This window comes from Candidatus Arsenophonus triatominarum (assembly GCF_001640365.1).
GTDB classification, from domain to species: domain Bacteria; phylum Pseudomonadota; class Gammaproteobacteria; order Enterobacterales; family Enterobacteriaceae; genus Arsenophonus; species Arsenophonus triatominarum.
Genome location: NZ_LWMI01000014.1, coordinates 114352 through 171436, shown reverse-complemented (window position 1 = coordinate 171436; position 57085 = coordinate 114352). Strand labels below are relative to the sequence as shown.

Here is a 57085-nt window from a genome sequence, read left to right as displayed (position 1 = left end):
AAAGTTGACTGGACCACAGAAGTAATAATGCATATTTTTAAGATTAAGCTGCTCTTTTACTTTTGACAGCTCCATTAGCCCTTGGTATTGGTACTGTTCTTGTGGTCTGTCTTGCTCTCGTGGATTGTTATACCAAACGGCACTGAAGCCATGAATAAAATCGGTTAATTTATTTTTTACTTCATTAGCAAAGGCGTGATGTCCACCATGCTCTGTCGCGTGTAGCCAATTCAGTGGTGCTTTATGTTGTTGCTGATGTAGCTTTTTCAACATATTTATCATCGGCGTTAAGCCTACACCGGCTGAAATTAGTGTTACTGGTGTATCGGCATTAACGGCGAGAAAAAATCACCGCAGGGTGGTGCCAGTTTGGCTATGTCACCTTCTTTTATCTCATTATGAAGATAGTTTGACACACTTCCTCTTTCTTCACGTTTTACAGCGATACAATAACTTTTGCCATTAGGTGCATTGGTTAATGAATATTGCCGAATTTGTTGATTAGTGAGTTTTTCATTATCCTGTAGGTAAATAGTTAAATATTGTCCAGGGAGAAAATCGACTACTTCATTACCATCTTCTGGAATAAATTAAGCGTGTTGCTTAATAGTGAAATAAGGGTATTTCGGTGATTGAAGTAAATTTTAGGCTGTTCTGAGATGGAAATTCCAAAGACCGGCACTAAGGAGTAAAAAGGTATCATCAATAAAGGGTCTACGATTCCGTAAAATTTGGGTCATACAACCGAGGCGCTTGATACCCGCGATGGCGTGTTCAACCGTAATACGGATGGATGCCCGAGATTATTTTATTTTCTTGTTTTTGTTCAGGCGATAAAGGTCTTTTTCGAGTTCCTTTTTTTGGGATTTGTGTATTAGGATGCTGTTTATCTATACCTTGAAAACCGGTATCGGCCCAGATGGTTACCTCAGGGGGAATATGGCGAATTATATCGACTTTATCGAGTAAGCGTTTATCGTGACGGCGCCCATTTTTGATCATGGGGATAAATCCAATTTTCCTCGTTTCGTCAGTCATAATAAGCCCTTTTCGAGTGGTCTGTCTTTTCTTTCCCGAATACATTTTTTTTCGCCGACGCAGATTCTTAGGCTTTTGGACAGGTCGCTCTGTCCCATCAATAAAGACGTCTTTAACTCCAGGAAAGGCGCGAAAAAATTCCTCAGCAGAGCGAATTTGACGAGCGGGCAAAACACATTCGCGCCCCAAGGTCATCTCTAAAACCGGCAATAATATTTTTACCCAGCGACATACCCGTGTTCTATCTAAACCAAAAAGAAGTCCTTGCAAATCATAGGTCGGATAACATTTTAAATACAATAAAATAAAAAGCAGTTTATCTAATGGGGTTGGGATAAATCCTTTCTGCCCTGCACCCATCTGCCGCTCGTGATCTTTTCGATTCTTTTTCCGATAAATCAAATAACAAGCTGAAAATTCAGCGGCTAAATTTTTCAATTCTTCGACTGATAATCCAATGATTGCTTTACATAAACGATTATCTCGTAACAACCGCTCTTTGTTGATCATTTCAAACCGTTATTTTCTAAGTTAAACCTCTTTTTATTGTCTATAGCGTGACAAAAAATGCAAGTCTCTATTCAGCAACTATTTTATTGAAAACTGGTGATCGTTTCGCTGCGCGGGATCTTTTTAGCCACTATGTAATGACGTAAACCTCGCCAACCTCCAATACGTTCTTCATTTGTTTGGTAGATCTGCTCTTCACGGTTAATAAAGATATCGGCTAGCACGTGAAAAGCTTTAGCCCAGGCATCAATAATTTCTTTTCCAGGCTGAAATAGCTCATCAATGGTATGCAATATAGCTAGGCGACTTAATTTTGATTACAAGGTGTGTTATGAGTTATACAATTGATTTTCGACGTAAAGTAATATCTGTAAGGAAAGCCGAAGGTTTAACAATTCGAGAAACTGCGAAACAATTCCGTATTGGAAAAGCGTCTTTAGTACGTTGGCTTAAACGACCAGAGCCAAAAAATTCAACGCCACGTAAGAGGAAGCTCGATAAAAATGCTTTAGCAAAAGATGTGGAACAGTATCCAGATGCTTACCAAAAGGAACGGGCAGAGCGATTCGGTGTTTGTAAAAAGACTATTTGGCAATCCCTTAAAAAGCTGGGATTAACCTATAAAAAAACTCTATTCCATCCAAAAACCAACGAAAGCGACAGGCTGGCACATCAGCAAAAAAGACAACAGTATGAAAAAAAAGATAAATCTGTTGTTTTTATTGATGAAAGTGGTTTTTCACATGACACTCCACGAACTCACGGCTATTCCCCAAAAGGTCACCGTTGTTTTGGCCTGAAAAACTGGGGTGCTAAGGGAAGAACAAATGTTATTGGCGCTTTATTGGGAACAACCCTTTTTGCTATCGGATTATTTGATTGCAATATTAATCGTGATGTTTTTTATGTTTGGATCACAAAAATATTGCTCCCAGAACTTCCTGAAAATTCTGTTATTTTTATGGACAACGCTAGCTTTCACAAAGGTAAGAATATTGAACAGGCAATTATAAACGCAGGACACCAGATAGAATATTTGCCTGTGTATTCACCAGATTTAAATCCTATAGAACATAAATGGTCTCAAGCTAAACGTAAAAAGATGGAAACAGGATGCACTATCGATGACCTGTTTTTAATACATATGCTGTAATCAAAATTAAGTCGCCTAGCTATATCAATCAATTGGGGGAAATACTCAGTTTTCGACTTACACCAGGAAACACAGATGATCGGAAACCATTACCTGAGCTGATAAAAGATCTTTTTGGTTGTTTGTATGCGGATAAAGGGTATTTATCGGCTTCACTGAAACAGCAACTGAAGACAATGGGAATTAACCTTATAACGAATATCAAGAAGAAAATGAAGCCTGTTGAACAGACTTATTTCGACAAAGCCATCTTGCGTCATCGTTCTGTCATTGAAACGGTATTTGATGAGTTAAAAAATCTTTGCCAGATAGCGCATACGCGGCACCGCTCTCCTGCTAACTTTGTAGTGAATCTATTAGCCGGGCTGGTTGCATATTGTTTAATTCCATCTAAACCAAAGATACCTGTGGCAGGAACATATTTTCAAGCATAATTGATAATGCTTATCCCGAACTCAGGTTATTTTTAAGTTTAATTCAGCATAATATATAAATAGACAAAATCTTATAAATTAAAAGCAACTTATTGTAATTTAAACAAATTTATACGTTTTAGTAACTTGCAAATTAACCATTGCTTTTAAGCCATTTCTGGAATTTTATATGCCTGTGCGAAACTCGTGAAATTAACTAAACCTATGCCAGCAATGACATCATGTTCATTACCTGAATATTGATAATGGACCATCTCTATTTTTTTACTACGTGTTTTGGCAATCAATGTATCATCGGCAATTAGTACGCAAGGGCTTTTTTTGTCTATAGAAGGTTGAACTAATTGCCATAGGTCTTTAGGTCGAAAACATCTACTTTTTAGCCATCGACTAATAGTGTCATGAGATAAAGGCGATGGACTTACTTCTGATAACGCCGAACCAGAGTATCTTACACTGCTTACTTGTAAGAATGTTTTATAGATATTTTTAATGCATGGATAACCGGACAAAATATAAACACCCTAATTTTTTCTTGTTTTTAAATTTATACTTCTTTTTTGGAGATTGCGAAACTTGTGGCTGATAAAAATGAGCGGTTAATTTAGGGCAGGGGGAGATAAGTAAGAGGAATAGTTGATTTGACGGTCGCGATAGTTTGAGTATCTATCATATAAAGTTCCTAAGTTTTGGCCATAGTTTATAAGTTGTATTTAATATGCAACTTAAATTGTTTAATGTTAAAAGTAAATAATTAATTGTAAAACTGAGATTGAATTAGAATATTTTAATTGGCAATTAAAATCGCTATTGAGAAATGTTTTTATTTGATAATTCGGATGTGGCAATCGTTTGTGTAATTTTTTATTTTTGGGCTATCTCAGTGAGCTAAAAGAGTTTACACTGTGTGATATTCATTTAGTTGAATAAAGATTTAAAATGTGGCTGAGTCAGGAGAAGTAAATGTTAAAGCGTGAAATGAATATTGCAGATTATGATCAAGAACTATGGCAGGCAATGGAAAGTGAAGTTAAGCGTCAGGAAGAGCATATTGAGTTAATCGCTTCAGAAAATTATACCAGTCCAAGAGTTATGCAGGCTCAAGGTTCTCAACTTACGAATAAATACGCCGAAGGATATCCTGGTAAACGTTATTATGGTGGTTGTGAATATGTTGATATTGTTGAACAACTCGCTATAGATCGAGCAAAAACTTTATTTGATGCGGATTTTGCTAATGTTCAGCCACACTCAGGTTCACAAGCTAATACCGCTGTTTATATGGCCTTATTGCAACCTGGTGATACGGTATTAGGTATGAATTTGGCTCATGGTGGACATTTAACCCATGGCTCACCCGTCAATTTTTCCGGTAAGCTTTATAATATTGTTCCTTATGGTATCGATGAAGAGGGTAAAATTGATTACGACGATATAGCCACTCAGGCACAAAAGCATAAACCTAAAATGATTATTGGCGGTTTTTCTGCTTATTCAGGCGTGGTTGACTGGGCTAAAATGCGTCAAATTGCAGATAGTATTGGTGCTCATTTATTTGTTGATATGGCACATGTCGCTGGTTTGATCGCTGCGGGTGTTTATCCTAATCCTGTTCCTCATGCACATGTCGTGACGACCACTACCCATAAGACTTTGGCTGGCCCACGTGGTGGTTTGATCTTAGCTAAAGGTGGTGATGAGGCGTTTTACAAAAAACTAAATTCTGCCGTATTCCCTGGTGCTCAGGGTGGTCCGTTAATGCATGTTATTGCTGGTAAAGCGGTTGCATTAAAAGAAGCGATGGAGCCTGAATTTAAAACTTATCAACAGCAAGTGGCTAAAAATGCGAAAACGATGGTTGAAGTTTTCATCAAACGTGGTTACAAGGTTGTCTCTGGTGGAACTGAAAACCATTTATTTTTATTAGATTTAGTGGATAAAGGGATCACGGGTAAAGAGGCAGATGCTGCGCTGGGTCGTGCTAATATTACCGTCAATAAAAATAGTGTACCGAATGATCCTCAGAGCCCATTTATTACTTCAGGTATTCGTATTGGTTCACCCGCCATTACTCGTCGTGGTTTTAAAGAAAAAGAATCGGCTGAATTGGCCAATTGGATATGTGATATTTTGGATAAGATTGATGATGAAAGCGTGGTCCAAAATGTAAAACAAAAAGTATTGTTGATTTGCCAACAGTTTCCTGTATATGTTAGTCTTAACTTAATCTGACAATTCTGATTTAAAAAAGAGAGTTACCGGTTTTAATTAAAATCATTAGATAATAAAATAAAAGGTAATTCTATGTATCAAACAAATCATCCTATCATCAAACATAAAGTCGGGTTACTTAACCTTGCTGAAGAGCTTCATAACGTATCAAAAGCCTGTAAGATTATGGGGGTATCCCGAGCTACTTTCTATAGCTATCAAGAGCTTGTTAACGATGGTGGGATCGATGCCTTAATTAATTAAAATCGACGGGTACCTAACGTAAAAAATAGAGTAGGTGAACAGATTGAAAGCGCTGTAGTTGAGTATGCGATTGAATACCCTGCACACGGACAACACCGCAGTAGTAATGAACTAAGAAAAAAAGGAATTTTTGTTTCGGGAAGTGGTGTTCGTTCTATTTGGCTACGTCATCATCTTGGAAATTTTAAAAAACGTCTAAAGGCGCTAGAAGATAAAATAGCGACAGAAAGGATTATCTTGTCAGAATCACAAATCAGCGCACTCGAAAAAAGCACAGGATGATGAGGCCAATGGTGAGATTGAAACAGCACATCTGGGTTATTTGGGGTCACAGGACACTTTTTATGTCGGTCATTTAAAAGACGTTGGTCGTGTTTATCAACAGACTTACATTGATACTTACAGTAAAGTCGTTCATTGTAAGCTTTACACAACGGAAAGCGGGATAACGGCGGCAGATTTATTAAATGACAAGGTTCTGCCTTTTTACACCCAGCATGGATTACCGATTTTACGTATACTGACGGACAGAGGCAGTGAGTATTGTGGTAAAGTTGAGCATCACGATCATCAACTTTATCTCGCTATCAACGATATTGATCATACAAAAACTAAAGCTCGTTCACCTCAAACCAATGGGATTTGTGAACGCTTTCATAAAACTGTATTACAAGATTCTATCAGGTGGCTTTTCGTAAGAAATCTTCGGTAATTTAGCCGAATTACAAGCTGATTTAGACAAATGGTTAGACGAATACAATAACCAAACGCACTCATCAAGAAAAAATGTGTTGCGGTCGAACTCCTATGGCAACTTTATACGAGGGAAAACAACTTTGGAGAGAAAAAGATTTAAATCAAATTTAACCTGACAGATACTGTATAAATAACCGGTAGCTGTCAGATCAAGTCTGAGCTACTACATTTCAGCCAATGAAAGCTGAGTAGACCGTCTACGACGCTTACTACCGTTATTCAGCAAAATTTCATGCATTTTTGGCTCGAAGTCTTTACAAAAATCATCCATCAGGCAATAAAGTTCAGTAAGATTTTCCATCATTGTTTAACAATGCTCTACTCTTTAACAAGATTGTTAGAGTATTTTAACGAAATATGCGCATTCAACTATTTGAATAGCAAGACTTTCACTTTATTTCTTATCCCGAACTCAGGTTAATTACGACTTTGGGTCTATTTGCTGGCTTAATGCTGCTCTTTGCTGTTGGATTTACCGTAAGTTCACATGGGTTATGGTTATTATTTATCATGTTGGCTTTCAATCTCTTTTTTTCACCGATGATACCTTTAACCGATGCGTTAGCCGCGACTTGGCAAAAACAGTTAACTGTTGCTGAAGTGATCGTGTTTACCTTTAGCCATGTCCTTTTTCGTCATTGGCAGGTAAGTGGATTATTATTGTTATCAGCTAGTTGCGCGGTTGTTCGTTGGGGATTGATGGCCTATTTTACCACTTTACCAATACTAATAACCCCCTGATCTGCTCAGCAATAGCATTTTTGATTACATGCCAATTTTGTTGATAAATAGTTATTTTTTCAGATATACGGCGTTTATGTTGTTCAAACCACGCAGAAATTGCGAGAAAATATGATTTCTTTGCACCCGACTCGTGCGAGCCTGACAGCGTTCAATACCACAATTTTGTTTAACTTCTCGATGATAAACTTCAACAGACCAACGGGCATCCATGATAGATTTGACGTATTCACGGGTGGGATTGTCTTTGTTTGTTACTAAGTAATTAATACGGCCGTTTTTGGCTATAAATTTGAAAACTGTCACCCAACCATAACCTCGTAAGTGTATTAAGGTTCCTTCTTCTGAGATGTCTAACTTGTTCAATTGTATATTACGGGTAACAATCCGATTTTTTCTCAGCGTAGTTACCCAAACCCAACCATGAGATCGAATTGATTTCAGATTATCCAGGCTAGAATACCAAGCATCCATCGCTACCGCTTCAGGCTTGATCCCTCTTTTTTTAGCAAGAGCGAGCATTTCGGAAAAGTGCGTGTTTTTTGTTTTTCCATCAGAATCTTTATCATAAATAACCTGAGTTCGGGATAAGAAATAAAGTGAAAGTCTTGCTATTCAAATAGTTGAATGCGCATATTTCGTTAAAATACTCTAACAATCTTGTTAAAGAGTAGAGCATTGTTAAACAATGATGGAAAATCTTACTGAACTTTATTGCCTGATGGATGATTTTTGTAAAGACTTCGAGCCAAAAATGCATGAAATTTTGCTGAATAACGGTAGTAAGCGTCGTATAGCTAGGCGACTTAATTTTGATTACAAGGTGTGTTATGAGTTATACAATTGATTTTCGACGTAAAGTAATATCTGTAAGGAAAGCCGAAGGTTTAACAATTCGAGAAACTGCGAAACAATTCCGTATTGGAAAAGCGTCTTTAGTACGTTGGCTTAAACGACCAGAGCCAAAAAATTCAACGCCACGTAAGAGGAAGCTCGATAAAAATGCTTTAGCAAAAGATGTGGAACAGTATCCAGATGCTTACCAAAAGGAACGGGCAGAGCGATTCGGTGTTTGTAAAAAGACTATTTGGCAATCCCTTAAAAAGCTGGGATTAACCTATAAAAAAACTCTATTCCATCCAAAAACCAACGAAAGCGACAGGCTGGCACATCAGCAAAAAAGACAACAGTATGAAAAAAAAGATAAATCTGTTGTTTTTATTGATGAAAGTGGTTTTTCACATGACACTCCACGAACTCACGGCTATTCCCCAAAAGGTCACCGTTGTTTTGGCCTGAAAAACTGGGGTGCTAAGGGAAGAACAAATGTTATTGGCGCTTTATTGGGAACAACCCTTTTTGCTATCGGATTATTTGATTGCAATATTAACCGTGATGTTTTTTATGTTTGGATCACAAAAATATTGCTCCCAGAACTTCCTGAAAATTCTGTTATTTTTATGGACAACGCTAGCTTTCACAAAGGTAAGAATATTGAACAGGCAATTATAAACGCAGGACACCAGATAGAATATTTGCCTGTGTATTCACCAGATTTAAATCCTATAGAACATAAATGGTCTCAAGCTAAACGTAAAAAGATGGAAACAGGATGCACTATCGATGACCTGTTTTTAATACATATGCTGTAATCAAAATTAAGTCGCCTAGCTATAACGGCACTGTTTGAGTCAATTAAGGGAAAGTGCACAGGTCTGTCGGTTGCCGATTCTACTCCGATAGCTGTGTGTGATAACTTACGGATCCGCCGGCATAAAGTCTTCGATGGGATAGCTGAACGAGGAAAAACCTCAACAGGTTGGTTCTTTGGTTTCAAACTTCATGTAATTATCAATCATTTGGGGGAAATACTCAGTTTTCGATTTACACCAGGAAACACAGATGATCGGAAACCATTACCTGAGCTGATAAAAGATCTTTCTGGTTGTTTGTATGCGGATAAAGGGTATTTATCGGCTTCACTGAAACAGCAACTGAAAACAATGGGAATTAACCTTATAACGAATATCAAGAAGAAAATGAAGCCTGTTGAACAGACTTGTTTCGACAAAGCCATCTTGCGTCATCGTTCTGTCATTGAAACGGTATTTGATGAGTTAAAAAATCTTTGTCAGATAGCGCATACGCGGCACCGCTCTCCTGCTAACTTTGTAGTGAATTTATTAGTCGGGCTGGTTGCACCAAAGATACCGGTGGCAGGAACATATCTTTAAGCATAATTGATAATGCTTATCCCGAACTCAGGTTAAATACGATAAGCATGTTGCTCAATAGTGAAATAAAGTTGCTTAAAATAAAAACAAGTTAGATACATCTAAAAAATACAAAAATAGTTTATTTTTTAATCTTACATAGGTTATTTTTAATGCAAAAATTGATGATTTTATCATCATCGGCTGGTTTTTTTGTAAGTCATAATTAATTTTGCTATTGAGCAACAGGCTTGATAATCAATAGGAATTGATTCAACAGTTGTTAGATTATGCCAAAGTAAATTAACTAAACCTATGCCAGCAATAACATCATGTTCATTACCTGAATATTGATAATGGACCATCTCTATTTTTTTACTACGTCACGAGTTTCGCACAGGCATATAAAATTCCAGAAATGGCTTAAAAGCAATGGTTAATTTGCAAGTTGCTAAAACGTAAAATTTGTTTAAATTACAATAAGTTGCAATTAATTTATAAGATTTTGTCTATTTATATATTATGCTGAATTAAACTTAAAAATAGAGCGTTTTTTTATTGGTGCGAAACTCGTGTACGTGTTTTGGCAATCAATGTATCATCGGCAATTAGTGCGCAAGGGCTTTTTTTGTCTATAGAAGGTTGAACTAATCGCCATAGGTCTTTAGGTCGAAAACATCTACTTTTTAGCCATCGGCTAACAGTGTCATGAGATAAAGGCGATGGGCTTACTTCTGATAACGCCAAACCAGAGTATCTTACACTGCTTACTTGTAAGAATGTTTTATAGATATTTTTAATGCGTGGATAACCGGACAAAATATGAACATCCTAATTTTTTCTTGTTTTGAACTTTATACTTCTTTTTCGGAGCTTGCGAAACTCGTGATAGTGGTACTTTTACTGTTTGTCATCTGGCGGCAATGCGTTTTATTAGTGCACGTAGCGAAGGTGAAATTATTCCGCTACAAGCATTTTATTCGGCATTTGGGTTAGGAGGTGGTTTAGCGGTAGTGACAATTGTGGTGGGTTTTGTTTATGAACATTTACCTTTTCACCATAACTGGGTATTTTGGTTAATGGTATTGATTGTCATTCCAGCACTATTTATTCGCCCGAATAAAAAAATAACATCATTAAATTCGATGGAATAGCCGAACAATTAAGTTAAAGTTGTTCATTTAATTTGAATAACAGATAAATATTAACCAACTATGCAGATAAAAAATTTTTTATTAAAACTAAACAAGCTGGCCAATCATTAAAATATCCCTTAATGCCTGAAAAGGAATAGGGGTTTTATATCCAATTAAGAAATAAAGCACCGACAACAAGAGTAAATATTGAAAATATTTAGCGGGTTTATTTAACTAATAAAGCCATGGTGAATTTCTACCATTTGCAGCCTTCACCAACTTAGTAAATGACAAAGTTACGCCATCAAGACATTATTAACTCAATATAACTTTGGCTATTGCTTTTTAAGTGCATTGTTTAGCTTTTCAATGGATCGCTTAACTCAGTCTGCATTTCTAGCACCATTTTTTTCACTATCCGTGGACTGCCAGCTAACAGATTGCCAGAGGTGAGATAATTATGTCCGCCAACGAAGTCGGTTACAATTCCACCGGCTTCACGCACTAATAGTTCTCCAGCCATAAAATCCCACGGCTTTAAGCCAATCTCAAAAAAGCCATCGACACGGCCAGCAGCAACATAGGCTAAGTCCAAAGCCACTGAACCTGTGCGGCGAAAATCGGCACATTTTTTAAATAGTTTAGCGATAATATTAATATATGCAGCTGAATGTTGTTTCGCTTTGAAAGGAAAACCCGTGGCAATAATTGCCCCTTCTAATTCATTATTATTTTTAAGACGAAGGCGGTAACCGTTTAATTGTGCACCTTGCCCACGTACCGCAGTAAATAGCTCATTAAGCATAGGATTATAAATAGCGGCGATTTCTGTACGGTCGTTAATACGTACTGCAATGGAGACGGCAAAATGGGGTAAGCGTTTAGTAAAATTGGTTGTGCCATCCAAAGGATCAATAACCCACTGAATATCATTTTTTTCACCAAGTATTTGACCACTCTCTTCGGTAATGATGGTATGAGTAGGATAAGATTTTTGAATGACTTCAATAATGATTTGTTCTGCTTTTTTATCTATATTGGTCACGAAACCATTTTGGCCTTTTGCCATTATTTCGATAGAGTCAGGTTTTTCATAGCTTTTAGCAATAAAGTTACCTGCTTGGCGAGCTGCTCGTATAGCGATAGTTAGCATTGGATGCATGGGTTATTTCCACTGGAATGTTAAAGAACAAGGTTTAAGCGATCGGCAGTATAACAGAGATTCGTCAACATGACTATGATTGTGGTAGAATAGCCTGATTATTAACGCCGAATAAAGACAATCATGCTAGAAAATATTCGCCTTATTTTGGTTGAAACATCGCATACCGGAAATATGGGATCAACTGCCCGTGCGATGAAAACGATGGGACTAACTAATTTGTACTTAGTTAATCCACTCATATTGCCGGATGCACAGGCTATTGCATTATCAGCTGGCGCCAGTGATGTTATTAGTCAAGCGATTATTGTGAAAACATTAGATCAAGCTTTGCTTGGATGCAGCTTGGTAATTGGAACGAGTGTGCGCGATCGTACGTTATCATGGCCACAGGTAACGCCTCGCGAATGTGGCGAAAAAACCGTCCGTCAGGCAATAAATTCTCCGGTGGCTATCATTTTTGGCCGCGAACGAGTTGGTTTAACAAATGAAGAACTACAGAGATGCCAATATCATCTTCATATTCCAACCAACCCTGAATATGGTTCACTCAATTTAGCAATGGCTGTTCAATTGATCAGTTATGAAATTCGTATGGCATACCTAGCAATAAATGAAAAAAAATCCTCGGTAGATAATGAAGATAGGGTACAATATCCGCCATTTGAGGATATAGAACGATTTTATATCCATCTTGAAGCAGTGCTCAATGTATCTGGATTTATCAGAAAGCGTCACCCTGGGCAAATCATGAATAAATTGCGACGTTTATTTACTCGAGCGCGTCCCGAAGTGCAGGAACTTCATATTTTGCGTGGTATTCTCACATCAATTGAAAAATGGCATAAATAATAGTTGAGTAAATTACTAGGTTAAATAGTTGACTAAAACACTCTGGAATGACACAATTTTTGTCACATTTAACCATGGGGATATATTATGAGACTCACATCTAAAGGACGCTATGCAGTAACAGCCATGCTGGATGTGGCATTGCATTCAAAGACAGGGCCTGTGCCATTGGCTGATATATCGGAACGTCAGGGCATTTCTCTTTCTTATCTTGAGCAACTTTTTTCTCGACTTCGCAAAAACGAACTGGTTTCCAGTGTTCGTGGCCCTGGCGGCGGATATTTATTAGGTCGGGAAGCGAAAAATATTTTTATTGCTCAAGTGATTTCTGCTGTTGATGAGTCTGTTGATGCCACTCGTTGTCAGGGAAGAAAAGAAGGATGTCAAGGTGGAGAGCGTTGTTTGACCCATGCACTTTGGCGTGATTTAAGTGACCGTATTACCAGTTTTCTTAGTAATATTAGCTTGGAGGAATTGGTCAATAATCAAGAAGTACAAGAAGTTGCTGATCGTCAAGATAACGATAAACACCATGTGAGAATGACTCATCAATCCGAACCCATTATTAATATACGAGCATAAATTGCACGGTTCTACAAAATAGAATAATTGCAAAGTGATAAAATTTTGAGGCGTTTTTCGTCTTATGGAGCTAGTGAGTTAATGAAACTACCGATTTATTTAGACTACTCGGCGACCACACCGGTTGATCCTCGTGTTGCTGAAAAAATGATCCAGTGTATGACAATGGATGGCAATTTTGGTAATCCATCATCCCGCTCTCATGGTTTTGGCTGGCGGGCTGAAGAAGCTGTTGATATTGCGCGAAATCAGATTGCTGAATTAGTCAATGCGGATCCGCGTGAGATTGTTTTTACTTCAGGAGCGACTGAATCAGATAACCTAGCTGTGAAAGGGGTTGCTAATTTCTATCAGAAAAAAGGTAAACATATCATTACCAGTAAAACCGAGCATAAAGCGGTTTTGGATACTTGCCGTCAACTTGAGCGTGAAGGTTTTGAAGTGACTTACCTTCCACCACAAAATAGCGGTCTTATTGATTTATATGAACTTGAAGCGGCTATGCGTGATGATACAATTTTGGTTTCTATCATGCATGTCAATAATGAGATTGGAATCATTCAAGATATTGCCTCTATTGGCGAACTTTGCCGCAATCGAGGAATTTTTTTTCATGCTGATGCTACCCAAGCGGTCGGTAAATTACCGATTGATTTGAGTAAACTAAAAGTTGATTTAATGTCTTTCTCAGCACATAAACTGTATGGACCAATGGGAATAGGTGCACTTTATGTGCGTCGTAAACCCCTTATTCGACTTGAAGCCCAACAACATGGCGGTGGTCATGAACGAGGCATGCGCTCAGGGACATTACCTGTCCACCAAATTGTAGGAATGGGCGAAGCTTATCGAATTGCTAAAGCAGAAATGGCGGTAGAGTCTGATAGATTAAATGCCTTACGCCAACGTTTATGGAATGGCATTAAGAATATTGAAGAAGTTTATCTTAATGGCTCTCTGGTAAATGGCGCACCTCATATTCTGAATGTCAGTTTTAACTATGTAGAAGGTGAATCATTAATGATGGCACTCAAAGATTTGGCTGTCTCATCAGGTTCCGCGTGTACATCGGCAAGCCTCGAACCTTCATATGTACTAAGGGCATTGGGAATGAATGATGAGTTAGCTCATAGCTCAATTCGTTTCTCATTTGGTCGATTCACAACAGAAGAAGAAATCGATTATGCCATCCAGCTAATCCATAATGCGATAGGTCGGCTGCGTGATCTTTCTCCGCTATGGGAGATGTATAAGCAGGGTGTCGATCTTAATAGAATTGAATGGGCTCATCATTAATAGACGGTTTCAGGAGTTTACAATATGGCATATAGTGAGGAAAGTGATTGATCATTATGAAAATCCACGTAGCGTAGGTTCGTTTAATAATGATAATCCAATGGTGGCAGTGGGATGGTAGGGGCACCTGCATGCGGTGATGTCATGAAGCTTCAGATCAAAGTTAATGACGCAGGCATCATCGAAGATGCGCGTTTTAAAACTTATGGCTGTGGTTCGGCGATTGCCTCTAGTTCATTAGTAACGGAATGGATGAAAGGTAAGACACTGGATGAAGCGGAGACTATCAAAAATACGGCTATTGCAGAGGAATTAGAGCTGCTTCCGGTTAAAATTTACTGTTCTATTTTGGCAGAAGATGCGATTAAAGCCGCCATTGCAGACTATAAAAATAAACGGCAAAGCAAATAATTAATTAATAGTAAAAATCCCTTTTAGGCGTGATGCTATTTTATTTTTGTTTATAGTATCAGCCTGCACTGGTTTTGATTGAGAGGTGTTGTATGTCAATTTCTCTAACAGAAAATGCTGCAGAGTGTATTCTGACTTTCTTTCATAACCGAGGAAAAGGTGAAGGATTACGTTTAGGCGTTAGGACTTCTGGCTGCTCAGGCATGGCTTATGTGCTTGAATTTGTTGATATCATTAATGAAGACGATACAATATTTGAAGACAAAGACGTGAAAGTTATCGTTGATGGTAAAAACATTGTTTATCTCAATGGGATAGAATTGGATTTTGTTAATGAAGGTTTTAAGTTTAACAATCCTAACAGCAAAAATGAGTGTGGCTGCGGTGAAAGCTTTAACGTATGAGAATTTATTTATTATTTGTTAAGTCCAAAACTAAATAGATGATATGGCAAATTTTTCAACCGTCTATTTAATATTTTCAACTTAGAGCATTTATGGATTATTTTACCCTTTTTGGTCTGATATTTTCATATTCTACACGAGTTTCGTAATCTCCAAAAAAGAAGTATAAATTTAAAAACAAGAAAAAATTAGGGTGTTCATATTTTGTCCGGTTATCCATGCATTAAAAATATCTATAAAGCATTCTTACAAGTAAGCAGTGTAAGGTATTCTGGTTTGGCGTTATCAGAAGTAAGCCCATCGCCTTTATCTCATGACACTGTTAGCCGATGGCTAAAAAGTAGATGTTTTCGACCTAAAGACTTATGGCGATTAGTTCAACCTTCTATAAACAAAAAAAGCTCTTGCGTACTAATTGCCGATGATACATTGATTGCCAAAACACGTACACGAGTTTCGCACCAATAAAAAAACGCTTTATTTTTAAGTTTAATTCAGCATAATATATAGATAGACAAAATCTTATAAATTAAAAGCAACTTATTGTAATTTAAACAAATTTATACGTTTTAGTAACTTGCAAATTAACCATTGCTTTTAAGCCATTTCTGGAATTTTATATACCTGTGCGAAACTCGTGACGTAGTAAAAAAATAGAGATGGTCCATTATCAACATTCAGGTAATGAACATGATGTTATTGCTGGCATAGGTTTAGTTAATTTACTTTGGCATAATCTAACAACTGTTGAATCAATTCCTATTGATTATCGTATTTATGATAAAGATTCTGATGGAAAAACAAAAAACACGCACTTTTCCGAAACGCTCGCACTTGCTAAAAAAAGAGGGATCAAGCCTGAAGCGATAGCGATGGATGCTTGGTATTCTAGCCTGGATAATCTGAAATCAATTCGATCTCATGGTTGGGTTTGGGTAACTACGCTGAGAAAAAATCGGATTGTTAACCGTAATATACAATTGAACAAGTTAGACATCTCAGAAGAAGGAACCTTAATACACTTACGAGGTTATGGTTGGATGACAGTTTTCAAATTTATAGCCAAAAACGGCCGTATTAATTACTTAGTAACAAACAAAGACAATCCCACCCGTGAATACGTCAAATCTATCATGGATGCCCGTTGGTCTGTTGAAGTTTATCATCGAGAAGTTAAACAAAATTGTGGTATTGAACGCTGTCAGGCTCGCACGAGTCAGGCGCAAAGAAATCATATTTTTCTCGCTATTTCTGCGTGGTTTGAACAACATAAACGCCGTATATCTGAAAAAATAACTATTTATCAACAAAATTGGCATGTAATCAAAAATGCTATTGCTGAGCAGATCAGGGGGTTATTAGTATACCCAAATTAGGTTTGTGCTAAGCTCGTGATATTTATCAATTATTCCATAAACACAATATGACAAACTAAGGCGGGAAGAGGGAATGGAAAAGCAGATCATGCAAGTCTCGCTATCTTATCAAGTAGCGGCGCCTTGTTGGGGAAAGAATGCATTAATCAGTTCTAGTGAACAAGGGATAGTCATTCATCTGAAGCCACAAGCAAAACTGTGTGCTATCCAAGGTGCTGGTCGTAGATTGGACAGTCAAGGCATTCATCATGTCCTGTTAGCAGGTAATGACTGGGACTTGGAAAAAAGTTGGGCATTTTGGCAAGGCTTTAGAGCACCTAAGGGAGCACGTTCGATTGAATGGCCAAATTTATCTGAAAATGAAAAAAAAGAGCTACAGTATCGCATCCGAATTATTGATTGGGTACGCGATATTATTAATGCACCGGCTGAAGAATTATCGCCTGAACAGTTGGCTCAGCGTAGCGCTGATTTATTATGTGAAATAGTAAAAGATAATATTAACTGCCGTATCATTCAGGGGGAAGAGTTAGCCAAACAGAAATATAGTGGAATTTATACTGTAGGCCGTGGCTCAAGCCGTCCACCCGCATTACTAGTGCTGGATTATAATCCAACTGGCAATTTAAAAGCACCGGTATTTGCTTGTTTAGTAGGAAAGGGAATTACGTTTGATTCTGGTGGTTATAGCATAAAACTATCTTCATCAATGAATTCAATGAAAGCCGATATGGGTGGGGCAGCTATGTTAACTGGGGCGTTAGCCTTAGCAATAAGCCGAGGTTTAAAACAACGAGTAAAACTTTTCCTCTGCATTGCCGATAATATGGTTAGTGGTAATGCCTTTAAATTAGGTGATATTATTCGCTACCGTAACGGCAAATCTGTTGAAATTATGAATACCGATGCGGAGGGAAGACTGGTTTTAGCAGATGGATTGATCGATGCTTGCAAAGAAAAACCAGCATTAATTATTGATGCTGCTACGTTAACCGGCGCCGCTAAAATCGCGGTAGGTAACGATTACCAATCGGTATTGAGTTTTGATGACAAATTGGTGGCTGAATTGATGTCAGCAGCAGAAATGGAGAATGAACTCTTTTGGCGATTACCTTTAGCTGAATTTCATCGCCGACAATTACCTTCTGGATTTGCTGATCTCAATAATATTGCATCACCTTCTCATTCTGCGGGCGCCAGCACCGCTGCTGCTTTCTTATCTCATTTTGTTGAAAATTATCATAAGGGGTGGTTACATATCGATTGTTCGGCGGCTTATCGTAAATCTGCTATGAATTTATGGGCGGAAGGTGCGACTGGCATTGGCGTCAGGACGATTGCTAGTTTATTGCTAAAAAAAGCAAAATAGCGGTTATTTGGTATGATTATTTACCCAGAAATATTATTTCCTTGGGTAAATAATTAGTTAGCAAAAGAGTATTAGTTAGGAAAGAAGCTAAAATGGCAGCTGATAAAATCAATCAAGCCGCGCTGATGACTACCATTACGGTGCTAGGCGGTAGTGTCATTAAATTGCGCATACCTGAAACTATGCCGCAACAATTAATCAATGTGCTGTGTCAATTTTTCCAACAACATAAAATCATACGCCGTGCTTTTTTGCTGCAAGCGGAGGATGATACTGTAGTAGAAGCGTCGGTTATGCTTATTGCTTTAGAAATTAATATTGGCTATGAAAAAGAAGGGCAACAATTAATTCCACAGTTAGGAAGCATAGTGCTTGATTATCTGGAAACTAATCAGTCAGTTGATTTTTATTTTTTGCAACCGAATAGTACAGGTATCGATCATTTTATTGTGCGCCATACGCAGCCATTTTATCAACGTAAAATAGGGGGCTGGTTGCGTAGCACCATTGCTGTTAAAAATTGTTAAATTATTCACCCATTATTCCCTTATTTATACCCCCGCTTTTTTTATATTTAAATTTGTTTATGCCTAAATCTTAAAGAGAATTGGGCAGATTATTGTTTGTGATCATGTCTCGTGTTTTAAGTTTTATAAAAATGTGATTTAAGCTAAAGAAATAAAAAAATTAACAAAATTTATCGTTAAGTGGGCAATTGAATTGCCAATATTTATAATAGCTAGCTATTTTGCCTTAATAAAAATGATGACAAATCTTTTTCTTGGCAGGCAGATGCAAGGCAAAAATATCATGATGAAAAATAACAGCGAAGAGGATTTCTAATGACGATACAACGCACGTTTTCCATTATTAAGCCAAATGCGGTTAAGAAAAATGTTATTGGTGCGATTTATGGCCGGTTTGAGCAAGCTGGATTCGAAATTATTGCTGCTAAAATGGTGCATTTAAGCGAAGAACAGGCAGCTGGATTTTATGCTGAGCATAAAGGTAAGCCTTTTTTTGCTGGATTAGTCGAGTTTATGACCTCAGGCCCCATAATGTTGCAAGTTTTAGCGAGCAACGATGCTATACAGCGTTATCGTGATTTGATGGGTGCAACGGATCCCGCTAAGGCATTGCCAGGGACATTACGTGCTGATTATGCTGGTAGTTTTACCGAAAATGCAGTCCATGGTTCAGATTCTGTCGCGTCCGCAGAGCGAGAAATTGCTTTTTTCTTTACTGATGACGAAATTTGTCCGCGTTAACAAACAGAAATAGGATATTATTAGCAAAATATTAATAAAGTTTGTAAAATACCATGCCTTGTTAAGTGATTTATTGACAAGGTTATGGCATATAAAGCTATTAAAATAACCTAAGTTCGGGATAAGAAATAAAGTGAAAGTCTTGCTATTCAAATAGTTGAATGCGCATATTTCGTTAAAATACTCTAACAATCTGGTTAAAGAGTAGAGTATTGTTAAACATTTATGGAAAATCTTACTGAACTTTATTGCCTGATGGATGATTTTTGTAAAGACTTAGAGCCCAAAATGCATGAAATTTTGCTGAATAACGGTAGTAAGCGTCGTAGACGGTCTACTCAGCTTTCATTGGTTGAAATGATGACACTGGTTGTTTTGTTTCATCAACTCCGATTCAGCCAATTCAAGGTATTTTATCTCTATCATGTCCGTTTATATCTCAGGAAGGAATTTCCTAACTTGCCATCATATTCACGCTGTGTAGAGTTACTTCCGCGCAGTGCCTTAGCTTTAACGGCACTGTTTGAGTCAATTAAGGGAAAGTGCACGGGTCTGTCGGTTGCCGATTCTACTCCGATAGCTGTGTGTGATAACTTACGGATTCGCCGGCATAAAGTCTTCGATGGGATAGCTGAACAAGGAAAAACCTCAACAGGTTGGTTCTTTGGTTTCAAACTTCATGTAATTATCAATCATTTGGTGGAAATACTCGGTTTTCGACTTACACCAGGAAACACAGATGATCGGAAACCATTACCTGAGCTGATGAAAGATCTTTCTGGTTGTTTGTATGCGGATAAAGGGTATTTATCGGCTTCATTGAAACAGCAACTGAAAACAATGGGAATTAACTTTATAACGAATATCAAGAAGAAAATGAAGCCTGTTGAACAGACTTGTTTCGACAAAGCCATCTTGCGTCATCGTTCTGTCATTGAAACGGTATTTGATGAGTTAAAAAATCTTTGTCAGATAGCGCATATGCGGCACCGCTCTCCTGCTAACTTTGTAGTGAATTTATTAGCAGGGCTGGTTGCATATTGTTTAATTCCATCTAAACCAAAGATACCTGTGGCAGGAACATCTCTTCAAGCATAATTGATGATGCTTATCCCGAACTCAGGTTAAAATAAGATTTAATGCCAATAAATATAGTTAATTATTAAAAATCTACAGTTTTCGCCGAAAAGTGTAATAACGAGGCAATAAAAATGTTTCAATCTAAAACAACAGCGCAGTGGGTGCCCTCTTTTTCTCTTGTTACCAAATCAACAAAAGTTAATTTGTTGGATATGGATCGTAAACAGATGCGGCAATTTTTTAGTGACATGGACGAAAAACCATTTCGGGCCGATCAGGTAATGAAATGGATTTATCACCACTGTTATGATGATTTTGATTTGATGACTGATATCAATAAGGTGTTGCGGACTAAATTAAAAGCAGTTGCTGAAATTCGGGCGCCTGAAATTGCGCAAGAGCAGCGTTCTGCTGATGGCACTATCAAATGGGCAATCACGGTAGGTGAGCAACAAGTCGAAACAGTCTATATTCCTGAAGATGATCGAGCGACACTTTGTGTCTCTTCTCAAGTTGGCTGTGCCCTTGAATGTAAGTTTTGTTCAACTGCTCAACAAGGTTTCAATCGTAACTTACGCGTTGCAGAAATCATAGGCCAGGTGTGGCGGGCTTCTAAAGTCATTGGCTCTTTGAAATCTAGTGGCCGGCGCCCAATTACCAATGTTGTGATGATGGGAATGGGAGAGCCCCTATTAAATCTAAACAATGTTATTCCAGCAATGGAAATTATGGTGGATGATTTTGGCTTTGGATTGTCAAAACGACGGGTGACTTTATCGACGTCTGGTGTTGTGCCTGCGCTTGATAAATTGGGTGATATGATCGATGTTGCTTTGGCAATTTCCTTGCATGCTCCGACTGATGAAATTCGTGATCAGATTGTACCTATTAATAAAAAATACAATATTGAAACCTTCCTGGCTAGTGTTCGGCGTTATCTCACTAAATCTAATGCAAATCAGGGACGTGTTACAGTTGAGTATGTCATGCTAAATGGCGTGAATGATAGTATTGAACATGCACATCAGCTAGCTGAATGTCTTAGGCATACGCCTAGCAAAATTAATTTAATTCCTTGGAACCCATTTCCTGGTGCGCCTTACAGCCGCAGTTCTAATAGCCGTATTGATCGTTTTGCAAAAGTATTGATGAAATACGATTATACTACTATTGTGCGTAAAATACGTGGCGATGATATTAATGCGGCCTGTGGTCAATTAGCGGGTGAAGTTATTGATCGAACAAAACGAACATTGAAAAAACGGCTTGTTGGTGAACCAATTATAGTAAAAGCAGTCTGAATATTAATTATGTAAATAAAGGGAATTAGATATCATAATTCCTTTTATTACCAGCTATATAAACAAACGAGAGTGATATGATAAGGATATCTATCATTAATATTCTATTTTTAGTGGGTTTATTAATAGGATGTACTAGTATTAATAAAGACGTTGATATTGCGATTGTGACACGGACACAGCTAGGCATTGCTTATTTATTTATCAGCAGGGAATTATCCAGCAGCATTTTATCATTTTAAGAAGATAATGCTGGCAGAGCCAAAAAATGGGATAGCAAATTTAGGCATGGCGGTCATTATGCGTCAGCAAAAGCAACCAGCTTTAGCATTAAAATATTTTAAAGTGGCAATTCGTTCGTCAGCAATCAATAACACAAGTATGCGATATTATTATTTAGACTTTTTATGCTCTGAAAACATATCTGAGGAGATAATTAAATTGAGGAAAGAGGAAGAACGTAGTGGGCTGAATTGTCAAAATATTTCAAAAATAAAATAAGAAATATTATCGGTATGAAGGTTTTTTATTAACTTATAGATGAAGTTTTTTAAAAGCCTTCATGATGTTAAAACTCAAAAAAGACCAATATTTCCGCGAATGAATAGCAAACCTAAAACAGAAAAAACAGAAATCACCGTTGGCCAACGTTTATTGCAGGCACGGGAAACGCTTGGTCTTTCCCGAGAAATCGTTGCCGAGCGACTTTGCTTAAAAGTATGCACAGTACGTGAGATAGAAGAAGATAGCAATTCCCATAATGTTGATCCTACTTTCTTGCGTGGCTACATTCGTTCTTATGCAAAATTAGTGAAAATTCCAGAAAAAGAGATTCTCGAATTATTGGATAAACATACACCAGCAAAAGCAGTTGTAGTTTCTCCTATGCAGAGTTATTCTCTAGGAAAAACCCGTAAAAAACGCGAAGGCTGGTTAATGAAATTTACTTGGCTAATTATCATTATTTGTATTGCTATGGTAGGTATTTGGTGGTGGCAAGGTTATAAAGTACAAAAACAAGAAATTGCCACGATGGCTGAACAGAATCGCTCGAATATTGCTCAAATGCCGGCAGATCCACCTTCTTATACTCCTGGTGAAGCAGCAGAGACTGAACAAAATAATTTAAATACATCGTCGACAGAAACTAATGTGCAGCCGGTAACCTCATCGATAGCTAATAATGTCGTATCACCGGCTCCTAAAACGCCATTAACTTCTGAAACACAAAAAAATAGTGATATAAATGCTAATATCGAGTCAGTAAATCCAGCAGAAGTAAAAACAGTACCATTGCCAGGCAGTATGAATAATAATAGTAATCCAGAACGAGATAGAACAGCAGAGGCTTCTGCTGATAATGATGCTGCTAGTATAGAATCTGGTGATGGAGTTGTTATGAACTTTAAAGGGGAGTGCTGGTTAGAAGTTCGTGATGCTAAAGGTAAGATTTTATTTAGTGGTATTAAAAATGCAGGCCAGAAACTTGAATTAAATGGTGAACTTCCTTATCAATTTAATATTGGTATACCCGCCAATGCTAATCTGTTATTCAGAGGTAATTCCGTTGATCTAAATCGCTTTATTAAAGCTAATCGTTCAGCCAAGTTTAAATTGCCTGGATTGTAAATGAATATTGTAAGACAACATCTATAAATAATGATAAATTGTGAACAAATTAAGAAGCCATCGTCAATTCGATGGCTTTAATTATAGAAATAGCGCAACTTATTAAACATGGATGTTGAAGGAGAGTAATATGCATAATCAATCACCGATAAAAAGGCGTAAATCAACGCGCATTTATGTAGGAAATGTTCCCGTTGGTGATGGTGCACCCATCACAGTACAATCTATGACAAATACGTGGACAACGGATGTTGAAGCGACAGTTAAACAGATTAAATCTTTAGAACGAGTGGGCGTTGATATTGTGCGTGTTTCTGTGCCTACAATGGATGCAGCAGAAGCGTTTAAGCTTATTAAGCAACAAGTTAATATTCCTGTTATTGCTGATATCCATTTTGATTATCGTATTGCACTAAAAGTTGCTGAATATGGTGTGGATTGTTTACGTATCAATCCAGGTAATATTGGTAATGAAGAACGTATTCGTCAGGTTGTTGACTGTGCACGTGATAAAAATATTCCTATTCGGATTGGCGTTAATGGTGGTTCATTAGAAAAAGATATTCAAGAAAAATATGGGGAACCCACGCCAGCAGCGTTAGTTGAATCGGCTATGCGCCATGTGGATATATTAGATAGATTGAATTTCGATCAATTTAAAATTAGCGTTAAAGCTTCAGATGTTTTTTTGGCCGTAGGCGCATACCGTTTACTGGCTGATAAAATTAATCAACCTTTGCATTTAGGTATTACCGAATCGGGTGGAGTGCGAGCCGGTTCGGTGAAATCTGCTATCGGACTGGGAATGTTATTGTCTGAGGGGATTGGTGATACATTACGTATCTCATTAGCTGCTGATCCGGTTGAAGAAGTTAAAGTCGGTTTTGATATTTTGAAATCTCTGCGTATTCGCTCGCGAGGTATTAATTTTATTGCTTGTCCAACCTGCTCACGTCAAGAATTTGATGTCATTGGTACCGTTAATGCATTAGAAGAACGGTTAGAAGATATTATTACCCCGATGGACGTTTCAATTATTGGTTGTGTTGTTAATGGTCCTGGTGAAGCCGAGGTTTCTACCCTTGGCGTCACAGGGGCAAGAGCAAAGAGCGGATTTTATGAAGACGGGGTTCGTCAAAAAGAACGTTTAGATAATGTTGATATGATCGAACAGTTGGAAGCTAAAATTCGGGCAAAGGCCGTTACGTTGGATGAAAATTGGCGGATTGATATTGAACAATTAGATAAATAATTTAATCATATTGGCTCATAGAGTAATGAGCCGATTTTGTTTATGCATTGCACCCTGTTAATATTCACTTTTATAATCCATATTATGGTAGATTTTTAAATAGAGAAATAACGTGGCTAAAAACATTCAATCTATTCGCGGTATGAATGACTGTCTTCCTGCCGATATTCAATTCTGGCAAAAAATTGAAAACAAATTAAAACAAATCCTTGCTAGTTATGGTTTTAGTGAGATTCGAACTCCCATCGTAGAGCAAACCTCATTATTTTCTCGCGCAATAGGTGAGGTCACTGATGTGGTTGAAAAAGAGATGTATACCTTTGATGACAGGGATGGTGACAGCTTAACACTGCGTCCAGAGAATACAGCTGGTTGTGTACGCGCTGGGATCGAACATGGTTTATTGTATAATCAGCAACAACGTCTATGGTATTTAGGCCCGATGTTTCGTTATGAGCGGCCACAAAAAGGGCGTTATCGCCAATTCCATCAGTTAGGTGCTGAAGTTTTTGGTTTAGCCGGGCCCGATATTGATGCCGAACTTATCATGATGACAGCACGTTGGTGGCGTGAGTTGGGGATCACTAACCATGTTTCACTGGAATTAAACTCGATTGGTTCATTAGCAGCGCGCGCAAAATATCGTCAGGCATTAGTCACTTTTTTGCAACAGTATGAAGATAAATTGGATGAAGATTGCCGACGTCGACTGTCGACTAACCCGTTACGCATCCTTGATTCAAAAAATCCTGACGTGCAAAAACTGCTTAATGATGCGCCATTACTTGCTGATTATCTTGATGATGACTCGAAACAACATTTTTCCGGACTTTGTAAATTACTTGATGCAGCAGGCGTTCAATATCGAATTAATCAACGTTTAGTTCGTGGTTTAAATTATTATAATCGTACTGTATTTGAATGGGTTACTGATGCATTAGGTGCGCAGGGTACGGTATGCGCTGGTGGCCGTTATGATGGTCTGGTCGTGCAGCTTGGTGGGCGAGCGACCACCGCGGTAGGTTTTGCGATGGGAATGGAGCGCATGGTGTTATTGGTGCGACAGCTTAATCCAGATTTTGTTGATGACTGTACCTTAGTTGATGTTTATCTGGTTGCCTGTGGTGAGGCAAGTCAACAGGCAATATTAGTCCTGGCGGAAAAAATTCGCGATAAATTGCCGGCGTTGAAATTAATGACTCATCATGGCGGCGGTAACTTTAAAAAACAGTTAGCTCGCGCAGATAAATACCAGGCGAAAATTGCGCTAATTTTAGGTGAAGATGAGTGTCAATCTGATGAAGTCACAATAAAAGATTTGCGTACTGGCGAACAGGAAAAAATTTCTCAGCAGAATGTTGCTGTACGTTTGGTTGAACTTTTAGGTTAAAGGAGACTCTGTGGAAGTCTATACCACTGAAAACGAGCAGATAGATGCTATTAAACGCTTTTTTGTTAACAATGGCAAAGCGTTAGTAATTGGGTTAGCTGTCGGAGTTGGTGCGATTATTGGTTGGAATTATTGGCAATTACATCAGGCAGATCGTTTGCAAGAAAGTGCTCAAGCCTTTGAACAAATTTCATCTCAATTGCAGACAGGTTCAAAACAAGTGCTGGCCGCTGGTGAACAATTTGCTAATGAAACAAACAATATTTATGGTGTATTGACCAATATTGAACTTGCCAAAATTGCGGTGGAAAAGAGTGATATTGCTGGTGCAGAAAAAGCATTACTAAAGGCATTAGCAGTAGCAAAATTAGATGATCTTAAAGATTTGATCAATGTCAGGTTGGCACGCGTACAGTTAGCTTTAAACAAGACAGATCAAGCGCTGATTACTTTGACTCAAGTACAGGATAAAGGATGGAGTACGATTGTTGAAGATATTCGTGGCGATGTATTATTGAAAAAAGGTGATGTTGCTGGCGCTCGTGCAGCTTATTCTGAAGGAATTGAATCAAGTGGAGCTGAAATGATGAAGACAATATTAAAAATAAAAATTAATAGCTTGCCAAACTAAGAGGAATATTAACATGCAATTGGCTAGAACGCTCTTGGTTGGTTTGTTGGCAATGACTTTATTAATGGGATGCTCAACGGAAAAAGATTCTATCGTGATGTCTCCTTTACCTGAGGTTGACAATCAATTTACCCCTTCTATCATCTGGCATCGCTCGATAGGGGATGGTAGTGGAAAATATTATTCTCAACTTTCACCGGTTTACGATGATTCTGTTGTTTATGCAGCCGATCGTAAAGGAACGGTGAAAGCAATGGATGTTGATTCAAGTGAGATACTATGGTCTATTGATTTATCAGAACATGTTGGTTTTTTCACGGCTAATTTGCCGGCCTTACTTTCCAGCGGATTAACGGTTTCAGGAGATAAGCTTTATATAGGGACAGAAACCGGCAAAGTTATCGCATTGAATAAAACCGATGGAGAAATGGCATGGGAAACAGATGTTGCCGGAGAAGCACTTTCGCAGCCAGTAGTCAGTGACGGTTTGGTATTGATCCATACCAGTAACGGTGTGTTACAAGCGTTAGATGCACAGACTGGACAAAGTAAATGGAGTATTAATTTAGACACCTCGACATTATCAGTAAGAGGAAAGTCAGCGCCAGCTACCGCTTATGGAGTCGCGATTGTTGGTAGTGATGGTGGTCGTATTAGTGCCATAATGCTTGCTCAAGGGCAGATTGCCTGGCAACAATATATTTCTCAGATCCATGGTGCAACGGAAATTGATCGTTTGCACGATGTTAATATGACGCCGGTTATTGATACTAATTCAGGCGTTATCTTTGCTGTTGCGTATAATGGTGATTTAGTTGCAATGGATATGCGCTCTAGCCAAATTATCTGGAAGCGTGATCTAGGCACGGTGAATGATATTATTGTTACCAATGGTATTATCTACTTAGTTGATCAAAATGATCGTGTGCTGGCCATTCGCAAAAATGATGGCGTCACTTTATGGACTCAAGATGCCTTATTACATCGCAATTTAACCGCACCGGCTATTTATAATGGTTATTTAGTAGTTGGTGATGGGGAAGGTTATCTTCATTGGTTAGATATCCAAGATGGTCAATTTGTGGCACAAAATAAAGTTGATAGTTCTGGCTTACGCAGCCGTCCGATTGTTGCCAGTGATAAATTACTCATTCAGGCAAAAGATGGAACTGTATATTTGATTGAACGTTAATTGCCTGACATTTTCTTATTTTCCAGATAGAATTAACGGCTGCTGATTTCCGCAGCCGTTTTATTTTTTAGTATTCTGAAGATTGGAATCAGAATACCGATTTTAATTTTTATGAGGCATCTTAAAAATGATACCTGTCATTGCGCTAGTAGGGCGTCCAAATGTAGGAAAATCTACCTTATTTAACCGAGTAACTCGAACTAGGGATGCGCTGGTTGCTGATTTTCCTGGTTTAACCCGTGACCGAAAATACGGCACAGCAGAGTTTGCAGGACAGGAATTCATTATTATTGATACCGGTGGTATCGATGGTTCAGAAGAGGGGATAGAAACCCATATGGCTTCTCAATCCTTACTGGCGATTGAAGAAGCTGATATTGTTTTTTTTATAGTTGATGCTCGTTCAGGATTGATGCCGGCAGATTATGAGATTGCGAAACATTTGCGCAGTCGCAAGAAGGATAGTTACCTGGTAGCAAATAAAACTGATGGTTTGGATATTGATACAGTTTTAGGTGATTTTTATGCACTTGGGATCAGGGATATTTATCCCATTGCCGCATCTCATGGACGTGGTGTTACTCAACTGATTGAAAAAGTGGTTTCTCCCTATTCGCCGCAAAAATTAGCCAATGATATTGAATTATCCCCAGAGGAGGCTAATGCAGCTCATTGGCTTGCTCAGGAGGAGAAAGAGGCGCTTGACAATAATAGTGAAGAAGAAGCCTTTGATCTGCGTTCACTACCGATTAAGTTAGCGATTGTTGGTCGGCCAAATGTTGGTAAATCGACCTTAACTAACCGTATTTTGGGTGAAGATCGGGTAGTTGTTTATGATATGCCAGGTACAACGCGGGATAGCATTTATATTCCGATGGAACGGGATGGATATGAATATATACTGATTGATACAGCGGGTGTGCGTAAGCGCGGAAAAATAACTGAAACGGTCGAAAAATTTTCAGTGATCAAAACGTTGCAATCAATTGAAGATGCTAATGTTGTTTTACTGGTTATTGATGCCAGAGAAGGTATTTCTGATCAAGACTTATCATTACTAGGCTTTATTTTGAATGCAGGGCGTTCTCTGGTGATTGTAGTCAATAAGTGGGATGGCATGTCGCAAGAGGATCGTCAATCGGTTAAAGATATGTTGGATTTGCGATTAGATTTTATGGATTTCGCCAAAGTGCATTTTATTTCAGCGTTGCAAGGTAGTGGTGTTGGTAATTTATTTGAGTCTATCCATGAAGCTTATGAATCGGCAACACGGCGAGTAAGTACAGCCTTATTAACACGTATTATGAAGATGGCAGAAGAAGAACATCAGCCACCTCTGATACGAGGTCGCAGAGTGAAAATGAAATATGCTCATGCCGGCGGTTATAATCCACCGATTGTGGTCATCCATGGCAATCAAGTTGCTGAATTACCCGATTCTTACAAACGTTATTTAATGAACTATTTTCGTCGTACATTACAGGTTATGGGGACGCCGATTCGTATTCAATTTAAAGAAGGCGCTAATCCTTATGCCGGCAAGAAAAATAAATTGACACCAACGCAACTACGTAAGCGTAAACGTCTAATTGCTCATCTTAAAAAACGTTAATGACAAATTGCACACTTAAAAATAACCTGAGTTCGGGATAAGAAATAAAGTGAAAGTCTTGCTATTCAAATAGTTGAATGCGCATATTTCGTTAAAATACTCTAACAATCTGGTTAAAGAGTAGAGCATTGTTAAACAAATATGGAAAATCTTACTGAACTTTATTGCCTGATGGATGATTTTTGTAAAGACTTCGATCCAAATGCGGTAGTGTTCAAAAATTTGTGTCATATCTTAAACTCAAAAAAAAAGAGGTATGACATATGAGAAATCAATCATTTAATTTTGATGAAGCGTTGAAGCAATTACAATCAGGTAAAAATTTACTTGGTACGGATGGAATACTCACACCACTCATAAAACAGCTGACCGAAGCTGCCCTGCAGGCAGAAATAGAACACTACCTATCGACAAGGTCAATCGATACGCATAAAAATGGCTATACTCGAAAAACGGTTAAATCGACATCAGGTCAATTTGAACTGAAAACGCCCAGAGACAGGTCAGGTGCTTTTGAGCCTCAGCTCATTAAGAAAAATCAGACAAAAAGCGTGTTGCTTAATAGTGAAATAAGGGTATTTCGGTGATTGAAGTAAATTTTAGGCTGTTCTGAGATGGAATTTCCAAAGACCGGCACTAAGGAGTAGAAAGGTATCATCAATAAAGGGTCTACGATTCCGTAAAATTTGGGTCATACAACCGAGGCGCTTGATACCCGCGATGGCGTGTTCAACCGTAATACGGATGCCCGAGATTATTTTATTTTCTTGTTTTTGTTCAGGCGATAAAGGTCTTTTTCGAGTTCCTTTTTTGGGATTTGTGTATTAGGATGCTGTTTATCTATACCTTGAAAACCGGTATCGGCCCAGATGGTTACCTCAGGGGGAATATGGCGAATTATATCGACTTTATCGAGTAAGCGTTTATCGTGACGGCGCCCATTTTTGATCATGGGGATAAATCCAATTTTCCTCGTTTCGTCAGTCATAATAAGCCCTTTTCGAGTGGTCTGTCTTTTCTTTCCCGAATACATTTTTTTTCGCCGACGCAGATTCTTAGGCTTTTGGACAGGTCGCTCTGTCCCATCAATAAAGACGTCTTTAACTCCAGGAAAGGCGCGAAAAAATTCCTCAGCAGAGCGAATTTGACGAGCGGGCAAAACACATTCTCGCCCCAAGGTCATCTCTAAAACCGGCAATAATATTTTTACCCAGCGACATACCCGTGTTCTATCTAAACCAAAAAGAAGTCCTTGCAAATCATAGGTCGGATAACATTTTAAATACAATAAAATAAAAAGCAGTTTATCTAATGGGGTTGGGATAAATCCTTTCTGCCCTGCACCCATCTGCCGCTCGTGATCTTTTCGATTCTTTTTCCGATAAATCAAATAACAAGCTGAAAATTCAGCGGCTAAATTTTTCAATTCTTCGACTGATAATCCAATGATTGCTTTACATAAACGATTATCTCGTAATAACCGCTCTTTGTTGATCATTTCAAACCGTTATTTTCTAAGTTAAACCTCTTTTTATTGTCTATAGCGTGACAAAAAATGCAAGTCTCTATTCAGCAACTATTTTAAAATTATCAGAGGATATTGATAACAAAATCCTATCGTTATTTGCATTAGGCATGAGTTATCGTGATATTCAAAAACATGTTGCAGAATTATATGGACTGGAAATATCAGATGGAGCTATTACGCATATTACTGACAAATTACTCCCTGAATTAAATGTAGTAGCTCAGACTTAATCTGACAGTTACCGGTTATTTATACAGTACCTGTCAGGTTAAATTTGATTTAAATTTTTCTCTCTCCAAAGTTGTTTTCCATCGTGTAAAGTTGCCATAGGAGTTTGACCGCAACACATTTTTCCTTGGTGAGTGCGTTGGTTATTATATTCCGCTAACCATTTATCTAAATCAGCTTGTAATTCATCTAAAGCTCTATAGATTTTCTTACGAAAAGCCACCTGATAGAACTCTTGTAATACAGTTTTATGAAAGCGTTCACAAATCCCATTAGTTTGAGGTGAACGAGCTTTAGTTTTTGTATGATCAATATCATTGATAGCGAGATAAAGTTGATAATCGTGATGTTCAACTTTACCACAATACTCACTGCCTCTGTCCGTCAGTATAAGTAACACTGGTAACCCATGCTGGGAATAAAAAGGGAGAACCTTATCATTTAATAAATCTGCCGCCGTTATCGCGCTTTTTGTTGTGTAAAGCTTACAATGAACGACTTTACTGTAAGTATCAATGTAAGTTTGTTGATAAACACGACCAACGCCTTTTAAATGACCAACATAAAAAGTATCTTGTGAACCCAGATAACCTGGATGCGCTGTTTCAATCTCACCACAGGCTTCATCATCTTGCTCTTTCTTTTCTAGAGCACTGATTTGTGATTCTGACAGGATAATTCCTTCTGTTGCGATTTTATCTTCAAGCGCTTTTAGGCGTTTTGTAAAATTTTCGAGATTATGGCGCAACCAAATAGAGCGAACGCCACTCCCCGAAACAAAAATGCCTTTTTTTCTTAGTTCATTACTACTGCGGTGTTGACCGTGTGCAGGGTATTCAATGGCATACTCAACTACAGCGCTTTCAATCTGTTCATCTACTCTATTTTTTTACGTTAGGCACCCGTCGATTTTGATTAATTAAAGCGTCTATCCCACCATCGTTAACAAGTTCCTGGTAGCGATAAAACGTATCTCGGGATACCCCCATAATCTTACAGGCTTTTGAGACGTTATTAAGCTCTTCAGCGAGGTTAAGTAACCCGACTTTATGTTTGATGATAGGATTATTTGTTTGATACATAGAATTACCTTTTATTTAATTATCTAATAATGTTAATTAAAACCGGTAACGCTCTTTTTTAAATCAGAATTGTCAGATTAAGTTAAGACTAACACATATAATTCTGCAACATGTTTTTGAATATCACGATAACTCATGCCTAATGCAAATAACGATAGGATTTTGTTATCAATATCCTCTGATAATCTTGTCTGATTTTTCTTAATGAGCTGAGGCTCAAAAGCACCTGACCTGTCTCTGGGCGTTTTCAGTTCAAATTGACCTGATGTCGATTTGTAGTGGTCTGTAGTGGTCAACTAAAATTGGCCACCCTACCTGACTGTTCACGGAACAGTCGCTCTGATTCGTTTGGCGTTAATCCACCGTTATACCAGTGAGGTCTTATATCGCTATAGTAGTGGGTTATGTAGCGAATAATGGCTGACTGAGCAGTACTAAAGCTTTGGTAGCCAGTCGTTGGCACCCATTCGGTCTTCAGACTACGGAAGAATCGTTCCATCGGACTATCTATCCCAACAATTCCCTCTGCGACTGATACTTTGGGTCATCTGATAACGCCACAATGCCTGCCTATACTGACGACTGGTATAATGACTTCCCTGATCACTATGGAACATCACCTGTTTGGGATGCCCACGTGGTTCCCAAGCCATTTGTAGTGCTTTGGCTGTTAATTCTGAGTCTGGTGCAAATGACATTGCCCAGCCCACCGGTTTTCGGGCAAACAAATCCAATACCACAGCCAGATAGGCCCATCGTGAGCCTGTCCAAATATAGGTTACATCGCCGCACCAAACCTGGTCAGGCTTTGTAACAGCGAACTGCCTATTGAGCAGATTTGGAATATCAATACGTTCATTTCCACCGCGGTTGTATTTATGTTTTCGCTCTTGGCAACTGACGATGATTAATTCTTTCATCAACTTACCCGCTAACCACCGCCCAAGTTTCACGTTGTGTGTATTGGTAACCATCGTGGCGATAGTCCTTGCGCCAGCAGAGCCGCCACTAACGTTCCACGCTTCGCTGACTAGGCTACGTTTTATCGTCCGCTCAATATCTGGCTCCTTAGGCCGACACCAATAGCGATAACTGCTTCGGTGAACATTAAGCCTGTTGCCAAATAGTGAACTCACGCTGCTTTAAACAAAAACGACTCACATACACCTCAAAAACACGAGAGTGGTTTATTTTTTAATCTAAAATGGATTATTTTCAATTTAAAACGTGATTATTTTATAGTCAACTTTTAATTTTTTGATAAATTCTAATTAATGCCCTTATTTAGCAACAGGCTTATTAAAAATACGACACAAAGTTTTCACCGGATAAAGCACTCTTAGCTTTTCAACTACCGAAAATTTTTCAGTGAGTCGGACATTAAGAGCGCAGTAGCCTTTTTTAAGATGTCATTCTCCATTTCCAGCCGGTGGATTTTTTTCTTCATTTCTCTGAACTCAATTTGTTCAGGTGTTAATGGCAGACCAGGCGATGTTTTCCCTTAACGTTCTAAACGAAGGGCTCTTACCCACCGGCTAATCGCTAAAATAGTTGCTGAATAGAGACTTGCATTTTTTGTCACGCTATAGACAATAAAAAGAGGTTTAACTTAGAAAATAACGGTTTGAAATGATCAACAAAGAGCGGTTGTTACGAGATAATCGTTTATGTAAAGCAATCATTGGATTATCAGTCGAAGAATTGAAAAATTTAGCCGCTGAATTTTCAGCTTGTTATTTGATTTATCGGAAAAAGAATCGAAAAGATCACGAGCGGCAGATGGGTGCAGGGCAGAAAGGATTTATAGCTAGGCGACTTAATTTTGATTACAGCATATGTATTAAAAACAGGTCATCGATAGTGCATCCTGTTTCCATCTTTTTACGTTTAGCTTGAGACCATTTATGTTCTATAGGATTTAAATCTGGTGAATACACAGGCAAATATTCTATCTGGTGTCCTGCGTTTATAATTGCCTGTTCAATATTCTTACCTTTGTGAAAGCTAGCGTTGTCCATAAAAATAACAGAATTTTCAGGAAGTTCTGGGAGCAATATTTTTGTGATCCAAACATAAAAAACATCACGATTAATATTGCAATCAAATAATCCGATAGCAAAAAGGGTTGTTCCCAATAAAGCGCCAATAACATTTGTTCTTCCCTTAGCACCCCAGTTTTTCAGGCCAAAACAACGGTGACCTTTTGGGGAATAGCCGTGAGTTCGTGGAGTGTCATGTGAAAAACCACTTTCATCAATAAAAACAACAGATTTATCTTTTTTTTCATACTGTTGTCTTTTTTGCTGATGTGCCAGCCTGTCGCTTTCGTTGGTTTTTGGATGGAATAGAGTTTTTTTTATAGGTTAATCCCAGCTTTTTAAGGGATTGCCAAATAGTCTTTTTACAAACACCGAATCGCTCTGCCCGTTCCTTTTGGTAAGCATCTGGATACTGTTCCACATCTTTTGCTAAAGCATTTTTATCGAGCTTCCTCTTACGTGGCGTTGAATTTTTTGGCTCTGGTCGTTTAAGCCAACGTACTAAAGACGCTTTTCCAATACGGAATTGTTTCGCAGTTTCTCGAATTGTTAAACCTTCGGCTTTCCTTACAGATATTACTTTACGTCGAAAATCAATTGTATAACTCATAACACACCTTGTAATCAAAATTAAGTCGCCTAGCTATATTAAGAGGATATTGCATTAAGGTACTAGGATTTATAACCAATAATGCACCATTGGTGCGACACTCAAGCATTACTTCCTCGCGCTTAAAAACGCATTTATCACCAAACTGTTTTTTACTAACCGTTATAATAGGTGGGGATGAAATTACCGGAAAAGAGACTGTTATTGTTAATAGTAATACCAACCTACTAAACTTTACCATATCAATATTCCCTTATAATTTATAATAAGGAGATACAATTACTTACAATATCATTCATATTATCAGAAATAATTTTTATAACCGTTTTTTATTTTTGGATTGTTTAAAAAAGATAAAACAAAATGCTAAATGATAGTAGAGAAAATAATTTTCCCACTTGTATTCAAAGTGGGAAGTTATAAATTAAACATGCACAGTGTTAGACATTGCTTTCAACTCTTTATCTAATAAAAATAGTGATTTATCATCTTCACCAACTAACTCAAACTTATCCAAAATTGATTTGAATAACTTCTTTTCTTCATGTTGTTCTGCAACATACCACTGCAAAAAATTAAATGTCGAGTAGTCTTGCATCTCCAATGCAAGATGTACAAGTGCATTAATTTCATGTGTAATATTTTGTTCATGTTGATAAGTTTTTTCAAAAACCTCTTTTACAGAATTAAATTCCGCAGGTGGGGCATCAATTTGACCTAATATCGGCATTTCACCAGTATCGCTAAGATAATTAAATAAACGTTGCATATGCCCCATCTCTTCCTGAGAATGCGTTTTTAAAAACACCGCAGCTCCTTCAAAACCTTTATAATTACACCATGCACTCATTTGCAGATAGAAATTTGCTGAAAAAAACTCTAAATTAAGCTGTTTATTTAATTTTTTATCCATCTCTTGCTGTAACATTGTTCACGCTTCCTATATTTTAAATAAAAGTTCAATTTTATTATCTTCAGTTATACAAATGATAAAGGTGTTGTAATTAAAATAAAACTAAAATTAACCATTATTTGATCAAAATAATGGCCTAAAATAGATCACTTTCATTACAATCACTATTAAAATATTATAGAAATAATAAATAGTTACATATTTATTCAAGACAAACTATGTCTCCTTTACTAAAATTAATCACGAGTTTCGCACCAATAAAAAAACGCTCTATTTTTAAGTTTAATTCAGCATAATATATAAATAGACAAAATCTTATAAATTAAAAGCAACTTATTGTAATTTAAACAAATTTATACGTTTTAGTAACTTGCAAATTAACCATTGCTTTTAAGCCATTTCTGGAATTTTATATGCCTGTGCGAAACTCGTGTTAATGTAGAAATCATATTTGATGGGGTCGAAAATACGAGTATGAGTTATAATCTTACCGCTGCAAGTGTGGCATTTAAAGTAAAGGTACAATATGCCGGTTATTGCCGATAGAGTTGAAGCAGAGGCAAGCAGTGCATTTTCTAAGCGGCTTAAGTTATTTCGCAAAATTTCTCATACTCTGGATCAATTACCTTACGATCCGCGAAAAGAATAATATAAAAATAACCATAAATGTTAATATGCTGACAACTTTTTGCTGTTAATTTATTAATCGCTAATCGCTTTCAATTTGATAAGTAATAGTCTCATCCTTGCAATTAACAATCACCTGATAGCCAAGATCTTTTCTCGTACCCCTAACACTCAAAGGGATTCTATAACCATGTTTGATTGCTGTAATGCTATTATTATTTATCCATGCAACTACATTCGAACCAAGTAGCTTTTTATCCTTATTCCAGTATGGCAAGCGGGTTCGAATAAAATCATTCTTCGCTTTTGCGCCAATTTGCTGCGGGTTTAAATTATCACAATTGATGAATTTAGCCGTTCTTACCTCATTAATTTCAATATCCTGAGCTGTTATTGAAAAAGATACTAACGTGGATAATATCATAGCTAGCAACATAAAAAGCATCTTCATCACTTTCATTTACTCCTATACTCCTAAACATTTTCTTATTAAAAGTAAGTATAATTAAAGGTGTAAGGCATATCCATCATATCAACAATATGCAATAACATAAAAAATGTTATTTCTCTTAATTTAAGGTCGTTATCAGTTTGCTTTTTAACAGCATGCTTTGCACGGATCTCCTTAGCGACTAAAGCAATCGCTTCTCCACTACTCATTCCATCAGCCATCAATTGATGAATACGTTCAGCAGCTTCTTGTTGCTCCTGATGATTTAACGTTAGCATATCTGAAAACATTTATTTTTCACTCATTTTTTATTTAAACATCATTATCAATCACGAGTTTCGCACAGGCATATAAAATTCCAGAAATGGCTTAAAAGCAATGGTTAATTTGCAAGTTACTAAAACGTATAAATTTGTTTAAATTACAATAAGTTGCTTTTAATTTATGAGATTTTGTCTATTTATATATTATGCTGAATTAAACTTAAAAATAGAGCGTTTTTTTATTGGTGCGAAACTCGTGTAAATATAACATTAGCATAGTTTGGCCTATGAAAAACGTTATTTTATGGTAGTATATTCGTTAATAGCCCTTATCGTTGCCTAATAAATATGCGCCTGCAAAAAATTCAATTACCTTATTCATTAGATACAGCTTTAAATTATTTTAATGCTATAGCCAACCAGCCATGGGCAATGTTATTACATTCGGGTAATGCAAGCCATCCACATAACCGTTTTGATATTGTAGTCGCTGATCCAGTAACCACATTAGAAACGAGAGACAGTATCACGCAAATTCACCGTGAAAATGAAAAAATCAGCTCAGAACTTGATCCATTTGATCTATTAAAAAGTGAAATGCAACATTTGAATCTCACTTTCACAGTAAATAGCGATCTTCCTTTCCAAGGCGGAGCTTTAGGTATATGGGGCTACGATTTAGGCCGGCGAATAGAAATTCTGCCCGAACTTGCTAAGAAAGAATTAAGCTTTCCCGATATGGCGATCGGTGTTTATCTTTGGGCATTAATTGTTGATCACCATAAAAAAATAGTAACTTTGCTCAGTTATCAAAATGTTGAACAACGCTTGTCCTGGTTAGAAAACCAAACGAAAATACCAACTGAACAGTTTCAAATGTGTGAACCATGGCAAAGTAACATGTCAAGACAGCAATATCACCATAAAATTAGCCAAATTCATCAATATTTGCGCGGTGGTGATTGTTACCAAATTAATTTAGCGCAACGTTTTAAAGCCAAATATCAGGGTAATGAATGGGAAGCGTTTCTTAAACTTAATCAAAATAATCAGGCACCCTTCTCTGCCTTCATTCGTTTAGAACAACATTGTGCGCTCAGTGTATCCCCTGAACGTTTTCTTTGGCTGAACGACAATTCAATTCAAACCCGTCCAATTAAAGGCACATTACCTAGGCTGACTGATGTCCAAGAAGATCAACAGCAGATAAAACGTTTACAATTATCAACCAAAGATCGCGCTGAAAACGTAATGATAGTTGATTTATTGCGTAATGATATTGGTAAAGTTGCAATACCAGGAACAGTGAGTGTACCAGAACTTTTTGTGGTTGAATCTTTTCCGGCTATTCATCATTTAGTTAGCACTATTGTTGCACAATTACCTTCTAGCTATCATCCCACTGATCTATTAAAAGCCTGCTTTCCAGGCGGCTCAATTACCGGCGCGCCGAAAATACGTTCAATGGAAATTATTGATGAACTTGAACCTCATCGTCGCCATAGTTACTGCGGAGCGATTGGTTATATCAGTTTCTGCGGTACGATGGATACAAACATCAGCATACGTACTTTATTAACTGAAAATCAAAACCTTTATTGTTGGGCAGGCGGTGGAATTGTGGCAGATAGTACCGCCGAAAAAGAGTATCAAGAGACTTTTGATAAACTGAGTCGAATATTACCCGTATTAGAAAATAATCAACGTTAATGAATATTTTAGATAATTTTATTAACTGATTTCAATTAATACTACCTATCGCCCCTAGTACCGCTCAACCTGTTAATACCGATAGCGCAAAAAAAAGTGCCGCCGTACTATTACCCATTATTTGCAAACCTGAACCCACTCTGCTATTTACCAAAAGAACTGATAACTTACGCCTTCATGCTAGTCAAATTTCTTTTCCTGGTGGCGCTCGCGAACCCGATGATTATAATTTAATTGAAACGGCCTTACGTGAATCTTATGAAGAAATTAATATTTTGCCAAAGCAGGTGCAGATCCTCGGAAAAATGCAGCCAATAAAAAGCCATAGTGGCTATTTAGTGACGCCTATTCTTGGATTACTATCTGCAAAGGTTTCTTATTACAAAAATCCAGCCGAAGTAGCCGCTATTTTTGAAGCCCCACTGAAACACTCCCTCACCTTAACTCATCATCATTCCATTATGATCAATAATACAGGTCATAAAAAGCGTCTGTTCTTTTATTGCTACAATCAATATTTAATTTGGGGATTAACTGCAACAATTCTCAATAAATTGGCATTACAACTTGTTTAGAATAGGCAAAAAATAAAAAATTTTTTTATTTTATTCACTGCTACTAGTAAATTTCAAAAAAAACGATAAACTGGCAATCCATTATAACACGGTAATATTACAACCATAACATTTAGTCTTAAGTGATTACTTTATCGTTTTTATTTTTCCAGGGGGTGATCAGTGTTTTCGATATGTTTAAAGGTAGGTATTGGCCCATCCAGTTCTCATACCGTTGGTCCAATGAAAGCGGGTAAAGAATTTGTCGATCAATTGGTAGAAAAAAATCTACTTTCCTCCGTCACTCGATGGTTAGGAAATTGAATCGCACTTAAGGTGAGGAGTAAAAGCCATCCATTATTGCTAAAAGGAGGGAGAATCGGTTTATTGAAACTGTTGCAGGTCGAATTTTCATCAGATAGTGTGTTTTTTCATCTAACACCCTAATTTTAGAGACATTAACCCTAGGTTTAGCTAAGTAACCCTCGTTTTTTCTCCAGGTTATCCAGTCTTTCTGACAACAATTTCATTGCCTGTTTGCCAGCCTGGGCGCTGGTAAAAAATAGCCTGTCACCACACAGAATACATTTGTACGGATCGGTGCGCAGAAACCCTTTCATCAGCACGGCAAAACCAGGTTTCTCCGGTTTTTTACGCGCCGTCATCTCCAACGCCTTATACACCTTCGGCAATAACACGCGTCTTTTGCGATTCGACAAAAAACCGTAGTAACGCACTATCTTAAAATGCCTCGCCGGAATATAGCTAATATAACGCCTAATCATCTCTTCCTGAGGCAGGGTCTGCTGCCGGTGCTGCCCAGTCCGGTGGTCATAGTAATGATGGACAACCGGCTCCTCCACGGTAATGCCGCAGTTTTGACGCAGATATCGGTGGGCGTTTAAGGTGTCACCGATCATGCAAAACTGATCCACTTGGTATTATTCGTACATTTTTGTACGGGTAATTTATGTTAGCCAAGGAGATATTTGTGGATATTCATGTTCGCTTTGCACAAGGACTGTAGTGGTCAAGGACTAATTTGGCGGTTTCACATTTAAATTCAGCAGTAATTATTTTACTCATTTCGGCACCTATAAAAATTATGAGGTAAGCATATCACCTCAACTTAGGTGGTCAAATTTAGTATGCCACTACAGTATGGCTTGCAAGAGCTCAATTTAAACCCGTAATCTTTCGACATCTGAAGCATTTCGACATGCAATTTATGTTCACCTTCTGCATAAGCATCTCGTTCGATGATGAGTGCTTTTGCGTTATCACACAATACTTGCTGTGGCACACCACCAAAATAGTCGAAAGCTTCTTTTAAACCTTGCTGCCAGGCTTCTGTCCGCTCATTATCAAAGAACTTTACATAGCTAGCACGCGAAGTAGCCAAGCGTTGCAACAAACGCTTTTAGTGATCGTTCGCCTCGCCGGATGGTCGTGAAGTCGATTTGCATTTGTTGACCTGGTTGTGTTTCAAAACGGACGACAGGTTCGGGAACAATGCTTGGTTTAAATTGACAAACAAATCGACGTAACTGAGCAATACCGCCTTGATAGCCTCTTTCAACTACCTCATCAAATAGGACTGTTGCAGGGATCCAATCAGGTTTAGCCAATTCAATTCGCTGAAGCAAATAAGGTTTAAAGGGTGCCAGTTTACTCGATTGTTGACTTCTTTTAGCATAAGTTGGCATCTCCTGCTGTTGTAAATGATGTTTTACGGTGTTACGGGAAATGCCCAGTTCACGGGCCATTTTTCGAATGCTTTGTCCTTGTGCAAAGCGAACATGAATATCCACAAATATCTCCTTGATTAACATAAATTACCCGTACAAAAATGTACGAATAATACCAAGAGGATCAGTTTTGCATGATCGGTGACATTATGCTGAATTAAACTTAAAAATAGAGCGTTTTTTATTGGTGCAAAACTCGTGTAATTAATCAAAATTGACGGGTGCCTAACGTAAAAAATAGAGTAGACGAACAGATTGAAAGCGCTGTAGTTGTAGTAGCTCAGACTTAATCTGACAGTTACCGGTTATTTATACAGTACCTGTCAGGTTAAATTTGATTTAAATCTTTCTCTCTCCAAAGTTGTTTTCCATCGTGTAAAGTTGCCATAGGAGTTCGACCGCAACACATTTTTCCTTGATGAGTGCGTTGGTTATTATATTCCGCTAACCATTTATCTAAATCAGCTTGTAATTCATTTAAAGCCCTATAGATTTTCTTACGAAAAGCCACCTGATAGAACTCTTGTAATACAGTTTTATGAAAGCGTTCACAAATCCCATTAGTTTGAGGTGAACGAGCTTTAGTTTTTGTATGATCAATATCATTGATAGCGAGATAAAGTTGATAATCGTGATGTTCAACTTTACCACAATACTCACTGCCTCTGTCCGTCAGTATACGTAACACCGGTAACCCATGCTGGGAATAAAAAGGGAGAACCTTGTCATTTAATAAATCTGCCGCCGTTATCGCGCTTTTTGTTGTGTAAAGCTTACAATGAACGACTTTACTGTAAGTATCAATGTAAGTTTGTTGATAAACACGACCAACGCCTTTTAAATGACCGACATAAAAAGTATCTTGTGAACCCAGATAACCTGGATGCGCTGTTTCAATCTCACCACAGGCTTCATCATCTTGCGCTTTCTTTTCTAGAGCACTGATTTGTGATTCTGACAGGATAATTCCTTCTGTTGCGATTTTATCTTCAAGCGCTTTTAGGCGTTTTGTAAAATTTTCGAGATTATGGCGCAGCCAAATAGAGCGAACGCCACTCCCCGAAACAAAAATGCCTTTTTTTCTTAGTTCATTACTACTGCGGTGTTGACCGTGTGCAGGGTATTCAATCGCATACTCGACTACAGCGCTTTCAATCTGTTCATCTACTCTATTTTTTACGTTAGGCACCCGTCGATTTTGATTAATTAAAGCGTCTATCCCACCATCGTTAACAAGTTCCTGGTAGCGATAAAACGTATCTCGGGATACCCCCATAATCTTACAGGCTTTTGAGACGTTATTAAGCTCTTCAGCGAGGTTAAGTAACCCGACTTTATGTTTGATGATAGGATTATTTGTTTGATACATAGAATTACCTTTTATTTAATTATCTAATGATGTTAATTAAAACCGGTAACGCTCTTTTTTAAATCAGAATTGTCGGATTAAGTTAAGACTAATACACATAATCTCGAAAATTTTACAAAACGCCTAAAAGCGCTTGAAGATAAAATCACAACAGAAGGAATTATCCTGTCAGAATCACAAATCAGTGCTCTAGAAAAGAAAGCGCAATATGATGAAGCCTGTGGTGAGATTGAAACAGCGCATCCAGGTTATCTGGGTTCACAAGATACTTTTTATGTCGGTCATTTAAAAGGCGTTGGTCGTGTTTATCAACAAACTTACATTGACACGAGTTTCGCACAGGCATATAAAATTCCAGAAATGGCTTAAAAGCAATGGTTAATTTGCAAGTTACTAAAACGTATAAATTTGTTTAAATTACAATAAGTTGCTTTTAATTTATAAGATTTTGTCTATTTATATATTATGCTGAATTAAACTTAAAAATAGAGCGTTTTTTATTGGTGCGAAACTCGTGATTGATACTTACAGTAAAGTCGTTCATTGTAAGCTTTACACAACAAAAAGCGCGATAACGGCGGCAGATTTATTAAATGACAAGGTTCTCCCTTTTATTCCCAGCATGGGTTACCGGTGTTACGTATACTGACGGACAGAGGCAGTGAGTATTGTGGTAAAGTTGAACATCACGATTATCAACTTTATCTCGCTATCAATGATATTGATCATACAAAAACTAAAGCTCGTTCACCTCAAACTAATGGGATTTGTGAACGCTTTCATAAAACTGTATTACAAGAGTTCTATCATGTGGCTTTTCGTAAGAAATCTATAGGGCTTTAGATGAATTACAAGCTGATTTAGATAAATGGTTAGCGGAATAATATAATAACCAACGCACTCATCAAGGAAAAATGTGTTGCGGTCGAACTCCTATGGCAACTTTACACGATGGAAAACAACTTTGGAGAGAGAAAGATTTAAATTAAATTTAACCTGACAGGTACTGTATAAATAACCGGCAACTGTCAGATCAAGTCTGAGCTACCACAACTTATTGATTTATTTATAAGTTCTATTTTATGATTTTTGATATTTATAGATAAGCAAAAAATGCCATTTGTAATTAATAAAAATTATTATCATCAGTCTATATTTTATTTTAAAATAATGTAATCAATTAAATGGTTAGCTATTTTGTTAGTAAATATTACACATTAAAAGATTTTCAATTAATATTGTTTGGTGTCTGTTTATTATCATTTTTAACCTAAAAAAGCATTAAAAACATAGAGGTGAATTAATTATTTAATCAATTAAATATGTTGATAAACTATACTAAATCCGATAATGATTAGCGTAACACAGCCAATCATTTCGGCTTTTTTTCCTAATAATGGACCAATATAACGACCTAATAATATTCCAAGTGTTGCCATAATCATGGTCATTAGTCCGATTGTCATCGCTGTATGGATGATATTAATTTGCAAAAAGGCCAGATGACACCAATAGCTATTGCATCCAAGCTGGTTGGCTAAGGGCAGTAGTGATAAAGGGTAAAATAATTGTGACAGTGGATAGATTGAGGTTTGCTATTGTTTTTTTGCATGATGATAACTTTGATATATCATTTGGTACCCAACATGAATAATAGACTAAACGCTATCCAATGATCCCACTTAATAATATATTGGCTGGCTAATAGTCCCAAACTCCAGCCAATGGTGGGTGTGATGGCCTCAATAATACCAAAAATAAAACCAGTTCTTATTGCTTCACGTAAAGAGGGCTTAAATAAGCTAGCACTTTTGCAAACAGATGCAGCAAAAGCATCTATCGATAATGCAAGAGGTAAAGCTAGGGTTGCGTATAAGTTCATTATATCGTCTCAGTTGGAAAGTTTTCCATAGACATATTTTTACTTCCAACCTAGAGTAAAAATATGTCTATGGTCTCACCAACCTCGTCAGGTATTCATGCCACGTTATGGATCATAACGAGTATGTTGACATGAAATTTCTAAATTAATCGCTAATAGACAATTTTATTTAGAACAGGCTACTCCCCAATGACTTATAACAAAATATATCATAAAAGTAATAAAAGGCAATTATTTAAATTTTTATTAATTTATAAAATTAATATCATTTAAATTTTAATAAAAATAATAATTCTAATTGATTAAATATATAAGAATAATTAACAATATTATTTATATTTATTTATTATTGATCATAAAATTGTAAATTTTATCTAAATCATCAAACTGTTTAGCAGCAATATAAATTTTTCTTTTTGCTAAACCGACTATCAATATTCCATCTTTCGATAAATTAATTGTTTTAATATTTTCGTACAATATATAGACATTATTGTAGTAAAAACCTTTATCTTTAAAATAAAGCTTAGGATAACGAATGAATGTTAAGTAAACAACAATAATAACTGTAATCATTAATAAATAGGTTGTTAGCTGACTACCATGTTGAATAATATTATGATAAATAACAATCGCAATCAGTATAATAAAAATAACGGCATCGATTCTATTTTTACGCCTTAACTTTATTTTTAATTTTGTTTTTCCATTTAATAAGTTAACAATCAATTCTTCATAGATAGCATAAGTTAGCATTAGTAGGATCAAGACAGTCAATACAATATTATTCATAAGCAAAGACTCCAATCGATTATTAATCTGCTGTAAAGAAAAATTAAAAACGGGAGGTTGCAACCTCCCGCAATTGACAATTAAGAAATTGAGTCTGTTAGACTAAAAATCCAGCCCAATAGCCAACAATGCCTAGAATAAAGAAACCAATGATAATCCATAGTGGATTAACCTTGCGTCTCAACAACCACATACAACCAAAGGTTAGTAATAATGGCACTAAACCAGGCATTAATTGATTGAGGATAGTTTGTACGGTGGTAATTGTCACCTCACCAGTATTGGGATTTTTTATCTCTGATACGACTAAAGGGATATTAACATTAGTCCACTTATTGACTAATGCGCCCATGACAAATAGCCCTAGGATAGAAGCACCTTCGGTCATTTTTTGTAAAAAGCCACCCCCCATGTCATGAACAATATCGAGCCCTCTTTTATAGCCATAGGTGACACCGTAATAACGGGTTAATAAGCGAACTAAATTAAACAAAATAAAAAATAGTAGCGGTCCTAGTAGACTACCTGACATTGCAATTCCGGCGCCTAGAGCCGCAAATACTGGACGTACTGTGCCCCAAAAAATAGGGTCACCAACGCCCGCTAAAGGGCCCATTAAACCTACTTTGATACCATTAATTGCACCATCATCGATATCCGCGCCATTAGCCATTAGCTCTTCCATCGCTATGGTGACACCTAAAACAGGCGCTGCAACATAAGGATGAGTATTAAAAAACTCAAGATGGCGTTTAATGGCTTGTTTACGTTTTTCACTGTTTTCAGGGTATAAACGGCGGATCACTGGGATCATTGAAAAACAAAAGCCAAGGGCTTGCATACGTTCAAAGTTCCAAGATCCTTGAAAAAGATTGGAACGTAAAAAAACTCCGCGAATATCACCAGCAGTAAGCTTTTTTAGATTTGTTTGGTTTACTGAAGTTGTATCTGCCATTATTCCATTCCTTAATTAATCTAATTCATTATCTAAATCACTATTGCCGTTATTTTGCAAAGCAGCAATTTGTGATTGGTTGTATTTTGGACTGAGTTGAATATAGAGAATAGCCATCACAATACCAATCACGCCTAGTGCAACTAGGTTGAAATTGGTAAATGCGGCAGTGACAAAGCCCAAGTAGAAGAATGGCATTAGATAACCTGCACGCATCATATTGATTACCATAGCGTAACCGACAACAACGATCATACCGCCAGCAATATTCAACCCTTTAGTGACAACCTCAGGAATTGAATCCAGTAGGTGTTGGACTTCTGAAGTACCTACAGAGATAGCAACAATTAAAGAAGGAATAGCAATACGCATAGCCTGTAATAACAGAGCTGAGATATGAATTATGGTTAATGCACGTAAATTAGCAGATAATGCAGCGCGATCAGATGCATGCTGGAATGCAACAGTGATTGTCCGAACAATAACGGTCAATACTTGTCCTGCGGCAGCTAAAGGAATTGCTAGTGCAATACCGGTACCAATATCTTGCCCGCCGGCAATAACCAGAATGGTAGAAATAATTGAGGCTAGGGCAGCATCGGGAGCCATGGCCGCACCGATATTCATCCATCCGAGCGCAATCATTTCCAGTGTGCCGCCGATAATTATCCCTGTTTTTAGATCACCAAGTACAAGACCAATTAGTGTACAAGCAATTAAAGGACGATGAAATTGGAATTCATCTAGCACAGAACCCATACCTGCAATACAGGCAACAAGGAAAACGAGTATGATTTGAACAACGGTAAGCTCCATTGTTTATCTCCTGTAACCAACAACGTTGGTGAATCTACTTTTAAGTCTTGGATGGATAACCAAAAAAGGAAACTCAGTTTTTTGCTTTTTTGATAAGAGCTAACATATCCAGTTTGTTGTCACTAGAAACTTTACGCGCTTCAAGTTCAATGCCTCGTTTGGATAATTGATTGAAAGCATCAATATCCTCATTATCGATCGAGATTGCATTGTTAACCTGTGTTTTACCCTCACGGTATGCCATGCCACCAATATTAACAGACTTTATTTCGACACCGCCTTCCACAAGGCGTAAAACGTCTGTTGGATTGGTAAATAACAGCATAACGCGTTCACCGACATACTTAGGATTATTGTAGACACGAATACATTTTTCTACGTCGACCACATGCGCAGTGACACCCGGTGGCGCAACTTGTTTTAATAAGGTTGAACGAACATGATCTTTAGCAACTTCATTACTGACTACGATAATACGTTTAACTTTTGTCTCTTTGGTCCAGCGAGTAGCCACTTGACCATGAATTAAACGATCATCAATTCGTGCAAGGGCAATAAACATATGGCCTTGTGTAGCTGAATTCGTTACCTTTGGAGGGGGAGTTGGCATCGGTGAATTTTGCGGTTTATTGCTAGTCTGCTGACTATTGAGTGCTTTAATTTCGCTGCGACCGGTTTCAATAGCAGTGTTGACTAATTCACTAAAAGTAGGATCATCATCACGGGATAGCAACGTAGCAACTAACATGGGGACGTTAACTCCGGTAACTATATCATATTTGTCTTTATCTTTACTTTCGATAATTCGACTAGCGGCGTTAAATGGACTGCCTCCCCACATATCTACTAAAAATAACACACCTTGAGTAACCTCGAGCTCATTAAGCTTTTGATTATATTTTTCAATTAATGTATCAGAGTTTTCACCTGGAACAAAATCGATATAAGCGATATTTTGTTGTTCGCCAATCAACATTTCAGCGGTCATGAGCAACTGTTTTGCAGCAATACCATGAGTGCTAATTATAATAGCTACACTCACTACTTTTCCCCCTTAAGAAGTAGGTTAAATAATAAAGAGTGTACTCTCCGTTGACGGATGAATACAATCAAATAATCACTAATATGAATAGTTTTTCATGTTATAAAGCATTAACCATTATTGAAACTAATTAATTAGTTTATAGATTATCATTTAAATATAAGAAAAAATATGCCACTGATCAAAAAATTTAAAATACATATAATATATTTAGAGAAAGATAAATTTTATCAAGCAAGTTGATTTTGCTATAGTTGTTATTATCTTGTATGAAATAATAACACGAGTTTCGCACAGGCATATAAAATTCCAGAAATGGCTTAAAAGCAATGGTTAATTTGCAAGTTACTAAAACGTATAAATTTGTTTAAATTACAATAAGTTGCTTTTAATTTATAAGATTTTGTCTATTTATATATTATGCTGAATTAAACTTAAAAATAGAGCGTTTTTTTATTGGTGCGAAACTCGTGAATAATAGAATTTAATTTGTAATTCTATAGATATAAACTGTACTTTAATACAGGGAAGATTTTTAACTAATTGGATATGAAAATGTGTAATAAATAAAAATAACCCTTTCTATGGAAAGGGAGGGTATTCATAATTCTGTGTCAGGGGATTTTATATTTTGATTATACCATCTAGGCGCCCTTTAAAATAGATGGACAATTGACCAATGGTTAACGCCCAGTTACTAATCGGCATAGTCCATTTGTTGGATACCTGATTGATGCCAATATAGAGTAATTTTAATAAGCTGTTTTCATTAGAAAAAGCCCCTTTGGTTTTAGTTAATTTCCTAAACTGCCGATGAACCGCCTCTACTGCATTGGTCGTATAAATGGGTTTTCTAATGGCTTTAGGGTATCGAAAATAAGCACTGAGCAACTCCCATTTACTTCGCCAGGATTCTAGCACTATCGGGTATTTTTCACCCCATTTCGTTTCCAGTTCATCAAGGGCAAGCTCAGCAGCCGCTTTAGTATCTGCACGATAAACCGGCTTAGCCATAAAGGCTTTTTGGTCTTTACTGGCAATATAACGTAAGCTATTGCGAATTTGATGAACTACGCATAGCTGACTGTCTGCGGGAAAATACTGGCTATCGCTTCTGGAAACCCTTTTAATCCGTCAACACAAGCGATTAAAATATCTTGTATACCACGGTTATGTAAGTCAGAACGCTCAGCCAATGATGTGCTCCTTCTGTTTCAGACATATAGAGTCCTAACCATTCCTTATGCCCATCGGTGGTTAGTCCAAGTACTGTGTAGATTGCCTTATTGATATAGTGACCATCATGTTTTATCTTGTAATGAATGGCATCGAGCCAGACAAAAGGATAGAGCGCCTCCAGAGGGCATTATTGCCTGACTTTTAATTCAGGGAGTAATTTGTCAGTAATATGCGTAATAGCTCCATCTGATATTTCCAGTCCATATAATTCTGCAACATGTTTTTGAATATCACGATAACTCATGCCTAATGCAAATAACGATAGGATTTTGTTATCAATATCCTCTGATAATTGTGTCTGATTTTTCTTAATGAGCTGAGGCTCAAAAGCACTTGACCTGTCTCTGGGCGTTTTCAGTTCAAATTGACCTGATGTCGATTTAACCATTTTTCGAGTATACACGAGTTTCGCACCAATAAAAAAACACTCTATTTTTAAGTTTAATTCAGCATAATATATAAATAGACAAAATCTTATAAATTAAAAGCAACTTATTATAATTTAAACAAATTTATACGTTTTAGTAACTTGCAAATTAACCATTGCTTTTAGCCATTTCTGGAATTTTATATGCCTGTGCGAAACTCGTGGTATAGCCATTTTTACGCGTATCGATTGACGTTGTCGATAGGTAGTGTTCTATTTCTGCCTGCAGGGCAGCTTCGGTCAGCTGTTTTATGAGTGGTGTGAGTATTCCATCCGTACCGAGTAATTTTTTACCTGATTGTAATTGCTTCAACGCTTCATCAAAATTAAATGATTGATTTCTCATATTGTCATACCTCTTTTTTTGAGTTTAAGATATGACACAGATTTTTGAACACTACCACAGCATAATATATAAATAGACAAAATCTTATAAATTAAAAGCAACTTATTGTAATTTAAACAAATTTATACTTTTTAGTAACTTGCAAATTAACCATTGCTTTTAAGCCATTTCTGGAATTTTATATGCCTGTGCGAAACTCGTGAATTAAAGCGTCTATCCCACCATCGTTAACAAGTTCCTGGTAGCGATAAAACGTATCTCGGGATACTCCCTAATCTTACAGGCTTTTGAGACGTTATTAAGCTCTTCAGCGAGGTTAAGTAACCCGATTTTATGTTTGATGATAGGATTATTTGTTTGATACATAGAATTACCTTTTATTTAATTATCTAATGATGTTAATTAAAACCGGTAACGCTCTTTTTTAAATCAGAATTGTCAGATTAAGTTAAGACTAATACAAATAATTCTTTACAGTTAGGCTATTTACCCACTGATTGTGGAAGGTGAACATGTCGGAAAATGTAATCAATGATATTAAAATAGTTGCTGAATAGAGAGTTGCATTTTTTGTCACGCTATAGACAATAAAAAGAGGTTTAACTTAGAAAATAACGGTTTGAAATGATCAACAAAGAGCGGTTGTTACGAGATAATCGTTTATGTAAAGCAATCATTGGATTATCAGTCGAAGAATTGAAAAATTTAGCCGCTGAATTTTCAGCTTGTTATTTGATTTATCGGAAAAAGAATCGAAAAGATCACGAGCGGCAGATGGGTGCAGGGCAGAAAGGATTTATCCCAACCCCATTAGATAAACTGCTTTTTATTTTATTGTATTTAAAATGTTATCCGACCTATGATTTGCAAGGACTTCTTTTTGGTTTAGATAGAACACGGGTATGTCGCTGGGTAAAAATATTATTGCCGGTTTTAGAGATGACCTTGGGGCGAGAATGTGTTTTGCCCGCTCGTCAAATTCGCTCTGCTGAGGAATTTTTTCGCGCCTTTCCTGGAGTTAAAGACGTCTTTATTGATGGGACAGAGCGACCTGTCCAAAAGCCTAAGAATCTGCGTCGGCGAAAAAAAATGTATTCGGGAAAGAAAAGACAGACCACTCGAAAAGGGCTTATTATGACTGACGAAACGAGGAAAATTGGATTTATCCCCATGATCAAAAATGGGCGCCGTCACGATAAACGCTTACTCGATAAAGTCGATATAATTCGCCATATTCCCCCTGAGGTAACCATCTGGGCCGATACCGGTTTTCAAGGTATAGATAAACAGCATCCTAATACACAAATCCCAAAAAAAGGAACTCGAAAAAGACCTTTATCGCCTGAACAAAAACAAGAAAATAAAATAATCTCGGGCATCCGTATTACGGTTGAACACGCCATCGCGGGTATCAAGCGCCTCGGTTGTATGACCCAAATTTTACGGAATCGTAGACCCTTTATTGATGATACCTTTTTACTCCTTAGTGCCGGTCTTTGGAATTTCCATCTCAGAACAGCCTAAAATTTACTTCAATCACCGAAATACCCTTATTTCACTATTAAGCAACACGCTTATTGTTAATTGGTTAGAAAGCCAATTACAACGAAATGAAGGCATTAAGATTGATACCATTGCTATAGCTAGGCGACTTAATTTTGATTACAGCATATGTATTAAAAACAGGTCATCGATAGTGCATCCTGTTTCCATCTTTTTACGTTTAGCTTGAGACCATTTATGTTCTATAGGATTTAAATCTGGTGAATACACAGGCAAATATTCTATCTGGTGTCCTGCGTTTATAATTGCCTGTTCAATATTCTTACCTTTGTGAAAGCTAGCGTTGTCCATAAAAATAACAGAATTTTCAGGAAGTTCTGGGAGCAATATTTTTGTGATCCAAACATAAAAAACATCACGGTTAATATTGCAATCAAATAATCCGATAGCAAAAAGGGTTGTTCCCAATAAAGCGCCAATAACATTTGTTCTTCCCTTAGCACCCCAGTTTTTCAGGCCAAAACAACGGTGACCTTTTGGGGAATAGCCGTGAGTTCGTGGAGTGTCATGTGAAAAACCACTTTCATCAATAAAAACAACAGATTTATCTTTTTTTTCATACTGTTGTCTTTTTTGCTGATGTGCCAGCCTGTCGCTTTCGTTGGTTTTTGGATGGAATAGAGTTTTTTTTATAGGTTAATCCCAGCTTTTTAAGGGATTGCCAAATAGTCTTTTTACAAACACCGAATCGCTCTGCCCGTTCCTTTTGGTAAGCATCTGGATACTGTTCCACATCTTTTGCTAAAGCATTTTTATCGAGCTTCCTCTTACGTGGCGTTGAATTTTTTGGCTCTGGTCGTTTAAGCCAACGTACTAAAGACGCTTTTCCAATACGGAATTGTTTCGCAGTTTCTCGAATTGTTAAACCTTCGGCTTTCCTTACAGATATTACTTTACGTCGAAAATCAATTGTATAACTCATAACACACCTTGTAATCAAAATTAAGTCGCCTAGCTATAATAAAAGTGGTTATTCTAAAATGGCATTTACAACGGATCTTTAAACAATTAAAAGGTTGCACTTTAGGTGAATATGTTCGTAAACGTCGATTACTGGAAGCAGCCAGGTTATTACGTGAAGATGAATTTTCTATTTTGGAGATATAGCCCTACAATACGGTTTTAGTTTCCAAACAATTTTTACCCGCATTTTTAAAAAACATTTTAATACTACACCGGCTAAATTTCGCCAAAATGGGCAGTTATCCGACTTTAATCAATTTATGGACCAATCTAGAATTATTAATTTTTAGACTTTAGTTATTATATGCCAGTCTAAATGCTGGCTTTACTGCTGTTTACAATAAAATTATGCTGAATATATCTCTTTCCAGCAATGGATGCTAATAATTAACAACCATTAATTTGATTCATGCTATTTCATTGACTAACCAATTTTCGAATTGTATAAGCTGCTGATGAAAATTTGGATATTGAAACTGGATCTCAGCGACTAATTGCTTAATTGTCGCTGGTTGGTATTTTTTACCAATCAACTTTTGACTAAAAAGCTCTAATGGCGATGGATCTAAACTATCCGTATAAATTTTGCTAATTGAAATGTTTCCTTTATCAATATCAAAATGAAGTTCAACACCACCCCAGGCAAATCGGGTTTCAAGTATATGACTAAAAGCTGGCGCGTGACCAAAATTCCACTCCCAGCTAGATTGTTCAGCATAAATGTCAATAAAACAGGGTAAATCAGGCAAATTAGTTGGTGAAATTATTTCTGCCTTCACAACCTCACCATAATAGTTAAAAAAATTGTTTACTAAAGCGTTACAAATTGCCTGATGACTAATCTGAACATCAATTTCAGCTAAATTCATTACCCTAGAACGTACGGAGGTAATACCTTTACTAATTAATTTCTTCGGATCTGGATTTAAATAACTGGCTAAACGGTTTAAATCTGTATTAATAAGTAAAGTGCCATGATGAAAACCGCGATCGTGTGTTTCAAAATAAGCTGATCCGGAAATTTTACGCTCACCATGGGCGGAATGAACAACTAAATCATTTCGACCTGAAACTTGAGCCTTTATCCCAACCTCAGCTAGTCCTGCAATAATAATTTGTGTTGAAATAGTTTTATCATAGGCTGGTTTACCCGCCATAAAGGTAAAACAGGTGTTTCCCAAATCATGAAAAACCGCACCACCACCACTGCGGCGGCGAGCTAATTTGACTCCATCTTGGGCCATTTTGCGAGTATTACACTCTTTCCATGGATTTTGCGCCCGACCAATAACGACAGTATTATTATTGCGCCAAAGAAACATAACCCGCTGCTTGACTGACATTTGGCGAAAAATAGCCTCTTCAACAGCTAAATTAAACCAGGGATCAAATGATTCAGAAATAAGAAGACGTATTGAAGCCATAAGAATTTTGCCAGCCTATATTCATTTTATTATAGCAAAGACCAAAAAGTTATTATAACTAAAAATGACATTTAAATACGGCGTGCCTGCCAGAAAACCTTGCGCCAGTATATATTGTTTAACGAAGAGCGAATAACACCTTTGCTAGTTGAGGCATGAATAAAAGTATTATCCGTATCATAAATACCAACATGTAGACCATTTTCACCTGAGCCGGTTTTAAAAAAAACCAAATCGCCCGGCATAAGATCCTTAATATTAATACGGGTGCCATAAGTGGTTTGAGCTATTGTCGTGCGCGGTAATTGAATGGCAAAACGATCACTAAAAGTTCGATAAACAAAGCCTGAACAATCAATTCCACTTGATGCTAAACCACCATAACGATATGGTGTACCATACCATTGTAATAGTTGCTCTTTAAGTTGAGCGATGGTCATAATAGGATCAGAAAGTTGGCTTTTTAACGGCGGAGCTGTTCTGTTTACTGAAGAAGAGCAGCTAATTAAAGTAAGGTAAAATAAAAAAAGCAGGTGTTTAATTCTTATTAGCATAAAGCACCTTTATCGCTTAATAGGATAATTAAATAGACTTTAATCATTGTTTTATAAAAAACAAGTTTTCGGTAATCGCTATTTTTAAGCAATACACTGGCTATAAAAATAAATATTCTGCCCAGTTTTTTAGCTTTATATTCTCGTTACTTCAGGCTGAGAAATAATCCAAATACCAAGCAAAATAAATACTACTCCGACAAATTTAATCAATGTCGCCGATTCATTAAACCAAGGCAAAGTAACTGCGAATAAATAAACTAGCACATAGCTTAAACTAATCAGTGGGTAAGCTTTACTTAATGCTAAAAACCTCAATGCAAATAGCCAGCAAACCATCGAAAGCACATAGCCAATTAAACCGATAAAAATCAGCCTAAACGCCAGCAAATTTTCAAATAACCAATTAACATCCATCCACTGATGATTCAATTTAAACTCAGGTAATATAATTACTCCAGCTTTTAAACAAAGCTGAGCTAAAGTGATCAGTATTACACTACCGATACCCCAAAAGTAACCTTTCATATATTTAATAAAACAATACCCAACATGATAATAAATACGCCGATCCAATGTTTGATGCTGATCTTCTCTTGATAAATAAATTGTCCAATCAGTGTAACGATGACAAAGTTAATACTTAACATAGGATAAGCAATACTAAGCGGTAAAATTTGTAGTAATTTAAGCCAAAATAGCATGCCTAACGCGAGCAAAATAATCGCTGTTAGTAGCCATTTAATGGCTAAACTATTTTTTGTCGGCAAACCACTTTGCCAATATATCACCGCTTGCTTTTGGCAAACCTGTCCAATGCAAGTTAACAGGCTAACAATTATCAATAAGAAAAAATATGTCATGGTTGCTGATAATAGGTCATTATTGCCATTCTTGTATTGCGAACTACATGATCAGGCTTAGGAATATCATCAGGCAGCCCTTCATTTCTACGTAATAAAAGAACCACTGAAATTTGTCCTTCTTTCCGTGACAAGCTAAGCCATTTAGCAAAATTTCTTTGTTTGATTAAGCGAAATTGGCTATCGGGATAATTTAAGCCGTATCTTAATTCACCTGATCTTTCATATAAATAAATATCACCTTGATGTAATTCCCATGCCAAAGCTGTGCCTAATCCAACATTATCCGCTAGCACAAACTTACTTTCTTCCAACAAAGATATATTTTGCCGAATTAATTGCTGCGGTAACTTAGAATCAATAGTGTCTTGCGGTAAAGCATAACTTATTGATAAGCTCAATGCTAAAGAACATGCCGCGCCCCACAGCCAATACTTGGCATTGGATATCAGACTAAAATAGCCAATAATCAGCCAAATGCAAAAAACCGTTATACCTAATGCCAGTTTTGGCCACTCCAATGGGGTATATAGAGGATGCTCAACAAATAACCCCATAATAATCAAAGTAATAATTGCCAATATGGCAAAAGCGAGATTGGTAAAACCGTTAAATTTAATGGCCGCCAAATTGCGATTTTTAACACAATCAACCGCATATTTTGCCATCATTAATGCAAGCGGTGCCATCACTGGCAACATATAAGTAAGTAATTTACCCTTAGCGATACTAAAAAATACAAAAGGGACAACAAACCAACAAAGCAGAAAAAACATCTCCGGTTTGATTTTTCGTTCCTGCCAACTTTTTAATAATGTACCAGGTAAAAGCCCTAACCAGGGTATTACACCAAGTAAAATAATTGGAATATAAAACCAAAAAGGCGCTTTATGTTGGGCATCCTCTGATGAGAAGCGCTGAATATGTTCTACCCAGAAAAAGTAATGCCAATAATCCGGTTCATATTTATTGACAGCAAATGCCCAAGGAAGGCTTATTAATGCCGCACTGATTATGGCTATGCCACCAAATTTGAGCATCTCAGTAAAACGTTTTTGATACAGCATAATTGGCAGCATGACGATAACCGGGATAACTAAGGCTAAAAAACCCTTGGTCATAAATGCCATACCACAGGCAAGCCCCATAACTGCCCAGGCAAGTAACTTTGAAGCAACCGTTGATGCTTTTAATAACCAAAAACAACATAGCATACAAGCAATAAGCCACATGGTAAGCATCGAATCGAGTACGCTATAGGTGCCAACCGAAAAAACCAAAAACATCGAAACATACATCAAAGTAGCAACAAACGCGACATTTCGATTACGCCACATTACCATCGCTAACCAGTAAATTAAGCCAGCGCTGATCATAGTTGCAAACACAGCACCAAAACGAACAGCAAAATTGGTATCACCAAATATCATTTGACTGATATTATTTATCCAATATCCGGCCACTGGTTTTTCAAAATAGCGAATATTAAGCAAGTAAGGCACAATCCAATCACCTTTTTGCAACATTTCTCGGCTAATTTCTGCATAACGCGTTTCATCTGGCTGCCACAGCAGTCGGCCATTTAACGGTACTAAATAGGTAAAAATAAAAAAAAGTGCTAATAAAAAAGCACCTGTTTTTTGTAACTGTTTAGTTAACATCAAGCGCTATACCTCGTGTTGACACCCTAGCCAACCCTCACGACCTGGAAAAGATGAACGAATAATTTTTCCGTGTGGTAAAGAATCAATATCATTTGGTATTAATTCACGCAACGGACAAAACACCATTTGTTCTGCAATCATTCTCGCTAGTAAGCTGTCAAATTGCATCG

Annotated in this window: 50 protein-coding genes, 29 pseudogenes and 1 riboswitch (2 of these 80 running past the window's edge); of the genes and pseudogenes, 38 read left to right on the top strand and 41 right to left on the bottom strand. The window is 37.2% G+C overall.

What is annotated here, in order from left to right:
* The 4 genes from AYJ55_RS33225 to AYJ55_RS13395 form a co-directional block, all read right to left on the bottom strand.
* Positions 1–282 carry the 5' portion of an NO-inducible flavohemoprotein gene (locus AYJ55_RS33225; protein WP_074168060.1) on the bottom strand. It extends 105 nt beyond the left edge of the window, so 282 of the gene's 387 nt are visible here — the first part of the coding sequence; it begins with the start codon at positions 280–282; its stop codon lies off the left edge, out of view.
* A gap of 32 nt (positions 283–314) precedes the next feature.
* The gene (locus AYJ55_RS33220; protein ID WP_245677376.1) at positions 315–533 is read right to left on the bottom strand and encodes an FAD-binding oxidoreductase; all 219 of its coding nucleotides are present in this window, start codon (positions 531–533) and stop codon (positions 315–317) included.
* A 241-nt stretch (positions 534–774) separates the two neighbouring features.
* Positions 775–1548, bottom strand: coding sequence for a transposase family protein (locus AYJ55_RS13400; RefSeq protein ID WP_063656901.1), 774 nt, complete (start codon positions 1546–1548; stop codon positions 775–777).
* A gap of 83 nt (positions 1549–1631) precedes the next feature.
* Positions 1632–1841 (bottom strand): hypothetical protein, encoded by a 210-nt coding sequence (locus AYJ55_RS13395; RefSeq protein WP_063656900.1) that lies wholly within the window; start codon positions 1839–1841, stop codon positions 1632–1634.
* Between the two features lie 38 nt (positions 1842–1879).
* Here AYJ55_RS13395 and AYJ55_RS13390 point away from each other — a divergent pair, with 38 nt between their 5' ends.
* Positions 1880–2701, top strand: a complete 822-nt coding sequence (locus tag AYJ55_RS13390) for an IS630 family transposase (RefSeq protein WP_063654603.1) — start codon at positions 1880–1882, stop codon at positions 2699–2701.
* Positions 2702–2724: 23 nt separating this feature from the next.
* A pseudogene (locus tag AYJ55_RS13385) lies at positions 2725–3135 on the top strand (IS982 family transposase); the annotation flags it as partial.
* A gap of 191 nt (positions 3136–3326) precedes the next feature.
* Here AYJ55_RS13385 and AYJ55_RS13380 read toward each other — a convergent pair.
* A pseudogene (locus AYJ55_RS13380) lies at positions 3327–3647 on the bottom strand (IS701 family transposase); the annotation flags it as partial.
* Positions 3648–4098: 451 nt separating this feature from the next.
* Here AYJ55_RS13380 and glyA point away from each other — a divergent pair.
* Positions 4099–5367: a serine hydroxymethyltransferase gene (gene glyA, locus AYJ55_RS13375; protein WP_063656897.1), complete on the top strand. Its 1269-nt coding sequence runs from the start codon at positions 4099–4101 to the stop codon at positions 5365–5367.
* Between the two features lie 72 nt (positions 5368–5439).
* Positions 5440–6477, top strand: a pseudogene (locus tag AYJ55_RS29065) (IS481 family transposase).
* 55 nt (positions 6478–6532) lie between these two features.
* On the opposite strand, the pseudogene AYJ55_RS30820 reads toward AYJ55_RS29065, so the two are convergent.
* Positions 6533–6667 (bottom strand): annotated as a pseudogene (locus tag AYJ55_RS30820) (IS982 family transposase); the annotation flags it as partial.
* Positions 6668–6816: 149 nt separating this feature from the next.
* Between AYJ55_RS30820 and AYJ55_RS13360 the strand changes: the two are divergent.
* Complete coding sequence (locus AYJ55_RS13360) at positions 6817–7107, top strand: MFS transporter (protein ID WP_162505560.1); 291 nt, start codon at positions 6817–6819, stop codon at positions 7105–7107.
* Here AYJ55_RS13360 and AYJ55_RS13355 read toward each other — a convergent pair.
* Positions 7076–7680: pseudogene (locus AYJ55_RS13355) on the bottom strand (transposase); the annotation flags it as partial. The gene AYJ55_RS13360 and the pseudogene AYJ55_RS13355 overlap by 32 nt on opposite strands.
* A 118-nt stretch (positions 7681–7798) precedes the next feature.
* Here AYJ55_RS13355 and AYJ55_RS36070 point away from each other — a divergent pair.
* The 3 genes and pseudogenes from AYJ55_RS36070 to AYJ55_RS13345 form a co-directional block, all read left to right on the top strand.
* Positions 7799–7900: pseudogene (locus AYJ55_RS36070) on the top strand (IS982 family transposase); the annotation flags it as partial.
* Positions 7901–7937: 37 nt separating this feature from the next.
* Positions 7938–8759 (top strand): IS630 family transposase, encoded by an 822-nt coding sequence (locus AYJ55_RS13350; protein WP_063654603.1) that lies wholly within the window; start codon positions 7938–7940, stop codon positions 8757–8759.
* Positions 8760–8780: 21 nt separating this feature from the next.
* Positions 8781–9341: pseudogene (locus AYJ55_RS13345) on the top strand (IS982 family transposase); the annotation flags it as partial.
* 176 nt (positions 9342–9517) lie between these two features.
* On the opposite strand, the gene AYJ55_RS29060 reads toward AYJ55_RS13345, so the two are convergent.
* Positions 9518–9685 (bottom strand): hypothetical protein, encoded by a 168-nt coding sequence (locus AYJ55_RS29060; RefSeq protein WP_187153263.1) that lies wholly within the window; start codon positions 9683–9685, stop codon positions 9518–9520.
* Positions 9686–9890: 205 nt separating this feature from the next.
* Positions 9891–10139 (bottom strand): annotated as a pseudogene (locus tag AYJ55_RS29055) (IS701 family transposase); the annotation flags it as partial.
* A 71-nt stretch (positions 10140–10210) separates the two neighbouring features.
* Between AYJ55_RS29055 and AYJ55_RS13340 the strand changes: the two are divergent.
* A pseudogene (locus tag AYJ55_RS13340) lies at positions 10211–10474 on the top strand (3-phenylpropionate MFS transporter); the annotation flags it as partial.
* Positions 10475–10814: 340 nt separating this feature from the next.
* Here AYJ55_RS13340 and suhB read toward each other — a convergent pair.
* Entirely contained in the window at positions 10815–11618 is an 804-nt protein-coding gene (gene suhB / locus AYJ55_RS13335) for an inositol-1-monophosphatase (RefSeq protein ID WP_063656891.1), read from the bottom strand.
* A gap of 123 nt (positions 11619–11741) precedes the next feature.
* Between suhB and trmJ the strand changes: the two genes are divergently transcribed.
* The 20 genes and pseudogenes from trmJ to AYJ55_RS13240 all read left to right on the top strand — a co-directional run.
* Complete coding sequence (gene trmJ, locus AYJ55_RS13330; protein ID WP_063656890.1) at positions 11742–12470, top strand: tRNA (cytosine(32)/uridine(32)-2'-O)-methyltransferase TrmJ; 729 nt, start codon at positions 11742–11744, stop codon at positions 12468–12470.
* Between the two features lie 87 nt (positions 12471–12557).
* Entirely contained in the window at positions 12558–13052 is a 495-nt protein-coding gene (iscR, locus tag AYJ55_RS13325; RefSeq protein WP_063656889.1) for a Fe-S cluster assembly transcriptional regulator IscR, read from the top strand.
* An 81-nt stretch (positions 13053–13133) separates the two neighbouring features.
* A complete protein-coding gene (locus AYJ55_RS13320) occupies positions 13134–14348 on the top strand; it encodes an IscS subfamily cysteine desulfurase (RefSeq protein ID WP_063656888.1) in 1215 nt (404 codons plus the stop codon).
* 24 nt (positions 14349–14372) lie between these two features.
* A pseudogene (iscU, locus tag AYJ55_RS13315) lies at positions 14373–14759 on the top strand (Fe-S cluster assembly scaffold IscU).
* A 92-nt stretch (positions 14760–14851) separates the two neighbouring features.
* Entirely contained in the window at positions 14852–15163 is a 312-nt protein-coding gene (iscA, locus tag AYJ55_RS13310; RefSeq protein ID WP_063656887.1) for an iron-sulfur cluster assembly protein IscA, read from the top strand.
* A gap of 204 nt (positions 15164–15367) precedes the next feature.
* Positions 15368–15609: pseudogene (locus tag AYJ55_RS29050) on the top strand (IS701 family transposase); the annotation flags it as partial.
* 195 nt (positions 15610–15804) lie between these two features.
* Positions 15805–16539 (top strand): annotated as a pseudogene (locus tag AYJ55_RS13305) (IS701 family transposase); the annotation flags it as partial.
* Between the two features lie 73 nt (positions 16540–16612).
* Positions 16613–17908, top strand: a complete 1296-nt coding sequence (gene pepB / locus AYJ55_RS13300) for an aminopeptidase PepB (protein ID WP_063656885.1) — start codon at positions 16613–16615, stop codon at positions 17906–17908.
* Between the two features lie 92 nt (positions 17909–18000).
* Positions 18001–18435 carry an enhanced serine sensitivity protein SseB C-terminal domain-containing protein gene (locus AYJ55_RS13295; protein WP_063656884.1) on the top strand — a complete coding sequence of 145 codons (435 nt, stop codon included), beginning with the start codon at positions 18001–18003 and terminating at the stop codon, positions 18433–18435.
* 315 nt (positions 18436–18750) lie between these two features.
* Positions 18751–19176 (top strand): nucleoside-diphosphate kinase, encoded by a 426-nt coding sequence (gene ndk / locus AYJ55_RS13290; RefSeq protein ID WP_063656883.1) that lies wholly within the window; start codon positions 18751–18753, stop codon positions 19174–19176.
* 225 nt (positions 19177–19401) lie between these two features.
* Positions 19402–20274, top strand: coding sequence for an IS982 family transposase (locus tag AYJ55_RS13285; RefSeq protein ID WP_063656882.1), 873 nt, complete (start codon positions 19402–19404; stop codon positions 20272–20274).
* 113 nt (positions 20275–20387) lie between these two features.
* Complete coding sequence (gene rlmN, locus AYJ55_RS13280; protein ID WP_063656881.1) at positions 20388–21557, top strand: dual-specificity RNA methyltransferase RlmN; 1170 nt, start codon at positions 20388–20390, stop codon at positions 21555–21557.
* Between the two features lie 189 nt (positions 21558–21746).
* Positions 21747–22058: a tetratricopeptide repeat protein gene (locus AYJ55_RS13275; protein ID WP_162505557.1), complete on the top strand. Its 312-nt coding sequence runs from the start codon at positions 21747–21749 to the stop codon at positions 22056–22058.
* 99 nt (positions 22059–22157) lie between these two features.
* On the top strand, positions 22158–23186 hold the full coding sequence (rodZ, locus tag AYJ55_RS13270) for a cytoskeleton protein RodZ (protein WP_063656960.1): 1029 nt from the start codon (positions 22158–22160) through the stop codon (positions 23184–23186).
* Positions 23187–23316: 130 nt separating this feature from the next.
* Positions 23317–24438 (top strand): flavodoxin-dependent (E)-4-hydroxy-3-methylbut-2-enyl-diphosphate synthase, encoded by a 1122-nt coding sequence (ispG, locus tag AYJ55_RS13265; RefSeq protein ID WP_063656880.1) that lies wholly within the window; start codon positions 23317–23319, stop codon positions 24436–24438.
* A gap of 112 nt (positions 24439–24550) precedes the next feature.
* Positions 24551–25828 carry a histidine--tRNA ligase gene (hisS, locus tag AYJ55_RS13260; RefSeq protein ID WP_063656879.1) on the top strand — a complete coding sequence of 426 codons (1278 nt, stop codon included), beginning with the start codon at positions 24551–24553 and terminating at the stop codon, positions 25826–25828.
* 10 nt (positions 25829–25838) lie between these two features.
* Positions 25839–26459, top strand: coding sequence for a YfgM family protein (locus tag AYJ55_RS13255; protein WP_063656878.1), 621 nt, complete (start codon positions 25839–25841; stop codon positions 26457–26459).
* A 13-nt stretch (positions 26460–26472) separates the two neighbouring features.
* Positions 26473–27651, top strand: coding sequence for an outer membrane protein assembly factor BamB (bamB, locus tag AYJ55_RS13250; protein WP_063656877.1), 1179 nt, complete (start codon positions 26473–26475; stop codon positions 27649–27651).
* A 127-nt stretch (positions 27652–27778) separates the two neighbouring features.
* Complete coding sequence (der, locus tag AYJ55_RS13245) at positions 27779–29263, top strand: ribosome biogenesis GTPase Der (protein ID WP_063656876.1); 1485 nt, start codon at positions 27779–27781, stop codon at positions 29261–29263.
* A 263-nt stretch (positions 29264–29526) separates the two neighbouring features.
* Positions 29527–29808 (top strand): annotated as a pseudogene (locus AYJ55_RS13240) (transposase); the annotation flags it as partial.
* A gap of 162 nt (positions 29809–29970) precedes the next feature.
* Here AYJ55_RS13240 and AYJ55_RS36065 read toward each other — a convergent pair.
* Positions 29971–30018, bottom strand: a pseudogene (locus AYJ55_RS36065) (hypothetical protein); the annotation flags it as partial.
* Positions 30018–30761, bottom strand: a complete 744-nt coding sequence (locus AYJ55_RS13235; protein WP_063656874.1) for a transposase family protein — start codon at positions 30759–30761, stop codon at positions 30018–30020. The pseudogene AYJ55_RS36065 and the gene AYJ55_RS13235, both read right to left, overlap by 1 nt.
* Before the next feature lie 86 nt (positions 30762–30847).
* On the opposite strand from AYJ55_RS13235, the pseudogene AYJ55_RS33215 reads away from it, so the two are divergent.
* A pseudogene (locus AYJ55_RS33215) lies at positions 30848–31015 on the top strand (transposase); the annotation flags it as partial.
* A 44-nt stretch (positions 31016–31059) separates the two neighbouring features.
* Here the strand turns inward: AYJ55_RS33215 and AYJ55_RS13225 are convergent.
* The 3 pseudogenes from AYJ55_RS13225 to AYJ55_RS13215 all read right to left on the bottom strand — a co-directional run.
* Positions 31060–32101, bottom strand: a pseudogene (locus AYJ55_RS13225) (IS481 family transposase).
* Between the two features lie 95 nt (positions 32102–32196).
* Positions 32197–32376, bottom strand: a pseudogene (locus tag AYJ55_RS13220) (transposase); the annotation flags it as partial.
* A 17-nt stretch (positions 32377–32393) separates the two neighbouring features.
* A pseudogene (locus tag AYJ55_RS13215) lies at positions 32394–33210 on the bottom strand (IS3 family transposase); the annotation flags it as partial.
* 520 nt (positions 33211–33730) lie between these two features.
* Between AYJ55_RS13215 and AYJ55_RS29040 the strand changes: the two are divergent.
* On the top strand, positions 33731–33997 hold the full coding sequence (locus AYJ55_RS29040) for a hypothetical protein (protein WP_162505555.1): 267 nt from the start codon (positions 33731–33733) through the stop codon (positions 33995–33997).
* On the opposite strand, the gene AYJ55_RS13210 is transcribed toward AYJ55_RS29040, so the two are convergent.
* The 4 genes and pseudogenes from AYJ55_RS13210 to ftnA all read right to left on the bottom strand — a co-directional run bounded on the left by AYJ55_RS13210 (position 33928) and on the right by ftnA (position 35678).
* Complete coding sequence (locus AYJ55_RS13210; protein ID WP_063653499.1) at positions 33928–34416, bottom strand: IS630 family transposase; 489 nt, start codon at positions 34414–34416, stop codon at positions 33928–33930. The two genes, AYJ55_RS29040 and AYJ55_RS13210, sit on opposite strands and share 70 nt — an antisense overlap.
* Positions 34385–34750, bottom strand: a complete 366-nt coding sequence (locus tag AYJ55_RS13205) for an IS630 transposase-related protein (protein WP_063653415.1) — start codon at positions 34748–34750, stop codon at positions 34385–34387. The genes AYJ55_RS13210 and AYJ55_RS13205 overlap by 32 nt, the downstream gene beginning before the upstream one ends.
* 37 nt (positions 34751–34787) lie before the next feature.
* Positions 34788–34991, bottom strand: a pseudogene (locus tag AYJ55_RS13200) (DUF2511 domain-containing protein); the annotation flags it as partial.
* A 183-nt stretch (positions 34992–35174) separates the two neighbouring features.
* Positions 35175–35678: a non-heme ferritin gene (ftnA, locus tag AYJ55_RS13195; RefSeq protein ID WP_063656871.1), complete on the bottom strand. Its 504-nt coding sequence runs from the start codon at positions 35676–35678 to the stop codon at positions 35175–35177.
* A 511-nt stretch (positions 35679–36189) separates the two neighbouring features.
* Between ftnA and AYJ55_RS34650 the strand changes: the two genes are divergently transcribed.
* Positions 36190–36312, top strand: a complete 123-nt coding sequence (locus AYJ55_RS34650) for a hypothetical protein (protein ID WP_281181140.1) — start codon at positions 36190–36192, stop codon at positions 36310–36312.
* 60 nt (positions 36313–36372) lie between these two features.
* Here AYJ55_RS34650 and yebF read toward each other — a convergent pair whose 3' ends face one another.
* Positions 36373–36750, bottom strand: coding sequence for a protein YebF (gene yebF / locus AYJ55_RS13190; protein ID WP_063656870.1), 378 nt, complete (start codon positions 36748–36750; stop codon positions 36373–36375).
* Positions 36751–36779: 29 nt separating this feature from the next.
* A complete protein-coding gene (locus tag AYJ55_RS29035) occupies positions 36780–37031 on the bottom strand; it encodes a YoaH family protein (protein WP_063656869.1) in 252 nt (83 codons plus the stop codon).
* Positions 37032–37352: 321 nt separating this feature from the next.
* Here AYJ55_RS29035 and pabB point away from each other — a divergent pair, with 321 nt between their 5' ends.
* The 3 genes and pseudogenes from pabB to AYJ55_RS29030 form a co-directional block, all read left to right on the top strand.
* Positions 37353–38714: an aminodeoxychorismate synthase component 1 gene (gene pabB, locus AYJ55_RS13180; RefSeq protein WP_063656867.1), complete on the top strand. Its 1362-nt coding sequence runs from the start codon at positions 37353–37355 to the stop codon at positions 38712–38714.
* 38 nt (positions 38715–38752) lie between these two features.
* Complete coding sequence (locus AYJ55_RS13175; RefSeq protein WP_245677375.1) at positions 38753–39289, top strand: CoA pyrophosphatase; 537 nt, start codon at positions 38753–38755, stop codon at positions 39287–39289.
* Positions 39290–39444: 155 nt separating this feature from the next.
* Positions 39445–39577: pseudogene (locus tag AYJ55_RS29030) on the top strand (serine dehydratase beta chain); the annotation flags it as partial.
* 161 nt (positions 39578–39738) lie between these two features.
* Here AYJ55_RS29030 and AYJ55_RS13170 read toward each other — a convergent pair.
* The 3 genes and pseudogenes from AYJ55_RS13170 to AYJ55_RS13155 all read right to left on the bottom strand — a co-directional run.
* Positions 39739–40177, bottom strand: a pseudogene (locus AYJ55_RS13170) (transposase); the annotation flags it as partial.
* Positions 40178–40427: 250 nt separating this feature from the next.
* A pseudogene (locus AYJ55_RS36060) lies at positions 40428–40815 on the bottom strand (DDE-type integrase/transposase/recombinase); the annotation flags it as partial.
* A gap of 529 nt (positions 40816–41344) precedes the next feature.
* Positions 41345–42385 (bottom strand): IS481 family transposase, encoded by a 1041-nt coding sequence (locus tag AYJ55_RS13155; protein WP_063654070.1) that lies wholly within the window; start codon positions 42383–42385, stop codon positions 41345–41347.
* A 517-nt stretch (positions 42386–42902) separates the two neighbouring features.
* Between AYJ55_RS13155 and AYJ55_RS26170 the strand changes: the two are divergent.
* Positions 42903–43374: pseudogene (locus AYJ55_RS26170) on the top strand (integrase core domain-containing protein); the annotation flags it as partial.
* A 327-nt stretch (positions 43375–43701) separates the two neighbouring features.
* Here AYJ55_RS26170 and AYJ55_RS36055 read toward each other — a convergent pair.
* The 9 genes and pseudogenes from AYJ55_RS36055 to AYJ55_RS13110 all read right to left on the bottom strand — a co-directional run.
* Positions 43702–43933 (bottom strand): annotated as a pseudogene (locus AYJ55_RS36055) (manganese efflux pump); the annotation flags it as partial.
* Positions 43934–44000: 67 nt separating this feature from the next.
* Positions 44001–44267 (bottom strand): annotated as a pseudogene (locus AYJ55_RS36050) (manganese efflux pump); the annotation flags it as partial.
* A 47-nt stretch (positions 44268–44314) separates the two neighbouring features.
* A riboswitch (yybP-ykoY riboswitch) is annotated at positions 44315–44467 on the bottom strand.
* A gap of 139 nt (positions 44468–44606) precedes the next feature.
* Positions 44607–45059, bottom strand: coding sequence for a DUF986 family protein (locus AYJ55_RS13140; RefSeq protein ID WP_425393800.1), 453 nt, complete (start codon positions 45057–45059; stop codon positions 44607–44609).
* Between the two features lie 97 nt (positions 45060–45156).
* On the bottom strand, positions 45157–46014 hold the full coding sequence (locus AYJ55_RS13135) for a PTS mannose transporter subunit IID (protein ID WP_063656858.1): 858 nt from the start codon (positions 46012–46014) through the stop codon (positions 45157–45159).
* 15 nt (positions 46015–46029) lie between these two features.
* Positions 46030–46830 (bottom strand): PTS mannose/fructose/sorbose transporter subunit IIC, encoded by an 801-nt coding sequence (locus tag AYJ55_RS13130; protein ID WP_063656856.1) that lies wholly within the window; start codon positions 46828–46830, stop codon positions 46030–46032.
* A gap of 73 nt (positions 46831–46903) precedes the next feature.
* Complete coding sequence (manX, locus tag AYJ55_RS13125) at positions 46904–47872, bottom strand: PTS mannose transporter subunit IIAB (RefSeq protein ID WP_063656854.1); 969 nt, start codon at positions 47870–47872, stop codon at positions 46904–46906.
* Between the two features lie 624 nt (positions 47873–48496).
* A pseudogene (locus AYJ55_RS13120) lies at positions 48497–49508 on the bottom strand (IS256 family transposase); the annotation flags it as partial.
* Positions 49509–49707: 199 nt separating this feature from the next.
* A pseudogene (locus AYJ55_RS31965) lies at positions 49708–49884 on the bottom strand (IS256 family transposase); the annotation flags it as partial.
* A gap of 190 nt (positions 49885–50074) precedes the next feature.
* Positions 50075–50250: pseudogene (locus AYJ55_RS13110) on the bottom strand (helix-turn-helix domain-containing protein); the annotation flags it as partial.
* 258 nt (positions 50251–50508) lie between these two features.
* Between AYJ55_RS13110 and AYJ55_RS13105 the strand changes: the two are divergent.
* Positions 50509–51408: a transposase family protein gene (locus AYJ55_RS13105; RefSeq protein ID WP_063653812.1), complete on the top strand. Its 900-nt coding sequence runs from the start codon at positions 50509–50511 to the stop codon at positions 51406–51408.
* 138 nt (positions 51409–51546) lie between these two features.
* Here AYJ55_RS13105 and AYJ55_RS13100 read toward each other — a convergent pair whose 3' ends face one another.
* Positions 51547–52035 (bottom strand): IS630 family transposase, encoded by a 489-nt coding sequence (locus AYJ55_RS13100; RefSeq protein WP_063653499.1) that lies wholly within the window; start codon positions 52033–52035, stop codon positions 51547–51549.
* Entirely contained in the window at positions 52004–52369 is a 366-nt protein-coding gene (locus AYJ55_RS26165; protein WP_063653415.1) for an IS630 transposase-related protein, read from the bottom strand. The genes AYJ55_RS13100 and AYJ55_RS26165 overlap by 32 nt, the downstream gene beginning before the upstream one ends.
* Positions 52370–52406: 37 nt before the next feature.
* On the opposite strand from AYJ55_RS26165, the pseudogene AYJ55_RS33205 reads away from it, so the two are divergent.
* Positions 52407–52700 (top strand): annotated as a pseudogene (locus AYJ55_RS33205) (helix-turn-helix domain-containing protein); the annotation flags it as partial.
* Positions 52701–52817: 117 nt separating this feature from the next.
* Here the strand turns inward: AYJ55_RS33205 and lplA are convergent.
* The 6 genes from lplA to arnD all read right to left on the bottom strand — a co-directional run.
* Complete coding sequence (lplA, locus tag AYJ55_RS13090) at positions 52818–53834, bottom strand: lipoate--protein ligase (RefSeq protein WP_063656851.1); 1017 nt, start codon at positions 53832–53834, stop codon at positions 52818–52820.
* Positions 53835–53905: 71 nt separating this feature from the next.
* Positions 53906–54388, bottom strand: a complete 483-nt coding sequence (locus tag AYJ55_RS13085) for a C40 family peptidase (RefSeq protein WP_063656849.1) — start codon at positions 54386–54388, stop codon at positions 53906–53908.
* A gap of 135 nt (positions 54389–54523) precedes the next feature.
* Positions 54524–54916 (bottom strand): 4-amino-4-deoxy-L-arabinose-phosphoundecaprenol flippase subunit ArnF, encoded by a 393-nt coding sequence (gene arnF / locus AYJ55_RS13080; protein WP_063656847.1) that lies wholly within the window; start codon positions 54914–54916, stop codon positions 54524–54526.
* Entirely contained in the window at positions 54913–55251 is a 339-nt protein-coding gene (gene arnE, locus AYJ55_RS13075) for a 4-amino-4-deoxy-L-arabinose-phosphoundecaprenol flippase subunit ArnE (protein WP_063656845.1), read from the bottom strand. The genes arnF and arnE overlap by 4 nt, the downstream gene beginning before the upstream one ends.
* Positions 55248–56912 (bottom strand): lipid IV(A) 4-amino-4-deoxy-L-arabinosyltransferase, encoded by a 1665-nt coding sequence (arnT, locus tag AYJ55_RS13070; protein ID WP_063656843.1) that lies wholly within the window; start codon positions 56910–56912, stop codon positions 55248–55250. The genes arnE and arnT overlap by 4 nt, the downstream gene beginning before the upstream one ends.
* A gap of 6 nt (positions 56913–56918) precedes the next feature.
* On the bottom strand, positions 56919–57085 hold the 3' portion of the coding sequence (gene arnD / locus AYJ55_RS13065) for a 4-deoxy-4-formamido-L-arabinose-phosphoundecaprenol deformylase (protein ID WP_063656841.1). The gene runs 727 nt beyond the window's last position; only the last 167 of its 894 coding nucleotides appear in the window; the start codon falls outside the window, past its right edge; its stop codon occupies positions 56919–56921.

What these genes read in the sequence shown, in the direction of transcription:
- AYJ55_RS13400 (WP_063656901.1), bottom strand. Translation starts at nt 1,548, where the DNA reads ATGATCAACAAAGAGCGGTTGTTACGAGATAATCGTTTATGTAAAGCA.
- AYJ55_RS26165 (WP_063653415.1), bottom strand. Translation starts at nt 52,369, where the DNA reads ATGAGTTATACAATTGATTTTCGACGTAAAGTAATATCTGTAAGGAAA.
- AYJ55_RS13235 (WP_063656874.1), bottom strand. Translation starts at nt 30,761, where the DNA reads ATGATCAACAAAGAGCGGTTATTACGAGATAATCGTTTATGTAAAGCA.
- rodZ (WP_063656960.1), top strand. Translation starts at nt 22,158, where the DNA reads ATGAATAGCAAACCTAAAACAGAAAAAACAGAAATCACCGTTGGCCAA.
- bamB (WP_063656877.1), top strand. Translation starts at nt 26,473, where the DNA reads ATGCAATTGGCTAGAACGCTCTTGGTTGGTTTGTTGGCAATGACTTTA.
- AYJ55_RS34650 (WP_281181140.1), top strand. Translation starts at nt 36,190, where the DNA reads ATGCCGGTTATTGCCGATAGAGTTGAAGCAGAGGCAAGCAGTGCATTT.
- AYJ55_RS13390 (WP_063654603.1), top strand. Translation starts at nt 1,880, where the DNA reads ATGAGTTATACAATTGATTTTCGACGTAAAGTAATATCTGTAAGGAAA.
- AYJ55_RS29060 (WP_187153263.1), bottom strand. Translation starts at nt 9,685, where the DNA reads ATGGTCCATTATCAATATTCAGGTAATGAACATGATGTTATTGCTGGC.
- trmJ (WP_063656890.1), top strand. Translation starts at nt 11,742, where the DNA reads ATGCTAGAAAATATTCGCCTTATTTTGGTTGAAACATCGCATACCGGA.
- AYJ55_RS13105 (WP_063653812.1), top strand. Translation starts at nt 50,509, where the DNA reads ATGATCAACAAAGAGCGGTTGTTACGAGATAATCGTTTATGTAAAGCA.
- AYJ55_RS13205 (WP_063653415.1), bottom strand. Translation starts at nt 34,750, where the DNA reads ATGAGTTATACAATTGATTTTCGACGTAAAGTAATATCTGTAAGGAAA.
- AYJ55_RS13155 (WP_063654070.1), bottom strand. Translation starts at nt 42,385, where the DNA reads ATGTATCAAACAAATAATCCTATCATCAAACATAAAGTCGGGTTACTT.
- AYJ55_RS29035 (WP_063656869.1), bottom strand. Translation starts at nt 37,031, where the DNA reads ATGTTTTCAGATATGCTAACGTTAAATCATCAGGAGCAACAAGAAGCT.
- AYJ55_RS13135 (WP_063656858.1), bottom strand. Translation starts at nt 46,014, where the DNA reads ATGGCAGATACAACTTCAGTAAACCAAACAAATCTAAAAAAGCTTACT.
- AYJ55_RS13130 (WP_063656856.1), bottom strand. Translation starts at nt 46,830, where the DNA reads ATGGAGCTTACCGTTGTTCAAATCATACTCGTTTTCCTTGTTGCCTGT.
- AYJ55_RS13350 (WP_063654603.1), top strand. Translation starts at nt 7,938, where the DNA reads ATGAGTTATACAATTGATTTTCGACGTAAAGTAATATCTGTAAGGAAA.
- iscA (WP_063656887.1), top strand. Translation starts at nt 14,852, where the DNA reads ATGTCAATTTCTCTAACAGAAAATGCTGCAGAGTGTATTCTGACTTTC.
- AYJ55_RS13295 (WP_063656884.1), top strand. Translation starts at nt 18,001, where the DNA reads ATGGCAGCTGATAAAATCAATCAAGCCGCGCTGATGACTACCATTACG.
- glyA (WP_063656897.1), top strand. Translation starts at nt 4,099, where the DNA reads ATGTTAAAGCGTGAAATGAATATTGCAGATTATGATCAAGAACTATGG.
- AYJ55_RS13320 (WP_063656888.1), top strand. Translation starts at nt 13,134, where the DNA reads ATGAAACTACCGATTTATTTAGACTACTCGGCGACCACACCGGTTGAT.
- der (WP_063656876.1), top strand. Translation starts at nt 27,779, where the DNA reads ATGATACCTGTCATTGCGCTAGTAGGGCGTCCAAATGTAGGAAAATCT.
- pabB (WP_063656867.1), top strand. Translation starts at nt 37,353, where the DNA reads ATGCGCCTGCAAAAAATTCAATTACCTTATTCATTAGATACAGCTTTA.
- iscR (WP_063656889.1), top strand. Translation starts at nt 12,558, where the DNA reads ATGAGACTCACATCTAAAGGACGCTATGCAGTAACAGCCATGCTGGAT.
- AYJ55_RS13140 (WP_425393800.1), bottom strand. Translation starts at nt 45,059, where the DNA reads ATGAATAATATTGTATTGACTGTCTTGATCCTACTAATGCTAACTTAT.
- AYJ55_RS13285 (WP_063656882.1), top strand. Translation starts at nt 19,402, where the DNA reads ATGGAAAATCTTACTGAACTTTATTGCCTGATGGATGATTTTTGTAAA.
- AYJ55_RS13360 (WP_162505560.1), top strand. Translation starts at nt 6,817, where the DNA reads ATGCTGCTCTTTGCTGTTGGATTTACCGTAAGTTCACATGGGTTATGG.
- AYJ55_RS29040 (WP_162505555.1), top strand. Translation starts at nt 33,731, where the DNA reads ATGATCAACAAAGAGCGGTTGTTACGAGATAATCGTTTATGTAAAGCA.
- pepB (WP_063656885.1), top strand. Translation starts at nt 16,613, where the DNA reads ATGGAAAAGCAGATCATGCAAGTCTCGCTATCTTATCAAGTAGCGGCG.
- arnT (WP_063656843.1), bottom strand. Translation starts at nt 56,912, where the DNA reads ATGTTAACTAAACAGTTACAAAAAACAGGTGCTTTTTTATTAGCACTT.
- ispG (WP_063656880.1), top strand. Translation starts at nt 23,317, where the DNA reads ATGCATAATCAATCACCGATAAAAAGGCGTAAATCAACGCGCATTTAT.
- AYJ55_RS13085 (WP_063656849.1), bottom strand. Translation starts at nt 54,388, where the DNA reads ATGCTAATAAGAATTAAACACCTGCTTTTTTTATTTTACCTTACTTTA.
- suhB (WP_063656891.1), bottom strand. Translation starts at nt 11,618, where the DNA reads ATGCATCCAATGCTAACTATCGCTATACGAGCAGCTCGCCAAGCAGGT.
- lplA (WP_063656851.1), bottom strand. Translation starts at nt 53,834, where the DNA reads ATGGCTTCAATACGTCTTCTTATTTCTGAATCATTTGATCCCTGGTTT.
- ftnA (WP_063656871.1), bottom strand. Translation starts at nt 35,678, where the DNA reads ATGTTACAGCAAGAGATGGATAAAAAATTAAATAAACAGCTTAATTTA.
- ndk (WP_063656883.1), top strand. Translation starts at nt 18,751, where the DNA reads ATGACGATACAACGCACGTTTTCCATTATTAAGCCAAATGCGGTTAAG.
- yebF (WP_063656870.1), bottom strand. Translation starts at nt 36,750, where the DNA reads ATGAAAGTGATGAAGATGCTTTTTATGTTGCTAGCTATGATATTATCC.
- arnF (WP_063656847.1), bottom strand. Translation starts at nt 54,916, where the DNA reads ATGAAAGGTTACTTTTGGGGTATCGGTAGTGTAATACTGATCACTTTA.
- rlmN (WP_063656881.1), top strand. Translation starts at nt 20,388, where the DNA reads ATGTTTCAATCTAAAACAACAGCGCAGTGGGTGCCCTCTTTTTCTCTT.
- arnE (WP_063656845.1), bottom strand. Translation starts at nt 55,251, where the DNA reads ATGACATATTTTTTCTTATTGATAATTGTTAGCCTGTTAACTTGCATT.